Origin of the sequence: Deinococcus murrayi DSM 11303 (assembly GCF_000482805.1) — a bacterium.
In the GTDB taxonomy this organism is placed as follows: domain Bacteria; phylum Deinococcota; class Deinococci; order Deinococcales; family Deinococcaceae; genus Deinococcus; species Deinococcus murrayi.
Window position 1 is genome coordinate 1 of record NZ_KI519502.1, and the last position, 54,213, is coordinate 54,213.

Here is a 54,213-nt window from a genome sequence, read left to right on the forward strand (position 1 = left end):
GGGGGCGAGCCTGAGTCTCTAGTCCTGACCGTCCAGTTTTCGGGGAGCAGACCACGGGGAACTCCGCCTGCATGGGAATGGACGTGCCAGTGCGGATCTTCCTGCGGACCTTGGCCCCCACCGTTAGCGCCTCCTCACGCCAGATGCGCCGAACCCTCTTCCGATTGAGGTGTCGTCCTTCCTGAAGCAGCAGGGCGTGAATGAACCGGTAGCCCCGCCGTGGATGGAGCAGGGCCAGCTCACGGATGCGTTGCCGGAGTTCGTCGTCCTGGCGCGGTTTGGTCTGGTAATGCCAGGTGGATTTGGGCAGGCCCACCAGGAAACAAGCCCGTTCGGGCTTGACCCGTGCCGTGACGAGTTGCCTTGCCACGGCACGTTTCTCAGTGGGCGTTACCGCTTTTTCTGAATCACGTCCCTCATCGCATCGATCTCGAGGCGCTGCTGGCCGACGATCCGCAGGAGACGGGCATTTTCCTTCTCCAGACGACGAAGCCTGCGGGCTTCGTCGACATTGGTGTCGCCGTATTTCTTCTTCCAGGCGTAGTAGGACGCGGTGCTGCATCCCAGGTCGCGGCAGAGCTCTTCGACGGGCTTCTCGCCCTTTTTGGCGTCCTGGAGCAGCTTGACGATCTGGGCTTCGGAAAACTGACGGGTTTTCATAGGTGTGGCCTCGCTTTCCAGCCTAGGGCTGGGGGCGAGCCTGAGTCTCTAGTCCTGACCGTCCAGTTTTCGGGGAGCAGACCACCAGCGGCACCGAACTCAGCACGCTCACGCCGGGGCCGACCAGGTCTACCTGCGAACCGAAGTTGGAAAAGTCCGCCTTGGCCTCGGCGCTGTCGATGGCCCCCACGCCGACTACGTTGGTGTAGGCGGCGGGGTAGGACACGGCGGCTCCGTCATTGCCCGTCGCCGCGATAATCAGGGCACCCTTGTTATAGACGCTGGTGTAGGCCCGCTGCTCGGTCTGGCTGGCGCGGCCCCCGCCCAGGGACAGGCTGATGACGACCTTGCTTTCCGTCCCGCCCTGGCTCTTGAGTTGTGAGGCGCACCAGTTCACCCCGTTGATGATGCCGCTCGACGAGCCGGAGCCGTCGTCCCCCAGCACGCGGGCCATGTAGAGGTTGACCCCCGGTGCCACGCCGCCCACGCCGTTGGCGTCCATCCCGCTTTGCTGCCCGCTCGCCCCGGTGCCCGCCCCGTACTGGGCAAAGATGGTCCCGGCGACGTGGGTGCCGTGCCCGCTCACGTCATTGAGGGCGTAGGGGTCATTGCGGTTGGCCTCGCCCGTGAAGTTCTTAAAGCCCCTGAGCTTGCGCCCGAACTCCGGGTGGTTGCCGTCAATCCCGGTGTCCCCGATGCACACCGCCACCCCCGCCCCGGTGTGGCCCGCCGCCCGCAGGTCCGCGACCCGCAGGGCATTGTCCCCCCAGGTGTACTCGCCGCTGGGGGTATAGAGGGGCGTGGCCTGCGCCGAGAGGCCCTGGGCGCTCAGGCCGCCGCCCCCCGCTCCGGCGTCCGTGCCCCCGCTGCGCCGCCCCTGCGCGACGCGCCTCAGGTCGGGTTCCACGTACTCCACCAGGGGGTTGGCTTCCAGCTTCCGCAGCGCTTCGGGGCTGAGGCGCACCGCCGCCGCGCTGATGTCGGCCCACTGGCTCGTCAGCACGCCCCCCGCCGCCGCAATCGCCTGCGCCTGAAGCTGCGCTTGCGCCGCGAGGTCCTGGGCCGAGAGGCTCTGGGCACCCAGCCCGCCCTCCCGGAAGCCCACCAGGTACGCGCCGGGAATGGCTTCGTCGGCAGCGGGGGCGGGCGCCCCAGCCACGGGGGCCGGGACCTGGGCCTGCTGCCCACAGGCGGCGAGCGTCAGGGCGAGGGTGGCGGCGAGCAGGGTGCGGGTGTGCGTCATGGAAACCTCAGCGGGGACGGGAGAAGGGAGCGACCCACCCACCGCCACGCGGCGGGGCTTGGTGGGGATGAATGTCCCGAAAGTTGAAGTGTGTGAAGAAGAGCAGAGTCCCGTGTGTCCCCGGTCGCCTCCCTGTCTAGATGGCTCTGGAGAGAGTCAAAAAACACGCCCGTTTGAATGTCCAGGGCGCATCACGCTCCGGTAGGTGGGTGCAAGTTCGCCCCGCAGGCCCGCCCCGCCGTCTATCCTGTTGCGCCCGCCCCCTCGCACCGCCTACAACGGAGGAGGGCGGGCCGCCCAAAGACGCCCCGCCCCCACCGCTGACCGCTCCCTTACCAGCGCTCGGTCACGCTCTTGAGTTGCAAGAAGTTGGCCAGATAGTCCGGGCCACCCGCCTTGGAGTCGGTGCCGCTCATGAAGTAGCCGCCAAAGGGCTGCACCCCCACGATGGCCCCGGTAATCTTGCGGTTGAAGTAGAGGTTCCCGGCTTCAAACTCGTGCCGCGCTTGCTCCAGTCGCTCGCGCTTGGTGCTGCACACGCCGCCCGTCAGCCCGTACTCGGTCGAGTTGGCGATGTCCAGGGCGTGATTCCAGTCTCGCGCCCGCAGCACGCTGACGACTGGCCCAAAAATCTCCTCCTGCGCGAGGCGGGCTTTGGGGTCCACGTCGCCCACCACGGTGGGCTGGATGTAATAGCCCTTCTTGCCGTTCGCTTCGCCCAGGGGTTGGCCGCCGAGCAGCACTCGGCCTTCCTGCGGGGCCAGCTCCAGGTAGCCACTGATTTTGTCGAAGCTCATCTGGTTGACCACGGCGGTGACGGGGGCGTTCTCCTCGGCGGTGCCCACTCGCAGGGCCTTCGCGCGTTCCACAAAGGCGTTGACCACCCGGTCGTAGACCTCGTCGACCACAATCAGACGGCTCATGGCCGAGCACTTTTGGCCGTTGAAGCCGAAGGCCCCCTGGAGGGCAGCGGTGACGGCGACATCGAGGTCGGCGGTTTCGTCCACAATCATCGCGTCCTTGCCGCCGAGTTCGAGGATGACCTTTTTAATCCACTTCTGGCCGGGCACCGTCTTCGCGGCGACCTCATTGATGTGTAGACCGACCGCCCGCGACCCGGTAAAGGTGATGAAGCGCGTCTTGGGGTGGGTCGTGAGGAACTCGCCGACCTCCTTGCCCACCCCCGGCAGGAACTGAAGCACCCCGGCGGGCAGCCCCGCTTCGAGCATGATGTCGACCATGAAGCCTGCGATGAGGCCCGCGTCCTCAGCGGGCTTGGCGACCACGCAGTTCCCGGCCACGATGGGCGCGGCGGCCATTCCGATAAAGATGGCGCAGGGGAAGTTCCAGGGGCTGATGGAGACGCCCACCCCGATGGGCTGGTACAGCAGCCCGTTTTCTTCGCCCTCAAACCAGGTCGTCTCGGCGGCCCCGAAGCCCGCGTACTTCATCGCGCTGCGGGCGTAGTACTCCAGAAAGTCGATGGCCTCGGCGACCTCTACGTCGGCTTCGGCGTAGTTCTTGCCGACCTCCAGGGTCATCAGGGCGCAGGCTTCGAGGCGGCGGCGCTTGAGGATGGCGGCGGCCCTCAGCAGAATCCGGGCGCGGGCGTCCATGTCCCAGCGCTTCCAGCTCTCCCAGGCTTGCCAGGCCCCTTGCAGGGCACGCTGCGCGTCTTCGATGGTGGCTTTCGCGGTCGTGCCCACGACCTCTGCGGTGTCGCAAGGGTTGAGGGAGGTCAGCCGCTCGGCGGTGTCCACCCGCTCGCCATTGATAACGAGGGGGGAGTGCTTGCCGACGAGTTCGGCGCGGACTTTCTTCAGCGCCTGCTCGTAGGCCTGAATGTTCTCCGGCTGGGTGAAGTCGGTAAAGGGCTGCGGGCGGTAATCCTGAACTTTAATCATGGGGTCCTCCGGGGGAGTGGGGGGGCAGCAGTTCAAAGAGGGAATCCTGCGGGCGGTCGAGCCGCCGGGCGTGGGGGTCAGGGTCGGGGAGGCCACCCGGAAAGAGGCGGCGGGCCAGACCTGCGAGAAAGGCGCGGGGGTGCCGGGGCGGTTCGGGCAGGCGGCCCAGCAGGAACCAGCCCAGGTCGCGGTCATCGAACTCGTGCAGGGCGGAGGCCCAGGTGCGGGCGAGCGCCGCCTCCTGCGCTTCGCCCAGGGCGTCGAGGTGCGGCAGCAGCAGCGCCGCGAGCGTGTCCAGCCCCACCTCGCTGTCCGGGTCGAGGTAGGTCAGCGGGTGCCCCGCCTGGCCGGGCCGCCAGCTCAGCATCCCCAGAAACTGGCCCAGGTAAAAGCCGTTGATATGGCCGGGGTCGGGATAGAGCACGCCCGCTGCCCTCTTAGCCCTTGAGCATCCCGCGCAGCACGAAGAGGGCGTTGCGCGGCGTCTCCGCGATGCGGCGCGAAAAATAGGGGTACCAGTCGCGCCCGTAGGGGATGTAGGCCCGCACCCGGTAGCCCTCGCGGGCGAGCGCCTGTTGCAGGTCGCGGCGGATGCCGTAGAGCATCTGGAACTCGAAGGCATCTTTGCTGATGCCGTGTGCGAGGGCGTACATCTTCACGTCCTCGATGATGGATTCGTCGTGGGTGGCGACGTTGACGTAGTTCCCGGCCTTCAGGTGCGCGTACACGAGGCGGCGGTAACTCGCGTCCACATCAGCCTTGTGGGGCATGGCGACGCTGGGGGGTTCGAGGTACGCGCCCTTCACGATGCGCAGGTTGGGCCGCAGGTCGTCGAGGCTGTCGCGGTCGGCCTCCGAGCGGTAGAGGTAGCTCTGGAGCACCGTGCCGACATGCTCGCGCCCAAACTCGCCCACGAGCACCCGAAACTGCGCGAGGGTCTGGTCGACGCGGGTGTGGTCTTCCATGTCCAGGCACACGAAGCCGCCGTACGCCTTGGCCCGCCCCACGATGCGCCGCGCGTTCACGAGACCGAGGTCTTCGCCGCCTGCGGTCTGCCCCTGGCCCACGCTGGAGAGCTTCACGCTGACGTAGGGGGTCAGGCCCGCCGCGTGCGCCTCGTCCAGGAGGTGAAGGACCTTCTCGGCAAAGTCGTTGGCGGCAGCGGGCGTCGCGACGAACTCGCCCAGCAGGTCGAGGTTGCCGAGAATCCCGTCTCTGGCCAGGTCCTGCACGGCGCGGATGGCCGAGGCGGTGTCCTCGCCCGCCACGAAGCGCTGGGCCATGCCCCACCCACGCGAGCGCACGAGGTCTTCGACGAACTTCTGTCCTGAGACGGTCAGGACGGCCTTGCGGTAGAGCTGGTCAAGCATGAGAGGCTCCGAGGTCTTGGAGAACGAGGGGGGCAAAGGTGCGGACATGCTGCCGAGCGGCTTCGCGGGCTGCCGCCGCGTCGCGGGCGAGGACCGCCGCGAGAATCGCCGCGTGCCCCGCCGCCGTGTCCGGGTGGGCGTTGTAGGTGCGGGTCTGGTGCTTGATGAGGGCCACCCGCTGCTCCAGGCTGCGGGCCAGCTCCGCGAGGGGAAGGTTGTGCGCCGCCGCCGTCACCGCCGCGTGAAAGGCGAGGTCCAGCCGGGTCTGGGTCCGGTAGTCCTCCGCCCCCGCCGCGCCGAGCCGGGCGAGTGCCTCCCGCAGGTGCCGGGCGTCCTCGGCGGTGTGGTTGGCCGCCGCCAGCGCCGCCGCCAGCCCGTCGAGTTCCTCGCGCACCACGTAGGTGGCGCGGGCTTCCTCGGCGCTGAGCTGGCGCACCCGCACCCCCCTATTCGCCTCGGCGACGAGCAGTCCTTCTTGCGTCAGGCGCATCACCGCCTCGCGCACCGGGGTCCGGCTCACGCCCAGCCGCCCGCACAGCTCGGCCTCGGCCAGGCGCTCGCCGGGCAACAGCTCGCCGTCCAGCACCGCGCGGCGCAGGTGGTCATACACCCCGTCCCGCACCAGGGAAGGGCGCTCGAAAGAGGAAGGCACTTGGATATTGTATCCAATCGGCGGGCACCCTGGGTGGGTGAGGGGAGGGGTGGCCCAGCGGGTGGGCTGGGGTCATCCGGATTCCGGTGCAGCAGGTTTTCTTGTTCAGGCCGAGCGGCGCGAGAGACGAAAGTCAGAAGCCCCGGTCGCTGGCCTCGTGCTTGTGGCGGTCGGTGAGCCGCCCCAGGATGCCCAGGGTAAAAAGAAACAGCAGGGTCGCCCCAGTCGCCAGCACGTACAGGTGCAGGCCGCAGGCCACGCCCACCCCGGCAGTCGCCAGCATCCCGGCAGCGGTCGTGAGTCCCTTGGCCTGCCCGCTGCTACGGTCCGAGAAGATGGCCCCCGCTCCCAGAAAACTCACCCCGCTGACGACCGCTCCCAGCACCCCCACCAGGTCAAAGCGCACCAGCTCGGAGTCATCCGCGAAACGCACGATGAGCGTGTCGGCGAGCACCACGAAGAGGGCCGCGCTGACCCCGATGAGGATGTAAGTTCGCAGCCCCGCACCCCGGCCCAGCCGCTCGCGCTCCCAGCCGATGAGGCCACTCAGAACAAATGCGACCAGCAGCCCCTGCATCAGCCGCACCTCCTCCCAGAGCGCTTCCATCCCCGCAGAGTACAGGGTGTACAGGGCGCTGGGGACGCGAAGTTGACCAGGCTCTGGCCGGTTGGCTCCCGGCTTGCGCTGCTGCTCTGGAGGTCACTCCCACCCCCCGGAACTCGCAGCGCCGCAAAAAGTACCCATGGGCGGCGGAGAACCTCCGTCTCAGGCCGCGCTCAGTCCGCGTAGCTCGGCTCGATGGGAAAGATGCGGTCCGCAAGTTGCGCCAAGCCACGTGTTCCGGCCCGGCGCTGGCAAGCTGCTGTGTCCAAGCACAGGGTCACGTAGCGGGTGCGCCGCGCGGCCACCGTGACCCGGTAAAAGGCCGCCTCCTGGCGCGAGCGGGTGAAGTGGCACAGGTCGCAGTGCAGGGCCTTGTTGCCCTTGGGGTCAAGGGGGCTAAACTCGGCGAGTTGACCCCCCTGCACGAGCGCGAGCCGCCCGTCAGCCACCGGGTAAAGGCCCAGGGTGGGGGGGGAATCCTGCTCCTGGGCCTCTCCGAACAGTTCGCGGTACGACTCCGGAAACAGTTCCCGCAACACGTCGCGGGCGCTGTGGTTCTTGGGGGGCGTGTCGCTCATGGGGCCGAGTGTACGGGAGGGGGCCGGGGGCGGAAGGTGGGACGCGGCACCCAGGGGAAGCGGCCAGTGACCAGCGACCAGCAGCCAGCAGGAGGGCAGCCAGAGCGCGAGCCTCGTGCTGTCTAGAGTGTCTGGTCGCTGGCGGCTGGCTCCTGGCTGCTTCCCCCAACCGTGCCCCCCGTCCCTCCCGCCCCCTTTGCGCCGCTCTAGACTCCTGGCTGTGAGAATGCGCAGCGCCAACCGCAGCGGGGTCGTGATTCGGCGGCGGGTCACGCCTGCCGGGGACATCATCGTGACGCTGCTGACCCCCCAGGGCAAGGTCAAGGCCATCGCGCGGGGGGGCGTGCGGGGGGCGCTGAGGAGCCGCCTGAACCTCTTTCATCACGTGGGCGTGCAGCTTTACCAAACCCCGCAGGCCGACCTCGCCACCGTGCAGCAGGCGGTGTTGGAAGGGGCGCTGCCCCGCTTGGCCGAGCCGGAGCGCTACGCCTTCGCGCACCTGATGGCCGAACTCGCCGACGCCCTGTTTCAGGAGGGCGAGTTCTCGGAGCAGGCGTTTGACCTCTTTGCCGGGGCGCTGCGCGGCATCTCGCACCAGCCCGACCCCGAATGGGTGGCGCTGGTCATGAGCCATAAGCTGCTGGGGCTGGCGGGCTTCGTCCTCCAGACCGCCCGCTGCGCCCGCTGCGGCGCTCCTGACCCCGCACACCCCGACCCCCTGGGGGGCCAACTGCTGTGCGGCGGCTGCGCCAGCCTGCCCGCCTATCCCCCCGCCAGCCTGGACTTCCTGCAAAACGCCGTGCGCCGCCCCGTGCGGGCCAGCATGGAGCACCCCGTCCCGGAAGACGAGCGGCCCGCGCTGTGGCGGGCGTTGGAGCGCTTTGTGACCGTGCAGGTGGGCGGAGTGCACAGCTGGCGGCAACTCGTGCCGTCGCGGGCGGTCGCTCAGACCGAGCGGGGCTAAGCGCTCAGCGCAAACGGTGGTTCTCGATAAAGTCGAGCACCGCCTGCCGCGTCCCCCCCAGAAAGGTCAGGGGCCGGGCGAGCGCCCCCACCACGGTGATGTGGTTGAGGCGCGGCAGGACCGTGCGGGTCACCGGGACCCCGGCCCGCCGCAGGGCGGCTTCCATGTTCAGGGCGTTTTGCGGGTGAACGGTGGTGTCATTTTCCGCAACGAGCAGCAGGTGCGGGGGCGCATCCGGGCGGACGTGGCGGTCGGGCATGACCTCGTCGGGGGTGCTGCCCTCCGGAAAGGCGACCCGGCTTTGGAAGGAGCGGAAGTCGTAGGAGTACGGCCCCGCGATGCCCACCACCCCGCGCACCGCGCTGGTGGGCACGCCCGCTTCCCGCAGCCAGCGCTCGTTGACGACCGTCTCGACCGCGTTAAAGGCCCCCGCCGAGTGCCCGGTCACAAAGAGGTTGTCGGGGTTGCCGCCGAACTTGCCCGCGTGGTCGCGCATCCACCTCAGGGCGGCGGCGGCGTCCTGGATGTAGGCCGGGTAGCGGTGTTGCGGCGCGAGGCGGTAGTTCATCACGCCCGTCACGTACCCTGCCCGCGCGAGGCTCTCGCCGACAAACTCGTACCCCGCCTTGTCGCCTTCTTGCCACGAACCGCCGTGGATAAAGAGGACCACCGGGGCATTCTGCACGCCGGGCGGCGCGTACACGTCGAGCACGTTGCGGGGGTCGGGGCCGTACCGCTCGTCGCGGGTAACCTCCAGGCCACGGGTGCTCACCAGGGCATTGAGGAGGCCCTGGGCACCGTCTCCGGTGCTGCGGACCGCGCAGGCACTCAGGCCGAGGCCCAGGGCGAGGAGGCCCAGACCGGGCCACAGGCGGCGGGGCGAAAACAGACGGACAAGCATAGGGAGGAGGCTAGCGGGCCTGGGACAGCGGGGCTGGCGCAGGGGGCACAGTCGGGCTTGAGCGGACCTTGAGCCGGGCCGCAGGAACCCCCACACTCCCGCGCCCCCGACCCGCGCTAGCCTGCGGCCTATGACCGGGGGGGGAACGGACGTGCTCGTTGTGGGGGGCGGCCCGGCGGGGGTGGCGCTGGGGGCCGAGTGCGCCGCCCGTGGCCTGCGCGTGCGCCTGGTGGCCCCCCACCCGCCCCGCCCCTTTCCGGCGACCTACGGGGCGTGGCTGGACGAGGTGCCCGCGCCCGCCCGCCCCGCCCTCGCCCAGGTCTGGAGCGACGTGCGCGTCTACACTGGGGCCGGAGCCACGCCCCTGGTGCGGCCCTACGCCCTTTTCGACAATGCCCGGCTGCTGGAGGGCTTGCTCACGCGGGCGGGGGGGAGCTTGTGCTGGACGCGGGGCCGGGTCACCGGGGCAGAGCGGGTGGGGGAGGGCTGGGCGGTGCGCGGGGCGGGCGGCGAGACGTGGCGGGCAGCGGTTGTCGTGGACGCGGGGGGGCACGGCGGAGGTCTGGCGGCCCCGGTTCGTCCGGGGGGTGCGGCCCTCCAGACGGCTTACGGGCTGGTCGCCCGCTTTGAGCGTCCCCCTGGCCCACCCGGCGGCATGGTGTGGATGGATTACCGCGCCGGGCACCTCCCCTCCGCCGAGGTCCGCGCCGCGCCGACCTTTCTCTACACCATGCACCTGGGCGGGGACCGCTATCTCGTCGAGGAAACCAGCCTCATCGCCCGGCCCGGCCTCTCCCGCTCCCTCCTGCGTGAGCGTCTGCGTGCCCGCCTCGCCGCGCAGGGAACACCCCCGCAGGAGGTCGAGCACGTCGAGTGGGTCGCTTTTCCGATGAACGCGGCGGCCCCCCGGCCCGGTCCCTGGCTGGCGTTCGGGTCGGCGGCGGGGCTGGTGCATCCGGTGAGCGGGTTTCAGGTGGCTGGAGCGCTCGCGGACGCGCCCGTAGTGGCGGGGGCGGTCGCAGACACGCTCGCCACGTGCGGTCCCGCTGCCGCCGCCCGCGCCGGGTGGGAAGCCCTGTGGCCCCCCCAGCGCCGCGCCGCCCGTGAGGTCGCCCTGCTGGGGGTAGACGCGCTGCTAGGGCTGCCGGGGGACGCCCTGCCGGACTTCTTCTCCGCCTTTTTTCGCCTGCCCGCCGCGCAGTGGCACAGCTTTCTCGCCCCGCGCACGGAGGCGGGGGCACTGGCCCGCACCATGCTGCGGCTCTTCGCTCACGTGCCGAACCGGGTGCGCTTCCCTCTTGCCCGCGCCGCGCTGGGGCAGCCGGGGGCAAGTGGCCGGGCGCTCCTCTCGGCGCTGGATTAAGACTTGCCGCCACCTCCCCCACATCCGCCCCTGCCCCCGCTCGGCCCACCCTGGGACATGACCGATAACCGCACCCGCAACGGCAGCGACCCCACCCAAGACCAGGGCCACACCTACGCGACCAACCAAACCGAACTCGTCGAGGAAGGCATGCAGGGCGCGACCGGCAACATGGACGCCAACGGTCTCTCGCAGGGAGCCGGACAGGACAAGCTCGAAGAGCTGCGCGAGAACCTCGCGGACATGACGGACGGGAGCGAAGACCAGTAAGGCCGTCCCACATGGGCCGCCGCTCCGGGTGGGGCGGCGGCCTTCCCCCGTCCCCGTGCTCCGGACGCGTCTCATGGGGGTTGCCTATACTGCCCCTATGTCCCTCCTCGACATGATCGGCCCGGTGATGGTGGGGCCGAGCAGCAGCCATACGGCGGGGGCCTGCCGCCTGGGGCTGGTTGCCCATCACCTGCTGGGCGAGGCCCCGCGCCGGGCCACCATCGGGCTGCACGCCAGCTTTGCCAAGACGGGCCGGGGCCACGGCACCCACCTCGCGCTGGTCGCGGGGCTGCTGGGCTACGCCCCCGACGACCCCCGGTTGCCCCGCGCCTTCCAGGAAGCGCAGGCTGCCGGGCTGACCGTCGAGTTTCGTGACGTGGACCTCGGCGACGTGCACCCCAACACCGCCCACATCGAGGTGGAGAGAGAGACGCAGCGGGTGACCGTGCAGGGCAGTTCGACGGGGGGCGGCGTCATCCTGGTGACCCACGTGCAGGGCCTGGGCGTGCACTTCAGCGGGGCGGCCCCCACCCTGCTGATGCGCTACACCGACGCGGTGGGCATGATTGCCCGCATCGCGGCCACGATTGCCGCCGATGGGGTCAACATCGCTGCTCTCACCTGCACCCGCGCGGCGCGGGGCGGGCAGGCCCTCGTTGCCATCGAACTCGACGCCCCCCTCAGCCCCGAAGCGCTGGCGTTCTTGCGCCGCTGGCCCGACGCCGATTGGGTGCGGCTGCTGCCCAAGTTGATGGACGGCTGAGAGCGGCTCTCGCCGCTGTCGAGGCGTCGAGAGGTCCAGAAGTCAAGAACTTGCCCCTCGACCGCTCGACCCCCGACCCCTCGACCCCTCCGGAGGAGGCTCCCCCCATGACCACCCTGCACGACCTGATGAACGCCCCCGCCCCCGCCTCCGCGTGGGTGCTGGCGCGCGACTGCGCCGAAACGGGCCTCGACCCCGCCGAGGTTCGCGCCGAGATGCGCCGCCGCATCGGAGAGATGCGGGCTTCTATCGAGCGGGGGCTGGCCTCGGACGCCAAGAGCATCACCGGGATGGTGGGCTGGAACGCCAAAGGCTTGTGGGACGCCCCGGACGCGCTGAACGCCCCTCTGCTGAGGCGGGTGCAGGCCTACGCGATGGCCGTCAATGAGGAAAACGCCCGCATGGGCCGCATTGTCGCCGCGCCTACGGCGGGCAGCGCGGGCACCATTCCGGGGGCTTTGCTCGGCGTGGCGGACCACCTTGGCCTTCCCGACGAGCGGCTTGTTGACCCCATGATTCTCGCTGCCGGGGTGGGCCAGGCCATCAGCGGGCGGATGTACATTTCCGGCGCGGCGGGGGGCTGTCAGGCCGAGATTGGCTCCAGCGCCGCGATGGCCGCCGCCGCCATCGTGGAGCTGCTGGGGGGCACCCCCCGCGCCGCCGTCCACGCCGCCTCCCTCGCCCTGATGAACACCATCGGGCTGGTGTGCGACCCGGTGGGGGGCTACGTGGAGGTGCCCTGCGTGAGCCGCAACGCGTTCTTCGCGGTGCACGCGGTCAGCGCGGCGCAGCTCGCCCTGGCGCAGCTCGAATCCTTTATCCCGCCCGACGAGGTGGTCGGCGCGATGGCCTCGGTGGGCCGCCTGATGCCCCCCGAACTCCGCGAAACGGCGGAAGGGGGCCTCGCCCAAACGCCCACCGGACGGGCCGTGGCCGCCCGCATGGAGGGCCGCGAGGAAGAGGGCGGCATGACCGAGCTGCCGGTGGTGTGAGGCCAGGGAACTACCCCTCCAGCACGCCCCGGTAGATTTCCTCCAGCCGCAGCGTGCGCCCCAGGCAGGGCACGCTGGCCTCGCCCCCCCCCCGGTGCTCGCGCATCTGCCAGCCGCCCGGCGTGCGCTGGTATTCCACCACGTAGCGCTCTTCCTGGGACACAATCAGGTAAGTCTGGAGGCTGGGAATGTCGGTGTAGGCGGCGTACTTGTGGCGGCGGTCGTTGTGGGCGGTGCTGCCGGAGAGGACTTCGGCGAGGAAACAGGGCGCTACTTCGTAGTAGCGGTCAGGGACATCCCCGCCGCAGACCAGCATGACATCCGGGTAGAAGTAGCTCGCGTCGCCCGGAACGTACAGCTTCATGTCCGACTGGTAGAGGCGGCAGCCCAAGCGGTCGGCGTCAGGCAGCAGCGCCGCCGCAATCCGGAGACTGATGCGCACATGTTCCCCGCTCGCCCCCGCCTGGGCGTGCAGCGGGTATACGAAGCCGCCCACATACTCGCGCTTGAGGGGACTCTCGCGCTCGGTGCGGAGGTACTCAGCCTCGCTCATGGCCTTTGGGACGGCGTCCGTCATGGGGTCATTTTACGTTGGTCCGGGTTGAGAAGCGCTGCCATCCCCGCGCCCACCAGCGCCAGCCACGGCCCCAGTTCGGTTGGCGACTCCAGCGCAGGCGGCGGGCGGCGCGGCGGGTGTTGGCGGCCCAGGTGGGGTCGGGGGAGGCGTCGGCTTCGTAGTGCATGGCCTGGTGCCAGGCGTAGAGGGTCATGTGGCCTGACGCTTGCGGCGCGGGGGCCGGAGGTCGGACAGCCTGTGGGCGAGTCCAGCCCCATTCCAAGCGATGACCATCAGCACGGCTATTCGGAAGCTGTCGTCGGAGAAGCCTGGTGTCATCGGCGCCTGGGTCGGCCAGAGGGCTTGCAGCGTCAGCACGGTCATCCACGCGGCGGGCAGGAAGGCGGCTGTGCCCAGCGCCACTGCCCAGTCGCGAACACCGCACCGGCCCAGCACCAGCGACAGCGCTCCGACTGCCAGCATGGTCGCCGTCCACAGGTGGGGCCAGGCCTGCGCCTGCGGCCAGAGCAGGAGTCCGGTGACCTGACCGCAGCCCAGTGCCGCAAAGACAGCCGCGCTCACGCCCACGGCACGCGGCCATCCCAGGAGCCAGGCCGCCCGCCTCGTCTCCCGCGCCCACCCCTGATCCTCCACACTCGCCGCCTCGTGCTCCATGGCCTTTTGCCACTCGTCCGGTCTCATGCCAGCCCCTCCTTCAGCGGCCCCGCCGCCCGCCTCTCCCCGTTCTCCCGCGCCAGCCGCAGCCCCTCTGCCGTCAGCGTATAGATATGGCGCGGCGGTTTGCCGGGGTGCGGCGAGGTTGCCCAGTCCGCCGCCAGATACCCCTGCGCGTGCAGCCGCTGGAGGATGGGGTAGAGGGTGCCACTCTTCAAGCCCGTCGCCCGGCTGAGGTCGTAGCCGTAGCTGGGCGCGGGGTGCGCCGTCAGCAGCGTCTGGAGAACGGCGCGGGTGTGCGGACTGACGTTCGGGGATCGGGGCATAGCCTATCTTCGACTTATGTAGAGTTTGAAGTCAAGGGAGACATCCCCCCTGTCCTTACGCCACGACCGTCAGCCCCAGCGCCGCCCGCAGCTCCCCGTGCCCCGCCAGCACGCGTGCGGCTCCGGTCTCCCGCAGCGCCGCCCCACTGTCGGGGTGGACATGCCCGCCCGCGAGAAGGCCCCACACGGTCGCCCCAACGCTCACCCCCGCCCGCACGCCCGTCACGCTGTCCTCCACGACGAGGCAGCGGGCGGGGGAGACCCTCAACCGCTCGGCGGCGTGGGCGTAGAGGTCGGGTAGCGGCTTGCCCCTTCCCCCTACATGGGCGGGGTCGTAGGCGTGCTCGCCCACCAGCAGCGCGAGGCCCGCCGCCTCCAGCTTGAGGTGCAGCCGCGAGCGCAGACTGTTGCTCGCCACTGCAAAGGGCAACCCGGCGTGCCGCAGCGCCCGCAGCGTGTCGGCAGCGCCCTCGATGGCGGGGGTCGCGTGAAAGGCCCCGGCCAACCGCGCGCCCAGTTCGGGGAGAAAGCCCTCTGGCCGCTCCCAGCCGTACTCGGCCCGCAGCCAGTCCAGGAGGGCCGCGTGGCTGCTCCCCACCGCCCGGCGCAGGAACCCGGCGCGGTCCAGCGTCAGCCCATGCTCGGCGAGCAACTCTACCCACACCCCGCTCGCCAGTTCCTCGCTGTCGACGAGCACCCCGTCGAGGTCGAAGAGGACCGCCTCAAAGGGCTGGAACGTCACGGCACGTCGCTTTCTGGTGCTCCGTCCCACCCGGCCAGGACATGAATGTGGGTATGAAAGACCATCTGCCCGGCCCCGGCCCCGCAGTTCACGGCGAGCCGGAAGTCAGCGGCGTGCTGCCGGGCCACCCGCACGGCGGTGAGCCACAGCTCGCCCATCTCGGCGGGGTCGGTGAGTTCGTCGAGGCGGGCCGTGACCCGTTTCGGAATCACCAGCAGGTGAATGGGGGCTTTGGGCGCGATGTCGCGGATGGCGATGAAGCGCTCGTCCTCGTACACGATGTCCGAAGGCAGCTCGCGGGCGATGATGCGCTCAAAGAGGGTGGGGGCCGGTGCATTGTCCATGCCTTTACTCTAGGCAGTTTGGGCGCGGGAGGCGGGCACACTCAGGGCATGAGAGTGCCCAAGCGTCTGCTGTTGGCCGCCGGGGTGGGCCTGCTGAGCGCCCGCCGCCTGCTGAGTCCACCTTTTGACCTGCGGGGGCGCAGCGTGCTTATCAGCGGCGGGGCGCGGGGCCTCGGCCTGGCGCTGGCCCGCGAGTTCGCGGCGCGGGGGGCCAGGCTCACCCTGCTGGCCCGCACCGCCGCCGACCTCGACCGCGCCGCCGCCGACCTGCGGGGCCGGGGGGCCGCCGTGCACACCGTGACGGGCGACGTGACCGCAGAGGCCGACGTGCGCCGCGCCGTCGAGGAGGCCAACCGCCACCACGGGCGCCTCGACGTGGTCGTCAACAACGCCGGAATCATCACCGTCGGGCCGCTGGAGAACATGGCCGAGAACGATTTCCGCGAGTCGCTGGAGGTCAATGCCCTCGCGCCGCTGCGGCTGACGCGGGCCGCGCTGCCCTTCTTGCGGGCGCGGGGAGGGCGGGTCCTTATCGTGGCGTCCGTGGGGGGCAAGGTGGCGGTGCCGCACCTCGCGCCCTACTCGGTAAGCAAGTTCGCCGTGACCGGGTTGGGGCAGGCGCTGCGGGCCGAACTCGCCCGCGAGGGGGTGGGCGTCACCACCGTCTGCCCCGGCCTGATGCGCACGGGCAGCCCCCGCCACGCCGGGGTGACCGGGCAGGCCGAAAAGGAATATGCCCTCTTTGCCACGGTCGACAACCTGCCCGTGCTCTCGCTGGACGCTGCCGAAGCCGCCCGCCGCATCGTGGACGCCCTGGTCCGCGGCGACGCGGAGACGATGGTGGGCGGTCCCGCGCTGCTGCTGCGCTACGCCCAGGCCCTCGCCCCGCAGCTCACCGCCGACCTGCTCGCGCTGGGGGGGCGTCTGCTCCCCGCTCCAGTGCCGGGTGCCCGCACTGTACCTGGCTCTCAGGCGGAAACGGCCCTCACTGCCCGCAACCCCCTCAAGCAGCGGGCCGAGGCCGACCTGAACGAAGGCGGCCCAACGCTCAGGCCGGAGACGACTTAGATAGAAAAAGTGGCGTAATCCCCCGCTCCTACAGCCCAACCACCCCGCGCTGTCCCGGCGGCACCAGGTCCACGTACTCGCGGTGCTCGCGGATAAACGAGGCCACGAAGGGGCACATCGGCACGACCCCCCGGCCCTGGGCGCGGACGTCGTCGAGGGCGCCGCGCACCAGCCGCGAGCCGAACCCCTTGCCCTCGTGGGCGGGGTCGATTTCGGTGTGGCTGAACATCAGCGCTTCCCCCGCCGGGCGGTACTCGGCAAAGCCCAGCACCTCATCCCCCGAACGCAGCTCGTAGCGGCGCTCGGCCTCGTTGTGGACCACCTGCGGTTCGCTCGTCATGGCTCAGGGTACAGCCCCGCCGTTCTCGCTGTGCGGGGGGGCACCCAGCACCCGCCGCAGCAGCGCGACCTGACCCCAGTGATAGGCGCTGTGGGCGGCGAGGTCGGTCAGGATGTCCCGCGCCCGCTCCGAAGGCGCGTCGGCCAGGGCGCGGGCCTCGGTCAGCCCCAGCCGCAGCTGGGCGAGGAGGGTGACAAAAGCCGACTCGTCCGAGACCTCCGGCCACACGTCGAGGGCTTCGGGCCACGCTGCCGCCCGCCCCGCCGCGAGGTCAAGGCTGGCCCGCGCCGTCACCGCGAGGTGCGCGAGCACTCCAGCCAGGGTGTAGGGCACGCCGGGGAGAGTCCGGGAGGCTTGTGCCCAGCTCAGGTCCGCGAGCAACTGTTCGGGGTCGGGAAAGCTGGTGCCGCCAAAAGCACCCTGCAAGAGGTTCATGCGCCCAGGGTACGGCAGGGCCAGCGCGGGCTTCAGCGGGCACGACCGTCAAGGCGAGGTCAAGGCTGCCTTTCGCCCGTGTGAAGCGCCCCTCAGCGTGGGGAAGAGGGCCAACGCGCAGACTGAGGCGCGAGAGAACAGAGGAGTGCACCATGAGTACGGCAGACCCCCTCCAGCCCCCGGCAAGCGCCACCCCCATCGAAATCCTGCTCGTCGAGGACAGTGAACCTGACATCATCCTGACCCAGGAAGCGTTTGCGGCGGCGGGGGTTTCCAACCGCCTGCATGTGGCCCGCGACGGGGTCGAGGCCCTCGACTTTCTGCGCCGCGCTCCGGGTTACGAGGAGGCCCCGCGCCCCGATGTCATCCTGCTCGACATCAACATGCCGCGCAAGAACGGGCTGGAGGTGCTCGAGGACCTCAAGCGTGACCCTTCCCTCATGACCATCCCGGTGATTGTCCTCACGACCAGCCAGGCCGACGAGGACATCCTGCGTTCTTACCAGGCGCACGCGGCGAGCTACGTGGTTAAGCCCATCGACTTCGCCCATTTTTACCTGGCGATTCAGGCGCTGGGGCGTTACATGCTCAGCATTGTGCGGGTGCCGCCCCATCCGGCGTGAGGGTCAGGGGAGGAATCCGGTAAACCCCAGCCCGGTGCCCTCCGGCCAGCCCAGAGCGAGATTGAGGCTCTGGAGGGCCTGGCCCGCCCCCCCGCGTCCCCTGGGGTCGAGCGCCGCCGTGAGGAGCACCCGCCCGGAGTCGAGGTCAAGGGTGGCCCCCAGTTCGAGGAAGGGGGTGCCCCGCAGCCGGGCGGGGTCGGGGGGGTCGCCCGGCAACAGCCGCACGAACGCCTCGCCGGCATAGGCCTCGCGGAAGGCGCTCCAGACGTCGCGGTCGCTGTAGCCGTCGGGTACCCAGGCTTCGGCGAGCAGCAGCAGCCCGTTCAAACCCGGCAGCCCCGCCGCCGTGAACTCCAGTGGGAAGCGGCCCGGCAGGGCGCGGGCGATTTCAGTGGCTTGGTCATGGCCCACCCCAAAGGCGGGCGCGGACGCTCCCCGCAGTTCGGTCAGGCGCAGGCCACGCGGCAGCAGCACCCCCCGCTCCAGCAGCGGCGCGAGCGTCAGCACGGCGGCGGTCGCGAGGTCGCCGGGGGCGGCCACCTGCGTGGCCCCGCGCAGCGCTGAGCGCGTCCGCTCTGGGAGGCCGTACACCCAGCCCGAACCGGGGGTCAGGGCCTCGGTCACCCGGCGGCGGGTGAGGTCCAGCGTGAGGCGGGTGCCCTCCTGCGGGCCATCCTCCACCGTGTCCGCCAGCACGAGCACGTCGGCCCCTCCCAGCTCGGCGGCGGCGCAAAAGCTCAGGCGGGTGACCCCGCGCAGGGTGGGGTACCGCTCCGCGACGGGCTGCCTGGCCTGGGCGCGGGCGCTCACCCCGGTCACCTCCAGCCGGGGATGTCCCAGCGCCAGCCGCAGGAACTCGGCCCCCTGGGGGGTGTCGCCCCCCAGCAGGGCGACCGAGACCTTCTCGCTCATCCGCTCCCCCTCACAGCCCGAAGCGGGCGTAGATGGCGTCCACGTGCCGCAGGTACCAGTTCAGGTCAAAGGCGGCGTCCAGCTCGGCCTCCGAGAGCGGGTTCGCCGCGTCCGCCGCCAGCAACTCGCGCAGGCCCTCGCCCGTCTCCCAGCTCCGCAGGGCGTTTCGCTGCACGAGGTCGTAGGCGGCCTCGCGGCTCAGGCCCTTCTCGTCGATGAGGGCGTGCAGCACCCGCTGGGAAAAGACCAGCCCGCCGAGGTCGTTCAGGTTCCGCAGCATCCGCTCTGGAAAGACCACCAGGTCCCGCAGCACCCCGGTCAGGCGACGGGTCGCGTAGCTCGCCGCACTCGTGGCGTCGGGCAAGATGACCCGCTCGGCGCTGGAGTGGGAGATGTCGCGCTCGTGCCACAGGGCCACGTTCTCCAGCCCGGTCGTCAGGTAGCCGCGCAGGAGGCGGGCGAGGCCAGTCACGTTCTCGGTCAGGATGGGATTTTTCTTGTGGGGCATTGAGCTGCTGCCCGTCTGTCCCTTGCCGAAAGGTTCCATCGCCTCGCGCACCTCGCTGCGCTGGAGGTGACGAATCTCGACCGCAATCTTTTCCAGCGTGGTGCCCAGGATGGCGAGGGCCGACAGCACCTCCGCATGACGGTCGCGGGCGAGGGTCTGGTTCGTGACGGGCGCGGCCTGCCAGCCCCAGGCGGCGGCGACCTCCTCTTCAATCTGCGGGGAGACGTGCGCGTAGGTGCCCACCGACCCCGACAGCATGACCACCCGCACCCGCCCGCGGGCCGATTGCAGCCGCTCCAGGTCGCGGCCTAAGGTCGCCATCCAGTTCAGAAACTTCAGCCCAAAGGTCATCGGCTCGGCGTGGATGCCGTGGGTGCGGCCCACGGTGGGCGTGTGCTTGTGGGTGACGGCCTGCGTGCGGCAGACCTCCCGCAGCGCCTCCACGTCGGCCACGATGAGGCCCAGGGCTTCGTCCAGCAGCAGGTTCTGGGCGGTGTCCACCACGTCGGTGCTCGTCAGGCCGTGGTGGATGAAGCGGGCTTCCTCCCCGTAGCGCTCGGTCAGGGCGCGGGTAAAGGCGACGATGTCGTGCCGGGTGACGGCCTCTATTTCGGCCACCCGCGCGGCAAAGGCGTCGTCGAGGGGGTCGGCGGCGGCTCGGGCGCTCAGGGCGTGGAAGGCCGCGGGCGGCACCTCGCCGTGCCGGGCCTGCGCCTCCATCGCGGCGAGTTCCACCCGCAGCCAGGCGCGGTACTTGCTCGCCTCGCTCCACAGCGTCTTCATCTCCGGGGTCAGGTAGCGGTCAATCACGCCCGGCAGCGTACCCCAGCCGGGGCGCGGCCCGTGAGCCGGAGCACCATCCCCCCCGGTGCGGTCTGCTTTCTCTGGGCCATGAGCCATCTCCTCACTTGCGCCGCGTGCGGGGCCAAGAACCGCGTTGCTGCTCCTCCCGCCGGGCAGGTGCCCGTCTGCGCCCGCTGCGGGTCGGCCCTGCCCTGGCTGCACGACGGCACCGACGCCACCTTTCAGGAGGACATCCAGGCCCCGGTGCCCGTCCTCGTGGACTTCTGGGCACCGTGGTGCGGCCCCTGCCGGGTGATGGGGCCAGTGCTGGAGGAGGTCGCCCGCGAACGCGCCGGGAAGGTGCGCGTCGTCAAGGTCAACGTCGACGAAAACCCGCAGTCGGCGGCTCGCTATGGGGTTCGCAGCATCCCCACCCTGCTGCTGATGCGGGGCGGCGAGGTGGCCGACACGGTGGTCGGGGCGGTGCCCAAGGCGGCGCTGCTGGAGCGGCTCGCCGCACTTGCGGGCTAGGCCCGGCCTCCCGCGCCTTATCCTGAGCCATGTTGCCAGAGGTCTGGGCCGCTGTAGGGCGCGAGGACTGGGAGGGAGCGCGGGAGCGCCTGGAGGCTGACCCCGACCTCCTCGCCTCCCGCGAGGGGCAGATGGCGCTGGGGTACGTGCTGGCCTACACGGGCGACCCCGCCGGAGCGCGTGAGGTCTACGGGCGGCTGCGGCAGGCCCACGCGGGCGACCCCTGGGAGCACATCGCCGTGCACCAGCTCGGCATGGTGGAGCGGCTGGCGGGCGAGCACCGGGCGGCACTCCGGCTATTTGCGGAGGAACGGGCGCTGATCGGGGCCTTGCCGGAAACCGAGCAGCCCTGGAAACGCGCCGTGAACGGGTACGAACTTACCGTGTGCCACCTCGCGCTGGGGGAGGTCGGGCAGGCCTGCGCCGCGCTGGAAGAAGCCCTGGCGGACGCCCATGCCGCCGACGATCCGATGACATTGGGCTGCCTGCACCGGGCGCGAGGGGACCTCGCCGCGCATGAGGGGGACCAGGCCGGGGCGCGGGCCGCCTATCAGGAGTCCGCCGCCCTCTTCCGCGAAGCCGGGGACGAGCGGGCCGCCGCCGACGCGCAAAGCCGGGCCGACGAATGGAAGGGCGGGGCATGACGGCCCTCCTCATCACGTTGCTGGTCACCCTCAACCTGGGGGGCGGGATGGCGCTGGTGTGGCAACTGGGGCGCGGCGAGTGGACGGCGGCCCTGGGGTCCTTGCTCTTCGTGGTCGCCTTTAACCTGCTGGGCGTCTGGCTGCTGCGGGCGGCGCGGGAGGGGGATTAGCCCTCGCGCCCCCCGTCCTCGCGCCACCAGTCCTCAAAGGGCGTGACGGGCGTGGTGCGCTTGTGCCGGGTGGCCAGGTACAGCCGCTCCAGCCGCGCGGCCACGTCCCCCGGCACCTCGCGGCCTTCGAGGTAGGCGTCAATCTGCGCGTAGGTGACCCCCAGCGCGACCTCGTCGGGGAGGCCGGGGCGGTCGTCTTCGAGGTCGGCGGTGGGCACCTTGCGCCAGGTGGCTTCGGGGGCACCGAGGTGCGCGAGGAGCTGCGCCCCCTGCCGCTTGGTAAGCCCCGTCAGGGGGGTGAGGTCCACGCCGCCGTCGCCGTACTTCGTGAAAAAGCCCGTCAGCGCCTCCGCCGCGTGGTCGGTGCCCACGACCAGCAGGCCCTCCTGCCCGGCGAGGGCGTACTGGGCGACCATCCGCTCGCGGGCCTTGACGTTGCCGCGCACGAAGTCGCGCAGGGGCTGGCCGAGCGCGTCGGCCACCGCCCCCGCCGAGGCGTCCACCGCCGCCTTGATGTTCACGGTCACCGTGCGGTCGGGCCGAATAAACGCCAGCGCTCGCTGGGCATCCGCCTCGTCCGCCTGCACCCCGTAGGGCAGCCGCACGGCGAGGAAGGTGGCCGCGCCCCCCTCCCCGCGCACCCGCTCGGCGGCAAGCTGGCACAGCCGCCCGGCCAGGGTGCTGTCCTGGCCCCCGCTGATGCCGAGGACAAAGCCGCGTGCCCCCGCCGCCCGCAGGTAGTCCGCCAGAAAGGTCACCCGGCGCTCCACCTCGGCGGCGGGGTCGATGTCGGGGAGGACGCCTAGCTCACGGCGGATGTGGTCGCGCAGGGTCGCCATGCCCCCAGGCTAGCGCCCGCGCAACCGCGTGGGGAACAGAGGTCCCGCTCCCCGCCCACTTTGTGCCCCCTGTCACGTACACTCGGCGGCGATGACCGCTGCTCCCCCCCTGCCGACTGCTGGAGCCTCCGCCCTCTCGCTTGACGCGGCGGTCGACCGCCTGGGCCTGGGTCCCTTTCAGTGGCGGCTGCTCGCCATCTGCGGGCTGACCTGGGCCGCCGACGCGATGGAGGTCCTCCTGATGGGCTTCGCGTTGCCGGGCGTCTCGGCGGCCTTTGGGCTGGAGCGCGGTTCGCCCCAGGCGACGGGACTGCTCACGGCCACTTTCGCGGGGATGTTCGTGGGGGCGCTCTTCTGGGGCTGGCTGGCCGACCGCATCGGGCGGCGGGCGGTCTTTTTGACGACCGTGGCGCTGGGGGTGGTCTTTGGCCTCGCGGGGGCTTTTGCGCCGTCGGTGGGGTGGCTGGCCCTGGCCCGCTTCCTGACCGGGTTTGCCATCGGGGGCACCCTCCCGGTGGACTACGCGATGATGGCCGAGTTCGTGCCGGCGCGCTGGCGGGGGCGCTTTTTGGTGTACCTGGAGAGCTTCTGGGCGGTGGGCACGGTGGCGGTCGCGGGGCTGGCGTGGTGGCTGAGCACCCTCTTTGACCCCGCCGAGGGCTGGCGCTGGCTGCTCGCGCTCGCCGCGCTGCCGGGGCTGGTGGGGCTGCTCGCCCGGCTGGGGGTGCCCGATTCGCCCCGCTCGTTGCTGGCGCGGGGGCAACACGCCGCGGCGCGGGCGGCCCTCGCGCGGGTGGCGCGGGCGAACGGCACCGCCCTGCCAGAGCTGCCCTTGCAAGCCCCGCCCCCCGCGCCCCGCGTCTCCCCGGCGGCCCTCCTCGCGGGGGCGCTGCGGCGGCGCACCGTGCTGCTGGCGCTGGTGTGGTTCGGCCTCAGCCTGGGCTACTACGGCATCTTCACCTGGCTGCCGTCCTACCTGCGGGCGGGGGGAATGGACCTCGGCGCGGTGTACCGCACCACCCTGCTGCTCGCGCTCGCGCAGGTGCCGGGTTACTTGCTCGCGGCGTACCTGGTCGAGCGGGTGGGGCGGCGCGGGACCCTGGCGGGATTCCTCGCGGTGTCGTCGGTGGCGGCCTTCCTCTTCCTGCTCGCGGGCACACCGGGGGCGGTCCTGGGCACGTCGGCCCTGCTCTCCTTCGCGCTGCTGGGGGCGTGGGGGGCGCTGTACGCCTACACGCCCGAACTCTTCCCGACCCCGCTGCGGACGACCGGGATGGGCTTCGTGAGCAGCATGGCTCGCCTGGCCTCGCTGCTCTCGCCGTCGCTGGGGGCGCTGCTGCTGACCGGGCAGCTCGCGGTCGCGCTGGGCCTCTTCGCGGCCTGCTTTGCCGGGGCTGCCCTCTTTGCCTGGCTGATTGGAATAGAGACGCGGGGCCAGCAGCTCCGGGACAGCGCCCTGCCGGAGGGGGGCGCATGACGGCGCTCGGCTTTTCCACCCCCCTCTTGACCGACCTCTACCAGCTCACGATGATGCAGGGCTACTGGCAGCGCGGCCTGCACACGCAGGAGGCGGTCTTTGACCTGTACTTCCGCAAGTTGCCCTTTCAGGGGGGCTTCGCGGTGTGGGCCGGGCTGGAACCCGCGCTGGAGGGGCTAGAAACCCTGCGCTTCTCCGAAGAGGACCTTGCCTACCTGGGGGGGCTGGGCCAGTTTCGCCCCGATTTCCTGCGGGCACTGCGCGACTGGCGTTTTTCCGGGAGGGTGACGGCCTTCCGCGAGGGCAGCGTGGTCTTCGCGCATGAGCCGCTGCTCACCGTCCACGCGCCCCTGTGGGAAGCGCAGCTCATCGAGACGGCGCTGCTCAATACCCTGAACTTTCAGACCCTGGTGGCGACCAAAGCCGCCCGCTGCGTCCTCGTGGCAGAGAGCAGCCCGCACGGGGGGCAGGTCGTCGAGTTCGGCACCCGGCGGGCGCAGGGGCCAGACGGGGCGCTGAGCGCGGCGCGGGCCGCTTACGTGGGCGGCGCGGTGGGCACCTCCAACGTGGAGGCGGGGCGGCGCTACGGCCTGCCCGTCAGCGGCACCCACGCCCACGCCTGGGTGGAGAGCTTCCCCGATGAGCTGACGGCCTTCCGCGCCTATGCCGAGCTGTATCCGGAGAGCACCGTCTTGCTGCTGGACACGGTGGACACCCTCCGCAGCGGCCTGCCCAATGCCCTGACCGTCGCCCGCGAGTTGCGCGAGCGCGGCTTTGAACTGCGTGGCGTGCGGCTCGACAGCGGCGACCTCGCCTACCTGTCGCGCCGGGTGCGGGCCGCTTTCGACGAGGCGGGCTTTCCTGGCGTGAAGATTGTGGCCAGCAACGACCTCTCGGAGTCGGTGATCGCGTCGGTCATCGCCGAAGGCGGGCGGGTCGACGTCTACGGGGTGGGCACCCAGCTCGTCACGGCAGGTGGCGAGGGGGGCGGGGCGCTGGGCGGCGTCTACAAGCTCGCTCAGCTCGGCGGCGTGCCCAAGATGAAGCTGACCGGCGAGCCGCGCAAATCCAGCCTGCCCGGAGAAAAGGCCGTGTGGCGGGCGCTGGAGCCGGACGGCAGTTACGCCCTCGACGCCCTCACCCTGGGCGAGGCCCCGCGCCCCGGCGACCGGGTGAGCGACCCCGTCAACCCGCTGCGCTTCTCGCGGGTGCCGGGGGGGTTGGACTGGCGGCCCGCCCGCGAGGTCGTGATGGAGGGGGGAGACCGCACCCACGCTCCTGAACCCTTGCCGGACCTTCAGGCCCGCGCCCGCGCCGACCTCGCCCGGCTTCCGGCGGGAACCCGGCGGCTGCTCAACCCGCACGTCTACCGGGTGGGCCTGGCGGACGACGTGGCGGCGCTGCGCGACCGGGTGGCGGAAGAACTGCGCGGGCACCTCCAGCTTTGAGCGGGGCCGTCTATGTGGGCCGCTTTCAGCCCCCCCACGCGGCGCACCTGGCGAGCATGGGGCACGCGCTGGCTCACGCCCCGCACCTGCTCGTGCTGCTGGGAAGCGCCAACCTCGCCCGCTCGGTCAAAAACCCCTTCAGCGCCGCCGAGCGGGCGGGGATGCTGCGGCGGGCCTTGCGGGAGGCGGGGGCCGACGTGCGCCGGGTGACGTTGCGCCCCCTGGCCGACCGTTTCGACGCCGAACTCTGGGCGGCAGACGTGCGGCGAGCGGCGGCAGAGGCGTTGGGGGAGGGTGCCCCGGTGTCCCTCGTCGGCTTTGAAAAGGACGCCAGCACCGCTTACCTGCGCTGGTTTCCTGGCTGGGGCCGCCTGCCCGTGCCGGAGGTGCCGGGGCTGAACGCGACCGACGTGCGGGCGGCTTACTTGACCGGGCGAGCGCTGCCGCCGGGGGTGCCGGAGGCGGTGCGCGTGTTCCTCACCCGCTTTGCGCGGACGCCCGCCTACCCCCGCCTGCGGGCCGAATGGGCGGCGGTGGAGGCCGCCCGCGCCGCCCTGCCCCCCGGCACCCACCTGCACGAGGAACGTTGGCTGAGGGTCGAGGGGGGAAGGGTCTGGCTGCACACCCGGCGCGACCCCATCGGGGTTGGCCTGTGGGAACTGCCGGGGCGGGTGCTGCCGCCTGGCGAGACGGCGACGGGCGGCGCAGAGTTCGCCCACCCCGCCCGCGCCCTCGTCGCCCCAACGACCGCGCACGTGTACCGGGGGTCCGTACCCGCCGCGTTTTCCGCCCGCCCGGTGCCCCTCGCCCTCGCCCTGCGGACTCCGCGCCGCTTTCACGAGGACCATCATGTGATCTTCATGCAGCTGCTCGGCGGGGCCGCTTCCTCATCCAGCCTGGGCTAAGCCGCTTATTCCCCGTTGACCGGACCGAGAGACACTCGGCCCCTTCCCGGAGGAATGCCATGACCCACGACGACACCGCTGCTGCCCCCACCCCCCTCAACCGCCGCGCTGCCCTGGGCACCCTGGGCAAACTTGGCCTGGGGGCCGCCGCCTTCGGCCTGGCCGGAAGCTCGGTGCTGGCCGCGCCCTCTAAGAACATCGACGTGGACGTGCTGAACTTCGCCTTGAATCTGGAATATCTGGAGGCGGCCTTTTACCTCGCCGCCGTGGGCCGCGTGAACGAGCTGCGGGCCATCGGGGGCGGAGCGGAGATTCGGCTGCCCGCCAGCCTCGACCGCACGCGCGGGATGCAATTCAAGGACAGCAACGTGCAGGCCCTGGCCCGTTCCATCGCGGAAGACGAGTTCCAGCACGTCAAGTTCCTCTATGGGGCGCTGGGCAAGGCCGCCGCGCCGCGCCCGGTCCTCGACCTCGCGGGGGCCTTTGACGCAGCGGGGCAGGCCGCGAGTGGCGGAGCGATCAAGGGCTTCAATCCCTACGCGAACGACCTCTTCTTCCTGCACGGGGCCTTCATCTTCGAGGACGTGGGTGTGACGGCCTACACGGGCGCGGCCCCGCTGATCACCAACCCCGCCTATCTCCAGGCGGCGGCGGGCATCCTGGCCGTCGAGGCGTATCACGGCGGCGCGGTGCGCTCCATGCTGTACGAACAGCGGCAGGTCAGTGCGGCGGCGGGGCTGTACGTCGGCCAGGTCGTGCAGGCCATCAGCAACCTGCGTGGCAAGGTCGGCGGCGGCAAGGACGCGGGCCTCAGCGACGCGCGGGGCAACGCCGTCTTCGCTCCCGCCGATGCGAACGCCGTGGGCTACGGGCGCAGCACCCGCGAGGTGCTCAACATCGTGTACCTCGCCCCCGGAGCGCGGCGTGGCGGGTTCTACCCGAACGGACTGAACGGGACCATCAAGTAACGGGAGGGGGGGGCAGCGAAGGGGGCCGCTTCGGGTTGGGGGCGGCCTTCCTTTAGGCCGGAACAGAGGAAAGCAGGGCCTGGACCCCCTGCACCGGTGTCTGCCTCCCGGCCAGCACCTCTCCGCGCAGCTCGCGCAGCCGCGCGGGGTCCAGCCCCGCCTGAAAGGCCCGCCACGCCGCCTCGCGCAGCAACTCGTCAAACCAAGCGCCCGTCTGCTCGCGGCGCTTCGCGGCGAGGTCCACCGTCCCCCGGTACGCCTCCACCGCCGCCCACAGCTCTGGGATGCCCGCGCCCGTCGCCGCCGACGCTTGCAGGACGCGGGGCCGCCAGGGGGCACCGCGCGGGGTGAGCAGCCGCAGGGCCGCCGTCAGCTCGGTCTGGGCGCGGGTGGCCGCTTTGGGGTCGAGGTCCGCCTTGTTCACCACGCACAGGTCCGCGAGTTCCATGATGCCGCGCTTGATGCCCTGAAGCTCGTCCCCCGCGTTGGGCAGGGTGAGCAGCACGAAGAGGTCGGTCATCGCGGCGACCTGCGTCTCGCTCTGGCCCACGCCCACCGTCTCGACGAGGACCACGTCATACCCGGCGGCCTCGCACAGCAAAATCACCTCGCGGGTGCGCCGGGCCACGCCCCCCAGGGTGCCCCGGCTGGGGCTGGGGCGGATGTAGGCGTTCGGGTGAACCGTCAGCCGGGGCATCCGCGTCTTGTCGCCCATGATAGAGCCGCCCGTGCGGGCGCTCGACGGGTCCACCGCGAGCACGGCCACCCGGTGCCCCGCGTCCGCGAGGTGCAGCCCCAGCGCCTCGATGAGCGTGCTCTTGCCCACCCCCGGCACCCCGGTCAGGCCCACCCGGATGCTGCGCCCGGTGTGCGGCAGCAGCCCCGCGAGGAGGGATTGCGCCTGCGCCTCGTGGTCGGGCCGGGTGGATTCGGTCAGGGTGATGGCGCGGGCCAGGGCGCGGCGGTCGCCCGCGAGCAGGGGAGGGGCGAGGGGATGCTCAGGCATGACCAACCATCAACACTTTGCGTTCCTCGGCACGGGCTGGAGAAAGCTCCGCAGCGGCGTGGTCACCCCGGCGCGGCGCTCCCCCGTCTCGCGAACCAGGCGGCCCCGCGCGTCGAACACGCCCCGTACGTCCAGCAGCCGCCCGGCAAAGCCGTTCCACTCGACCCGGACCCCGGCCAGTCGCCCGGCGCGGTCGTAGCTCTGGCGCACCACGAGCGTGTTGTCGGGGAAGCGGTGGCCGTGGGTCAGGAAGCGCACCCGCCCCCCGCGGTCCACGGTCAGCCGCAGGTCCTCCACGGTGCAGGTTCGCAGGTCCCCCACCACGACGGGGCGGGCCGTCACCGTGCGGGCGGGCAGGCCCGGCACCGGGGGCAGGTGGGGGGCTTGTGCGGCGGCGAGGGGCGCGAGGCAGAGCAGGGGGAGGAGCAGGCGTTTCATGAGGGGTTAGCTCCGCGCAGCTTGTGCACCGGCCTGACCCGCCCGCCCCCGCAGCAGCCCCAGCACCTCCCGCGCCGAAGTCAGGATGGGCGTGCCCGGCCCGAAGATGGCCGCCACCCCTGCCGCCCGCAGCGCCGCGTAATCCTGCTGCGGAATCACCCCGCCCGCCACGACGAGGATGTCCCCGGCCCCCTGCTCGCGCAGCGCCGCGATGAGCTGCGGAATCAGGGTCTTGTGTCCGGCGGCCTGGCTGCTCACGCCGATGACGTGCACGTCGTTCTCGACCGCCTGCCGCGCGGCTTCCTCCGGCGTCTGAAAGAGGGGGCCGACGTCTACGTCGAAGCCGAGGTCGGCAAAGCCCGTGGCGATGACTTTCGCCCCCCGGTCGTGGCCGTCTTGGCCCATCTTGACGACCAGGATGCGGGGGCGGCGGCCTTCGGCCTCGGCAAAGGCCTCGATGTCGGCCCGCAAGGACGCGAAGCCCTCGTCGCCCTCGTAGCCCTGGGCGTAGACGCCCGACAAGGTGCGCACCTCGGCCTGGTGGCGGCCCCAGACCCGCTCCAGCGCGTCACTGACCTCGCCCACGGTCGCCCGCGCCCGCATCGCCTCCACGCTGAGGGCGAGCAGGTTGCCCTCGCCCGTGCGGGCGGCGTCCTCCAGCGCGGCGAGGGCCGAGCGCACCGCTTCTCCGTCGCGCTCGGCCCTCAGACGCTCCAGCCGCGCGAGCTGGGCGGTCCGCACCGCCGCATTGTCGATGTCGAGCACCTCGACGGGCGTCTCTGCCGCCGGGCGGTACTTGTTCACGCCGACAATCACGTCTTCGCCCCGGTCGATGCGGGCCTGCTTGCGGGTCGCCGACTCCTCGATGCGCAGCTTGGGCACCCCCGACTCGATGGCCTTGGCCATGCCGCCGAGTTCCTCGACCTCGCGCATCAGCTCGCGGGCCTTCTGGGCGAGGTCGTGGGTCAATCTCTCCATCAGGTACGAGCCGCCCCAGGGGTCGACGACGTGCGGGATGCCCGTCTCCTCCTGGAGGATGAGCTGCGTGTTCCGCGCGATGCGGGCCGAGAAGTCGGTGGGGAGGCCGATGGCCTCGTCAAAGGCGTTCGTGTGCAGGCTCTGGGTGCCCCCAAAGACCGCCGCCATTGCCTCAATCGCCGTGCGCACCACGTTGTTGTAAGGGTCTTGCTCGGTCAAGGACCAGCCCGACGTCTGACAGTGGGTTCGCAGGGCGCGGCTCATGGGATTTTGCGGCCCGAACTGCCCCATAATCTCCGACCACAGCAGCCGGGCGGCCCGCAGCTTGGCGACTTCGGTGTAGAAGTTCATGCCGACCGCGAAGAAAAAGGAGAGCCGGGGCGCGAACTCGTCCACGCTGAGGCCCCTGGCGAGGGCCGCCCGCACGTACTCCAGCCCGTCCGCGAGCGTGTAGGCGAGTTCCAGGGCGGCATTGGCCCCCGCCTCTTGCAGGTGGTAGCCCGAAATCGAGATGGAGTTAAAGCGCGGCATCTCCCGCGCCGTATACGCGATGATATCCGCCACAATCCGCATGGACGGCTCTGGCGGGTAGATGTAGGTGTTGCGCACCATGAACTCTTTGAGGATGTCGTTCTGGATGGTGCCGGAGAGCTGGGCGCGGGGCACCCCCTGTTCCTCGCCCGCGACGATGAAGGCGGCGAGCACGGGCAGTACGGCCCCGTTCATCGTCATGGACACCGACATCTCCGCCAGCGGGATGCCGTCAAAGAGAATCTTCATGTCCTCGACACTGTCAATCGCCACGCCCGCCTTGCCCACGTCGCCCACCACGCGGGGGTGGTCCGAGTCGTAGCCCCGGTGGGTGGCGAGGTCAAAGGCCACGCTGAGGCCTTTTTGCCCGGCGGCGAGGTTGCGGCGGTAAAAGGCGTTCGATTCCTCGGCAGTCGAAAAGCCCGCGTACTGGCGGATGGTCCAGGGGCGGGCCGCGTACATGGTGGCGCGGGGACCACGGATAAAGGGCGGCAGGCCGGGCAGGGTGTCGGTGGGGAGGCCCTGCACGTCGGCGGCGGTATAGAGGGGCCGCAGGGTCAGGCCTTCGGGCGTGACGCGGTTGAGCGTCGCCGGGTCCGCGCCGCGCAGGTCCTTTTGGGCGAGGGCTTTCCAGGCGGAGAGGTCGGTCGGCGTCTGAGGGGGCGTGTCAGTCGGTGGTTCAGGCGGGACGGTCATGGGCGGGAAGCCTCCAGAAGGGGGAAAGAAGGGGTCATCGTTTCCCGCATGATGCCACCGCTGGGGGCCAGAGGGCCGGGCAAGCGGGCGCTTCCCACCCCCGCCGCCGAGGGAAGCGGCCCCACCATGAGAAGGGTTAACATGGCCGGGTGACCGCTTTTCCCCGCGCCGTCAAGCTCGCCCCCAGCCTCCTGTCTTGCGACTTCACCCGCCTGGGCGAGGAGTTGCAGGCCATCGCGGACGCCGACTGGGCGCATGTGGACGTGATGGATGGCCACTTCGTGCCCAACATCTCCTTCGGGGTGCCGATTCTGGCGGCGGCGCGGCGGGCTTCCCCCCTCCCCATGGACGTTCACCTGATGGTTAAGGCCCCCGAACGCTACCTGCGCGACTTTGCGGGGGCCGGGGCGGACGGCCTCACCGTGCATGTGGAGGCCACCGCGCACCTTCACCGCGCCGTGGGGATGATTCGCGAACTGGGTAAGCGGGCGGGCGTGACCCTCAACCCCGGCACTCCCCTCGAAGCCGTGCGCCCGGTGCTGGGGGACGTGGACCTCGTGCTCGTGATGAGTGTGAATCCTGGCTTCGGCGGACAGAAGTTCATTCCGGAGAGCGTGGAGCGGGTCCGCACCCTGCGCCGCTGGCTGGACGAGCTGGGCAGCCCCGCCGAGCTTCAGGTGGACGGTGGCGTCACCCCCGCCAACGCCCGCTTGCTCGCGGAGGCGGGGGCGAGCTGCCTCGTCGCGGGGAGCAGCGTCTTCGGGCCAGACGGGGCAGCGGCGGGCCTCGCCCGGTTGCGGGAGGCCCTCGCATGAGGCTGCGGGTCGACCTGCTCCCCCACGGCGCGTATTCCGATGTGGTGCTCGTCGTGGACGTGCTGCGGGCGACCACGACCGCCGTGGCTTTCCTGGAGCGCGGGGCGGAAGCGCTCCTCCTCACGGCCACCCTGGAAGCGGCGCTCGCCCGCCAGGGGGCAGGGGTGTTGCTCGCGGGTGAGCGCGGCGGCCTGCCCCCCGCGGGCTTTGACCTCGGCAACAGCCCGGTGGAGGTCGCCGCCGGAACTTTTGCCGGGCAGACGGTCGTGATGAACACCACCAACGGCACCGCCGCCGCGCACCTCGCCGCCGCGACCGGCAAGCATGTCCTCCTCGCGGCGCTCACGAACGCCCACGCCGCCGCTCGCCGCGCCCGCGCCCTGGCAACCGAGGAAATCGCCATCGTGTGCGCCGGCACCGGGGGCCGCGCCGGGATGGAGGACGTGTACGCCGCCGGGGTGCTCGCCGAATACCTCCTCGCGATGGGCGACTTTGCCACTGACGACGGAGCACGCATCGCTCTGACCGTGCGCCGCAGCTTCGGCAACCCCGCCGAGGTGCTCGCGGGCAGCGCTCATGGCGCGTTCCTGGCCCGCATCGGGCTGGAAGAAGACGTGCGCTTTGCCGCGGGCGTCAGCGTGAGCACCGTGGTGCCCCTCCTCGACCCGGCGGGCGGGGCAGAGGACGCGCTGCGGTTCGTGGCGGGCTGAGGGGAGGGGCTGACGCGGGTCGGGGTACGCCACAGCCCCATCACAGCGCGTTTGCTACATCTGTCGCCGGGGCCATCCGTCTGGCGGCCTCGTCAGCGTCTCTACTCTCCCTGAACCTGCCCCCGAAGGAGTCACCCATGTCCCGCCCCGCTGCCCCCCTCGCCGCTCTGACCCTTCTCCTGCTCGCTGCCTGTGGTCAGCTCCCCACCTCCCAGGGACTCACTCCGCAGGTCGACGCGCCTGCCTTCGCCGCCCTCGCCCCGCAGGCGCTGAGCAGCAGTGCTGCCGACAGCTGGCGGCAGCAGGTGATTTACCTCGCCCTGCCCGACCGCTTCCACAACGGCTCTGTGGCCAACGACAACGCGGGGCAGCCCTACTGCTTCGACCCCGCCTGGCCGACGAAGTTCCACGGGGGCGACCTCGCGGGCCTGCGGTCCAAGCTGGGTTACCTCAAGGACTTGGGGGTCGGCACCCTGTGGACCACCCCGGTTTACGCCCAGGTGCCGGAGGTGAATCCGCGCACGTCCGGCGCGTCGTGCGGCTACCACGGGTACTGGCCCGACTTCCGCAATCCGAGCGACCTCGCGGTCGAACCCAAGCTGGGGACCGCGAGCGACCTGAGCGGCCTGATTGCCGACCTGCACGCGAATGGGATGCGCTACATGATGGACATGGTCGTCAACCACGCCGGGTACGGGGCGGCGGTCACCCGCTCCAATCCCGGCTGGTTCCACCCGGACTGCTCGGGGGACGACGTGAACTGCCCCCTGGCGGGCCTGCCCGACTTCCGGCAGGAGGACAGCACGGTCGCGGCCTACCTCACCACCCTGAGCAAGAACTGGACGAGCGCCTACGCCATCGACGCCATCCGCATGGACACCGCCAAGCACGTCCCCCTGAACTACTGGCAGGGCAGCTGGGTGCCCGGCGTGCTCGCCAGCCGCCCAAACACGTTCCTGCTCGCCGAAGCGTTCCTCACGGGCGGGGCCTCGCAGCTCAAGCCCTACCTCGACGCGGGCTTCGACAGCACCTTTAACTTTCCGCTGCGCAACGCCCTGGTGAGCGCCTTTGCCAAGGGCGGGAGCCTCGATGCGGTCGCGGGGAGCGTGCAGGATTCTGTCGGCACCCTGGGTCTGAGCCGAGCGCTCCTGACCGTCAACCTGCTCGACAACCACGACGTGCCGCGCTTTCTCAACGAGCCGGGCTACGGGGTGCCGGAAGACGAGATTCGCCGCCGCTATCACCTGGGCCTCGCGGCCCTCTTCACCCTGCCGGGGATTCCGCAGCTCTACTACGGCAACGAGCTGGGAATGTATGGGGGCGCGGACCCCGACAACCGCCGCGACATGCCGTCCTGGGCCTGGACGAGCAGCGGGCGCAGCGGCACCTACAGCGGCTTCCTGCCCAATCCGGGCCTGACCTACAACCTGGTGCAAAAGCTCGCGGGTGTGCGCCGGAATAACCCCGGCCTGTGGAAAGGCTCTTACGCCGAGCTGTGGCGGCCCAACGGCGGCACGAACGTCTTTGCCTTCTACCGGGGCTACAGCGACAGCACGGTGAGCAGCCGCCTGGTCGTGGCGTTCAACAACTCCCCCGCCAGCGCCAGCGTCACCGTGAATATCGGGGCGAATACGGCCATCAGCTCGGCGGACCGCACCTATCTCGCCAGCCGCACCTTCGACGACCTCGCCGGACAGGGTGCCCCCGCCACCGCCACGAGCAGCGGCGGCCTGCTCACCCTCAGCCTCCCGGCCAAGACCTTCGCCATCTACCGGGCACGCTGAGGCCCGGCGCGGGCTGGGGGGGTGCGGGCCAGAACGGTTCCCCGCGCTACCCTGTCCCCCATGACCGTGACCGACCTTCACCTCCCCGCCGTGACCCCGGTGGACTCCATCGACTGGGCGAGCATTCCCAGCCCCGCCTTTGTCCTCGACGAGACGCGGCTGCGGCGCAACCTTGCCCTCATCTCGCACGTGCAGCGCGAGAGCGGGGCGCAAATCATCGTCGCTTTCAAAGGCTTTGCCATGTGGAGCACCTTCCCCCTCCTGCGCGAGTACGGCATCACCGGGGCCACCGCGAGCAGCCTGAACGAGGCGCGGCTCGCCCGTGAGGAGCTGGGGGGCGAGGTCCACGTGTATGCCCCCGCCTACAGTGAGGAGGACTTCCCGCAGATTCTGGAGCTGGCCGACCACCTCGTCTTTAACTCCTTTTCCCAGTGGGAGCGCTTTCGCCCGCAGGTTGAGGCGGCGCGGGCGGCGGGAAGGCAACTTCACGTCGGCCTCCGGGTCAACCCCGAATACGCCGAGGTCGAGACGGACCTCTACAACCCCGCCGGGCCGTTCTCGCGCCTGGGGGTGACCCGCCGCGAGTTCCGGGAGGACCTGCTGGAGGGCATTGACGGCCTGCACTTCCATACGCTGTGCGAAAAGGACTCCGACACGCTGGAGCGCACGCTGGAGGTGCTGGAGCGCAACTTCGGCGAGTTCCTGCCCCGCATGAAGTGGGTCAACTTCGGCGGCGGCCACCTGATGACCCGCGAGGGGTACGACCTGGAACGCCTCATTCGGGTGGTGCGGGCCTTTCGCGAGAAATGGGGCGTGCACGTCATCCTCGAACCCGGCTCGGCTTTCGGCTGGCAGACGGGCTGGCTGGTGAGCAGCGTGCTCGACGTGGTGCACAACGTCAAGGACATCGCCCTGCTGGACATCTCGGTGTCGGCCCACATGCCCGACGTCCTAGAGATGCCCTACCGCCCCCGCATCCTGGGCGCGGGCGACCCCCCGTCAGACGAGCACCGCGAGGCCACCGAGACGGGCGGCGGCCACCCCTACCTCATCGGCGGCACGACCTGCCTCGCCGGGGACGTGGTGGGCGAGTACGTCTTTGACCGCGAGCTGCGCGTTGGCGACCGGGTGGTCTTCGACGACATGATTCACTACACGATGGTCAAAACGACCTTTTTCAACGGCGTCAAGCACCCCGACATCGGCATCCTGCACGCGGACGGGCGCTACGAGCGGGTCAAGACCTTTGGGTACGAGGAGTTCAAGGCCAAGCTGAGTTGAGGTCCGTAGGCGAGCGCCCCCACCACTTCGGGCCGGGGGCGCTCGCCTGTTGCTGGATTCACATCAAATGCGGCTTCGGGAGGGGGGCGCGGGGGAGGGCGGAACGTCGCCGCCGACCCACCACGCGGCCTATTCGGACCCGTCCTCCGGCGAGCACGCCGGGGGCGCGGGAGACACAGCCGGGAGTGGGGCGGGAAAAGGCCAGTCACCCCCGGCGCGGGGAGGAGGCTTACTTGCGGTACACCTTGACCACACCGTTCACGGTGCGCAGGCTGCCGCCCTCGAAGTCGGCGGCCCAGGCCCCATTCAGCAGGTACTGGTCACGGGTGGGAAAGCCCAGGAACGAGCCGGAGCCGCCCAGTCCCTGATAGGTCTTCAGGATGGCCCCTTGCAGCCAGAAGGTGCCGTACTTCTCGGTCGAGTACAGCGCCCCGTTCTGGAAGAGGGCGTACAGCCCGGTCGTGCCGTAGGGGTTGCGGGGAACGACCTTCTCGTCGGCGGCGGCCCATCCCAGGCGGCTGGGCGGGCGGATGCCGCCGTTTTCCACCTGCGCGAGGGCGAGGTAGCGCTCCAGCACTCGCCCGTGCACCGCGTAGGCGCGGCTGGAGCCGTTCGCGTGCAGCATCACGGCGTCGCCGTAGGCCGCCACCCCCCGGAACTTCTGCCACAGGCCGTCGCCCCAGGGCACGGCGTAGCTCGTCGCCTGCCCCAGCGACTCCGGCCCCTTGAGGCGGGCATACGCTTCTACCATCGCCGTGTCGAAGGAGCCGTCCGGCTTCTCGCCGGGCTGAATCTGGGTCACGGGCTGGGTGGGCGCGGGCTGGACGGGGGCCGGTTGCACGGGAACGGGCTGAACCGGAGCCGGAGCGGTCGACACGGGAATCGCTGCGTTCGGCGTCTCGGTCACGGTGCCCGTCGCGCTGCCGCCGTTGCCCTGTGCCGCCGTGCCCACCCGGAAGGTCACCACGTCGGTCACCCAGCTCTGGGCGGGCAGGGGCCGCACCACGATGCTCAGTGCCCGCGCGAGGTTGTCCTGCCCACGCACCTGCACCCGCGCGAAGTTCTCGCCCTCCACGAAGCGGGCCACGTCGTTGAGGTTCAGGGGCTGGGTGCTCGCCAGCGCGAGCAAGCGGTCTTGCCCCGCCGGGCCGCCCACCGTCAGCGTGTAGTTCGCATTCCGCCCCGGCAGGGTGCGGGGGGCATTCGCCCGGACGAGGTTGTTCTCTTCGTAGGTGTTCGGGAAGAAGAGGTCAATCTGCCCGCTGGCGTTCACGTTGAACAGGTAGACGTAGGCGTCACGGTTCGTCTTGACCCCGATGGAAATGCGCTCGCCCACCCGGTAGACCGGGTTGCGGGTGCCGCTGGCGTCCTTGTTCACCCACACCTGCACGTCGAGCGTGGGCTGCGCGGGGTTCACGATGATGCTTTGGGCGCTGAGGCGGGGCTGGGCGCTGGCCGTGCCCAGCAGGGCGGAGAGGGTCAGGGCCGCAGTGATGGAATGACGCATGGGAAAAACCTCCAGGGTGGTGCGGGATTCAGATGCGGGGCAGCGTAGGGGCCGAAGCTGACGAAGCACTGATAGCCCTGGGTCTAGTCCGGTTCCCTCAAGGGGGAGTCAAGCGTCCCCGGCCATCCTGGCCCCCCCATGAGCTGGGGCTGACCAGAGCCTGACGTGCTATCCTTTGTTCGGTCGTTGGCGAATGACCGAAGAAGCTTAGCTCCCCCGGAGGTTTCCATGCGACTCACCCGACGGCTGGCCCTGACCGCCGCCCTTTTTGTTTTTGCTGCGCCCGCCCTCGCCGCCAGCCGCGAGGTGACGCTGGAGGTGCCCGGAGCGCGGCTGGCCGCCACCCTTCAGACGCCGGACGGCCCCCAGCACGCCCGGCCTCCCGTCGCGCTCATCCTGGCCGGAAGCGGCCCTACCGACCGCAACGGAGACAATCCGCTGTCGGGGCCGGGGGGGACCTACCGCAAGCTGGCCGCGAACCTGGCTGCGCGGGGCATCGCCACCCTGCGGCCCGACAAGCGCGGCATCGGCGCGAGCACCCCCGCCGACCCGCGTGAGGAGGCCCTCACCTTTGACGACTTCGTGAACGACGCGCGGGCCTGGCTGACCTGGCTCGCCGCGCAGCCTGGCCTCGGCCCGGTGGCGGTCATAGGGCACAGCGAGGGCGGGCTGCTCGCGCTCGCTGCCGTGCAGGGGCAGACCCCGGCGCGGGCGGTGGTCCTGCTCGCGGCCCCCGGCGAGGACATCGGCACGACCATCCGCCGCCAGTTGGGGCAGAATCCGGCCAACCCGCCCGCGCTCGTCGAGGAATCGAACCGGATTCTGGACGCCCTGGCTCGCGGCGAACGGGTGGCTGAGGTCTCGCCCGTGCTCGCCCCCCTCTTCCGGCCCAGCGTGCAGCCCTACCTCGCGAGCAGTTTGAAGTACGACCCGCAGCGCCTGATAGCCGCGCAGAATCTGCCCACCCTGGTCGTGCAGGGGGACCGTGACCTCCAGGTGCGCCCCGAAGACGCCCGGCTCCTCGCCGCCGCGCAGCCCGCCGCCCGGCTGCACCTCGCCCGTGGAGTCAATCACGTGCTCGTGCCCGCTCCCCTCGACCCCGCCGGAAACCTCGCCCGTTACGGCGACGCCGAACTGCCGCTGGAGCGCGGCGTGGTCACGGCGGTGGTGGAGTTCTTGCGCGGGGCGCTGCGCTAGGGGAGGGAAGCGGCCCGTGCCCCTCAGCCGACCCAACGAGGTCTTCCGCGCCCTGGCCGACCCCACCCGCCGCGCCATCTTGCGCGAGCTGCGCGGCGGCGAGCGCACGGCGGGCGAGCTGGCCCGGCTCTTTCCGGTCGCCAAGAGCACCCTCAGTGGGCACTTCGCGGTGCTCAGGGCCGCCGACCTGGTCTGGACGGAAAAGCGCGGCACGCAGGTGGTCTACCGCCTGAACACGACGGTCTTTCAGGAGGTGCTCGCCGACCTGCTGGACCTCTTCGGCCCGGCGGGAAAGGAGGTGGAAGGTGAGCAGAAGCCGGGTTGACCCCCTGCTGGCGTCAGGAACGCTGACTGCGCTCGTCTTGCTCACGCTGGCCTGGACGCGGCTGCCGGGGGGCGAGCGGCTCATGCTGCTGCCGCTGAGCGTATCTTCCCTCGTGCTGGGCGGGCTGGTGGCCTTCCTCGGCAGGCTGGAGCGCGAGCACCGCCCGGTCGCGGACGCCACTGCCCAGGCGCTCGTACTGCAAGGGGCCGTCGCCGCCGCCGCGCTTGCCTTCGGGTGGGACCTTCAGCGGGCGCTGACGGTGGCGGTCGGTCTGGGCCTGGTGGTGACCGGAAATGCGACCGCCCGCGCCCGGCCAGGGCTGTGGTTCGGCTTCCGCACCCGCTGGGCGTTGCTCTCCGAGCGCTCCTGGTACGCCACCCAGCGGGAGGCGGCGCGGGCAGTCGTCACCCTGGGGCTGGTCTACGCGGCGTTCGCGGCCCTGACGCCCGCGCCGCTGCTGGTGCCCTGGGTCCTGCCCGTGGGCATGCTGCTCCTGCTGCTGCCTGTCCTCGTCAGCCTGCACCGCCTGTCCTACCGCGAGTACCTCGCTGACCCGGAGCGGCGTCCGGCAGTGGCGGGGGCGCGGCGGCACCTCCCGGCCCTCTCCGGCCCAGAACGGGTGCTGCTGGGGGTCGCAGTGGGGATGCCGCTGCTGTCGCTGGTGGGGGTGCTGCTCGCGCTGCCTTCCCTCCCCGAACAGGTCCCCCTGCACTTCAACGCGGCGGGCGAGGCCGACCGCTTCGGCCCGAAGACGGAACTGCTGACCCTACCGCTGCTGGGGCTGGGCCTCACGGCGCTGCTGTGGGCGTCCTCGCGCTTCGGCAGCGCGACCCCGGCCCAGCGGCACGTCACCCTGGTGATGGCGGCGCTGGGAGGAGCCTTCGTCGCCCCGCTGCCCCTGGGGGTGACCGGGGCCATGCACGTCACCCTGGGGGCGGCCCATGTCCTGATGCTGGTGGTGCTGGCCCTCGCCTTCGCCCTCCCCGGCCCGGATGGACGGCGGCGGGTGCGGGCGGCGCGGACCTGCGCGGCGCTCGCCCTGGCCCTGGCCCCCCTCCTGCTGCTGCTGCCACCGCGCGGGGCGGAGGCGGTGGGCACGCTCCTCCTCGTCTTCGGCAGCCTGCTCTTCCTCGCGCCGATGTTCGTCTTCGGGGTGCCGAGGAACACGGGCTGGCGAGGCCGGACGCCGGAGTCTTGAACCTCCACCCGCCACGGGCGACAAGCCACATGCCCTACAACCGCTCCGCCCCCCACAGCAGCAGCGGCCCCAGCACCAGCGCGGGCAACAGGCTGCCGACCCGCACCCGGCGGTCTTCCCAGCCCAGCCCCGCCAGCATCAGGTTCCAGGAGATGCCCACGATGATCAGTCCGCCCATCCCGGTCACGAGGAGGACGTACGGGTTGGTCTTCAGGACTGCCGGGTCTGCGCCCCCCAGCAGCCCGGCGGCAAAGGCCCCCGCCGCGAGGCTGATGCCCCCCTGCACGGCGAGCACGGTCAGGGCGCTGAAGCCCACCCCGATGCCGTATGCCCCCGCGAGCGCGAGGGCCGCGATGCCGTCGAGCGTGCTTTTGAGGACGTAGGTCGCGTTGTCCCCGGTCAGCCCGTTTTGCAGCCCGCCCACGACCGTCATCGGCCCAATGCAAAAGAGCAGGCTGGCGGCGACGAAACCCTCCGTGAAGCGGCCCCCGCCCCGGAAGCGCTGCCGCAGCGTCTCGCCCAGCCGGGTCAGTCCCTCTTCGATGCCCAGCGCCTCGCCGATGACCGCGCCCCCCGCCAGCCCCAGCAGGGCCAGCAGCACCCCCGGAATCGGCCCGCCCGACACCCGGTTCAGTTCGCCCGCCATCCCCAGCGCGATAAAAAGGGTCACCAGCGAGAGCGTTTGCAGCAGCGTGCGCTGGGTGCGCTCTGGCAAGCGGCCCCCCAGCAGCAGGCCGACCAGGGTCCCGGCGAGGACCGCGCCGACATTGATGAGGGTGCCGGAGAGTTGCGTGAGCAGGCTCATGGACGTGCAGGCTAGCGCGGGGAGGGCCGGGGCTGAGGCTCCCCTTCACACTTGACCCCCCACTGACAGGGGGCGTGGTACCCTCAGGGCACCTTGAACAGCTTGCGCGTCCCGCCTGTGCCCGCCTCCCACCTTCCCGGTGGCGGAGCGCCCGGTGCCGTGCGTGGCGCTCTGTCGCAACATCAACGTCTGGGGGCTGCCTGCGGGCGGCCCCCTGTGCTTGAGGGGGGGTTTGCCTTGACGCTCGCCGAACAGTTCCAGACGATGCCCAAGCTCCTGAAGGTCCGCGAAGTCGCCGACTATACCGGCACCCACGAACGCACCGTGCGCCGCTGGATTCGGGATGGTCGCCTCGCCGCCATCGAGCACCCCGAAGGCCTGCGGGTGCCCCGGCGCTCGCTGTGGCGCTTTCTGGGCCTGGATATGGCCCTGAGTGCCTGAGGGCCTTCTTCTCTCCTTCCTCCCCCGCAGGCGGGCCGTATCCTGACCCGGTATGGACGCCGCCCGCCTCGCTGCCGCCCTCGACCAGGGGGAAGACCAGGCCCAGCGCGCCTTTGCTGCCGCTCCAGGGTGGCCCGCTGAGGCCGCCGCCGCCCTCGCCCTTCAGCGCGGACGGCCCCGGCTCGCGCTCGCCTGGAGCCGTGACCCGCTCATCCGTGCGGCGGCTCATCTGCGCCTGGGGGCGGTTGCGGAGGCTCGGCGCGAACTTGCCTCCCTGTCCGACGCGGCCCGGCCCGCCCTGCTGCGGGCGCGGGCGGGGGCGCTGGCGGGAGAATCGGGGGCAGAAGCCCTCGCCGTGCAGGCCCGCCTGCTGGCGCGGCAGGAGGGGGACGCCGGAGCGCTCGTCGCCGCCGCGACCCTGCTGGGCGAGCTGCTCCTCCCCACTGATCCCCGCCTCAGCCTGCGGACCCTGGCGGAGGGGCTGAAGGTCGCCGAGCTGACCGGACAGGAGGCGGACGCGCATCTCCTCGCAGTGCTCGCCCACGCGCAGCGGGCGCTGGGGGCCGGGCCAAAAGCGGGGCGCACCGCCGAGAAAGCCCTCGCCCGCTCGGCCCCCCGCAGCCCTGCCCGCGTGCTCGCCCTCCTCGCGTGCGGCCAGTCGGCAGAAGCTGAGGCTGAGGCGCAGGCAGGGGAGCTGGCTCCAGGGTGGTGGCGTTTCCTCACGCGCTAGGCAACCCTTCCCCACACCGTTTGCAAAAGCGGGCGTCGGGGTCGTGCCCCTCCAGGCCGCAGCGGGGGCACCTGCGGGGGGCGGGGCGGCGCGGGGGTCCGGCTTGGTCCTGGAGGCCTTGGGCGCGGGCGAGGTTGACCGTCACGATGCCCGTCGGCACCGCCAGGATGCCGTAGCCCAGAATCATGGCGAGGGAGGCCAGTCCCTTGCCCAGCGGCGTTTTGGGCGCGATGTCGCCGTAGCCCACGGTGGTCAGGGTGACGATGGCCCAATAGATGCTGGTCGGGATGCTGGTGTAGCCGTTGGCCGGTCCCTCGACCAGGTACATCAGCGCCCCGATGATGGTCACCAGCGTGAGGACTGTCGCCAAGAAGACCGTGATTTTGGCCGCGCTCGCCCGCAGCGCGGCGCTGAGTACGCTGGCCTCCGAGAGGTAGCGGGCGAGCTTGAGAATCCGGAAGATGCGCAGCAGCCGCAGCACCCGCACGATGAGCAGCGTCTCGGCCCCCGGCAACAGCAGCGCGAGGTACCCCGGCAAGATGGAGAGCAGGTCCACCACCCCGAAAAAGGAGCGGGCGTAGTTCCAGGGGTGCCGCGCCGTGAACAGCCGCAACCCGTATTCCAGCGAAAACAGCAGGGTCAGCAGCCACTCAGCCTGTTTGAGGGCGGGGCCGTACGCCGCCCGAAAGGGCCGCACGCTGTCGAGCATGACCACCCCGATGCTGGCGAGGATAAGCACGATAAGCACGAGGTCAAAGGCCCGCCCCGCCGGAGTGTCGTTGTTGAACACGACGTTGCCGAGGGTGACCCGCCACGCAGCGCGGTGGTCGCCGGGCCGCCGGGTCATCCCGCGACCACCTCCAGCCGGGCCAGCCCCCGGATGACAAAGCCGCCCACATACTCCGGCTCGGCGTCCGGGTGCGCCAGCCGCAAGCCCGGATAGGCCCGCGCCAGCGCCCGCAAGCTCAGGGCGAGTTCCAGCCGCGCCAGCGGTGCCCCCAGGCAGTAGTGTCGCCCCAGCCCAAAGGTGAGGTGTGGGTTGGGGTCGCGCCGGAGGTCCAGCTCGCCAGGCCGCTCAAAGCGCTGCGGGTCGCGGTTGCCGCTCGCGTACAGCAGCCCCACCTTCTCGCCGGGGCGCAGCGCCGCGCCGCAGACCTCCGTTGCCTCCAGCACGTACCGCTCGAAGAGGGGGAGGGGTGTGTCGTAGCGCAGCAGTTCCTCCACCGCCGTCCGGAAGAGGGGAAGGCTGCCCTCCTGCCCAGCGGCGGCCACCAAGGTCTCCCAGTGCTCCCGCTGCCGCAGCAAGGCGAGCACCCCCGCTGAGAGACCATTCACGCTGGCCTCGTGCCCGGCATTCAGCAGCAGGATGCAGGTGTCGATGAGTTCTTGCTCAGTGAGGCGGTCGCCTGCTTGCTCGGCCTGCACGAGCGCGGTGATGAGGTCGTCCCTCGGCGCACGCCGCCGCGCCCGCGCCAGGTCCCGCAGCAAGGCCCCGAAGTCGCGCACCGCCCGTTCCGCCGCGTCCTGCTCGGCGGGCGTGTAGGTCGGCTCGTACAGCCGCACGATGGCCGCCGACCAGGGCCGGAGTTGGTGCCGCTCAGCCTCCGGCACCCCCAGCAGTTCGGCGATGACGGTGACGGGCAGCGGCTCGGCATAGCCCGACACGAGGTCGAAGCCGCCTGCACCGCCCAGGGCCGCGAGTTGACGGGACAGCAGCGCCTCGATGCGCCCCCCCAGCGCCTCCACCCGCCGCGGCGTAAAGGCCAGGCCCACCAGCGAGCGCAAGCGGGTGTGTTTGGGCGGCTCGGCGTCGAGGAGGTGGTTGCTGTTAAAGGCGTCAAACGCGGCCTGCCGGGGGTCGGGCGGCGGCCAGCCCAGCTCGTCCCGCGAGAAGCGGTGCAGCACCGAGCGCCCGAAGCGGCGGTCGCGCAGCAGGGCCGCGATGTCCGCATACCGAGTGAGAAAGACCCGCCCCAGCGCCGGGTCAGAGAAGGCCGGGGTCGCCGCCCGCACCTCCGCGAGCCAGGGGTAGGGGTCGCGGACGAAGTCGGGGTCGGTCAGCGGCAGCGTGACTTCGGGCAGGGCTTCGGCGGGGGGCAGGGGCATGCGTTCAGGCTACGCCCTAGCTCCCCCACCCGCGCCCTCACGCGAAGGTCTGCTCGACCAGCGGCAGACGCCCCCCCTCGCCGCGCCGAACGTCCTCGCTCCCCAGGGGAGCGGTCTCGTGCAGGATGGTCACGGGGGCGGTGGTCGGGAGGGCGTCGTCGGGGGCCGGGAGGTGCCGGGCGCTCAGCTCCGAAAAGGACTGCATCAAGGCGCGGTACTGGCTCACAAACTGGGCGTACTCGTTCCGGACGGCGCTCAATCGGGCGCTGAGTTCGGCATGGCGCTCGCTGTAGGCGCGGTCCAGATAGGTGGTGCGCTCGGCGTGGGCGCGGTCGCGCTCCAAGGTGAGGTCATGGTGCCGCTGCTCCAGCTCGGCCAGGCGGTCGCGGTAGCTCAGCTCTAGCTCGTGCATGCGGGCCGCGTGCGCGGCTTCCAACTCGGCGAGGCGGGCTTCCGCCGCCTGCTGCCGGGCCTCGCACTCGGCCTGCGCCTGCGAGAGCATCAGCTCGCACTGCCGCGCGGCGTTCTCACGCAGGTCGTGGCCGATACGCTCGGCAGCCACGACCGCCCGGCGAATCTCATCTTCGGACTGGCGGCGCTCTTCCAACTCGCGCTCCAGGGTGCTCAGGCGCTCACGCAGGGCCTGCCGCTCGTGCAGCAGCGCCTCGACGCGGCCCGCGACCCGCTCCAAAAAGGCCCGCACCGCTCCCCGGTCATAGCCTAGGGCGCGGCGGCCAAAGGTCTGGTGGGTGATGTCCAGGGGGGTGAGGGCCTCGTGGCCTTGCGGCAGGGGGCCGCTGAGGAGGGGCGTTTCGGCGGGGGTCACAGTCTGTTCGGTAAGGGGGGAGGTCGTCATAGAAAAAGGCTCCTTCCGACGCGCACCAGGGTCGCGCCCGCGTGAATGGCCAGCTCGTAATCGCCGCTCATGCCCATGCTGAGTTCGGGCAGACCCAGGTCTTGCGCCCGCTGCGCCGTCTCCAGAAAAACCCGCCGGGCGGCGTCGGGGTCGCCCTCCGGGGCCATCACCATCAAGCCGCGCACCGTGAGGCCCGTGGCGACCACCTCCCCGTAGACTCGGCGCAGGTCGTGGGGGGGAATGCCGTGCTTTTGCGCTTCTCCGTTGTGGACTTGCAGCAGCACGGCGGGTGCCCGGCCCCACCCGGCGGCGGCGTCGGCGAGGGTTTCGGCCTGCCGAGTGGCCTCCAGGGAATGCACCAGCGTGACCGGGCGCAGGTACTTGACTTTGTTGAGTTGCAGTGGCCCGATAAAGTGCCACTCCAGGTCGGGCCGCTGCGCCGCCTTGTCGCGCAGCTCCTGAGCGCGGCCTTCGCCCAGCGGCAGCCCGCCGGGTTGCAGGGCCGCGTACGGCAGCACGGCGCGTTCGATGGCCTCCAGCGGCTGTCCCTTGGTGACCGCGACCAGCCGCACGCTGCCCGGTGCCCGCCCCGCCGCAGCCTCGGCAGCGCGAATGGCGGCCAGCACCGCTGGAACGGTCATGGCTCTTCTCCGCCGCCGGGCCGCAAGCGGCTTTTTCCGGCCTGCCCCTGGGTGGATTGGGTCACGCCGGGCATTGTGGCCCCTTCTGCCGCTCAGCTCAAGCCCCCGCCCGACCAGCGGGGCCGGGCCGCGAGGTGCAGGCCGCGTCAAGAACCCTTCATCCTTCTCAGCTCGCCAGCGGAAAGGGTGGGGCAGCCGCCTGCCCACGCGCCTTCTCGTTTCGGCCTGCGGGGAGTACCCGCCACGCTGAAGGGGAAACGGGGCCGTGAGGCTGTGCCACACTAGGAGACACATGCGACACCCCCACACGCTTGCCCTGACCCTTGTCCTCGCCGCGCCCGCCGCTGCGCAGCAGGCCGCCGCCGTGCAAGACGTGGTCGTGAACGGCACGACCGAGCTGCTTGCCAACTACGTCAAGGCCACCCTCAGCGTTCAGCCGGGCGCGCCCCTCTCCAGCGTGAACCTGCGTCAGGTCGAGCAGGACGTGCTGGGGACCGGGTACTTCCGCACCGCCGTGGCCGAACTGCGGACCGTCGGTGGCCGCGACACCCTGGTTATCACCGTGACGCCCAACGCCACCATCGGCAAGGTCGAGGCGACCGGGCTGACCTTCCTGCCCGCCGAGGGCTTTAAGCAGAGCATCGCCGAGCTGCTCAACGTGGCTCCTGGCGCGACCCTGAACAACGCCCGCATCGAGCAGGCGCGGGAGGCCCTCGCGCAGAACTACCGCTCGGAGGGCTTTCCCTTTACCCCCAGCATCAGCGCCCAGACCAAGGTGAACGCGGACGGCACGGTCGACGTCACCTTCGTGGTCGACGAGACCGCCCCTCTGAGCCGGGTCGAGGTTGAGGGCGTGACCCTGCTGCCCGCCGCACGGGTCACCCAGATTTTTAAGCCGCTGTATGACGCCAAGCGCTTTACTCCGCAGGGCTACTACGGGGCGGTCGAGGCCCTCAGCCGCGCCTACGAGGAAGCCGGGTATGTCCAAAGCGGCGTCGACGTGCAGGCCACCACCCTGGAAAACGGGGTGCTGCGGGTGCGGGTCATCGAGGGCCGAGCCGTCGCGGTCAACTTTGACGGGATAGAGCGCCCGGCGGGGGTCACCCTGCAAACCCAGGTTGGCCAGCCCCTCTCGCTGGAGCGGCTGCGGGCCGACGTGCGCACGCTCTCGAACGCGACCGGGCGCCCGGTGGGTTTTGCCCTGCAAGCCGACCCCCAAAACCCCGCGCAGGTTGCCGTGTACTTCGGCGTCGCGGACGTGGCGAGCGGTCCGGTGCGCTCGATTGCCTTTACCGGCAACACCCAGGTGCCCACCGCGACCCTGGCCGCCGCCATCAGGACCAAGGTCGGGGACGTGTACTCGCCCCAGCTGGCCCAGCAGGACTTCCTCGCGCTGCGGGACGTTTACCGCCGCGCCGGGTACGAAATCAGCACCCGCGACGCCATCACCTTCCGCGACGGCGTTTTGACCTTCAACATCCGCGAGGTGCGCCTCGCCGGGTACGAACTTCAGTGGCAGGGCCAGAAGCGCACCCAGGACCGGGTGATTCTGCGCGAACTGGCCCCGGCGGGCGGCCTCTTTAACCTCAACGAGCTGCGGGCGGGCCTCGCGCGGGTCAGCCGCTTGGGGTACGTCCAGATTGTGGGCACCGATGTCCGCAGTGACCCCCAGAACCCGGAAAACGTGACCTACGTCCTCACGGTCGCCGAGAGCGGCCAAGGCATCCCGGTGGCGCTGGGCCTGCAATACGACACCCTCACGGGCTTTGCGGGCGACGTCTCCTACGAGAACCCCAACCTCTTCGGGCTGGGCCAGAACCTGACGGTGCGGGCGGGAGCGCAGCAAAACGACGCTCGGCAAAACCTCTTCGGCAGCGTGTCCTACACGATTCCCTGGCTGGACCTCAACTTCCTTGACTTCCGCGAGAACCGCACCAGCCTGAGCGCCGATCTGTACAGCAACGTATCGGGCAACCTGCCGCTCGCCGACCGTAGCGGCAACGTCACCGTGGACACCGGGCGCGAGTACACCTCCCGCAACACGGGCTTCGGCGTCTCGCTGGGCCGCAGCATCAACCAAAACCTGCGGGTCTCGCTGGGGGCGTCCTACAACTACCGCACCTATTTCCTCGAACCCGTCAAGGAAAGCGACACCACCGCCGCGCCTCCCCGGTACACCGACGCGCAAGCGCAGGCCGCCCTGCCGCAGACCAGCCGCACCACGGCCTTTACGGCGGGCACCACCTACGACTCGCGGGACAACGCTGAGTTCCCCTCCAGCGGCGTGCGGGCCGATGCGCGGGCCACCTACGCTTTCGGGGCCGAGGGCACGCGCCCGGTGGGCTGGACCACCGTGGAAGCCGGGGCCAGCACCTACCTGGGCCTGGGCCGCACCCTCGACAAGGGCCTGGGCATCCAGACCCGGCAGCAGGCCGTCGCGGTGCGCGTCAACGGCGGCACCCTCCAGGGCAACGCCCCCAGCGGCGAGGGCTTCACGGTGGGCGGGGGCAGCACTCCGGTCGCCGCCCGGCAGATTCGCGGCCTGGACAACAACCAGCTCTTCGGCACCAACTACCTCACCGCCAGCGCCGAGTACCGTTACGACTTCAACCTCACCAACTCCTTTACCCAGGGCGTGTACGGGGTGCTCTTTGCCGACATCGGCGACGCCTGGAACGATGGCGAAGGCTTTGAAGCCAAGTACGGCGTCGGGGCAGGCGTGCAGCTGAACCTGGGCCTCGGCGGGGCGCGGCTCCCGTCGCTGCGCTTCGACTACGGCTACAGCCCGCAAAACGGCAGCGGCAAGTTCTACTTCCGGCTGGGAAACTTCTTCTAACGCTGGAACTCTTTAGGGCGGGGACAGGCTTCTTTGGGGGGCCTGTCCCCGCCCTCCGTGTACTGTCCCCCTCCGCTGAAAAGGAGGCCATTTGACTCTGCCCTTGGGGCAACCTCCAGACTGGCGCGGTGACCGACCTCCCAGAACCGCTCCTCACCATCAGTCACTTCGCGCGGCTTTCTCGGCTGTCGCCCAAAGCGCTGCGGCTTTACGACGCGCTGGGGCTGCTGCGCCCGGCTCAGGTGGACCCGGCGAGTGGCTACCGCTTTTATGTGGCGGGTCAGCTCGAAGAGGCCCGTCTGATTGGGCTGCTCAGGCGGCTGGAGATGCCCCTGCCGCAGATTCAGGAACTGCTGCGGGCACCCGGCGCGGACCGGGCAGAGCTGCTGGCACAGTATTGGCAAGGCTTGCAGCGCGGCATGCGGGAAAAGGAGAGTCTGGTCGCGTACCTCACGGGCTATTTCGGCCAAAAGGAGACCCAGATGTTTGAGATTCAGGAACGGGAAGTGCCGCCCCTCCAGGTCATCGGCAAGCGGGGGCGGGTGCATCTCGGTGAGCTGCCCGCGTTCATTGCCCGCACGTTTCAGGAGTTGCAGCGCCACCTAGCGGCCCAGGACGCCCCGTTTGCCGGGGCACCCTACACCCTCTTTTACGGTGAAGTCAGCGCCGACTCGGATGGCCCCGTCGAGGTCTGCATCCCCTTTCTCGGCCAGGTTTCGCCGGGCCAAGGCATGACGGTGCGGCGCGAACCCGCCTTCCGCGAAGCCTACGCCACGCTGACCGGAGCGCAGCGGGGGCAGGTGCAGGCCATCCTCACTGCGCACGACGAGGTGGCGGGTTGGCTCAAGCAGCACGGCAAGACTCTGGCTCGCCCCGCCCGCGAGGTGTACCTCCAGCCCCAGGAAGGAGAAGAGGGCGAACGGCAAGCGGCCCTGGAAATCGCTTACCCGTACTGGGCCGAGCGCTGAAGCAGGCAGGAGAAGCGTCCTCCGGCCCGGCGGGCGGGCAGAGCCGCTAGCATGCCCCCCGTGAACCGCTCCCTGTGCCCCCGTTCCGAGGCCCAACCGTGGAAGGGCTGATGCTCGCGCAGGTGCTGGGGGACCTTGCCCCGCACCTGCCCGCCCGCACGCTGGGTTGGGTCTTTCCCGACGAGACGACGGCGGCGCTGCTGCTCGACGGGGTGGGCAACCTCGTCTTGAGTTACCGCCCGCCGCAGCCCGTGGTGTTCCTGACGCGCGAGCGGCTGCGCGGGGACCCGCACAACGGCTTTCAGCGCTTCCTCGCGGCGCGGGTGCGCGGCGACCTCACGCGGGCCGAGCAGCTCAAGCTGGACCGGGTGTTCGCGCTGCACTTTGCCGGAGAGGAAGGCTTCGTGCCCCAGCCCCCCACCCGGCTCCTTTTTGAGGTGACGGGGCGCAACGCCAACCTGCTGGTGCTGGAGCCGGGCGAGGGCTTTGCGGGCCGCATCCTGCTGGCCGCCCGCGAAATCACCGGGAGTCGCAACCGCTTCCGCACGGTGCGTTCTGGGGGCGAGTACACCCCGCCTCCTCCCTACGACAAGCTCGACCCCCGCACCCTGACTCCAGAGGAGGCCCGCTCGCTGGCTGCCCTGCCCCTGGGTCGCTGGCGCGAGCGGCTCGACGGGCTGGGGCCGCTGCTGGGGGCCGAACTCGTGCGCCGAGCGGGGCTGTCGCCCGCCGAAGCCCCCGGCGAGCGCTGGCCGCAGGTGCTGGACGCCGTGCGTTCGTTGGTCGCCGACCCCAGCGTCGCAGAAGGCGTGATGGAGGGCGGTGCCCGCGAGGCCGCCCGTGCCGAAAAGGCCGCCCAGCTCCGCAAGGCGCTGCGCGAGCCGCTAGAGAAACGGGTCACCCTGCTGGAGAACCAACTCGCGGACGTGGCCCGCGCCGAGCAGGCCCTGGAAGCCGCCGCCGGGGACCGCGCCGAGGCCGACCTGCTGATGGCCTATGCCCACACGGTCGCGCCAGGGGCCGCCTCGGTGCTCCTGCCCGCCTTTGACGGCAGCGGCGAGGTCCCGGTGGCCCTCGAACCTCAGCTCAGCGCCGTGCAGAACGCCGAAAAGCGGTACGCCCGCGCTCGCCGGCGCGAGGAGGTCTACGAGCGGCTGGCAGAGCGTGAACCCACGCTGCGCTCGGAGTTGGCAGAAGCCCGCGCCCGCCTCGCGCACCTGGAGACCGCCACCCTGGAAGAGCTGGAAGCCTTGTCTGCCACCTTGCAGCAGGAGCGCCCGGAAAAGAGTCCCTACGGTGCCCGTTACACCACGCCGGGGGGATTCGAGGTGCTTGTTGGGCGCAACAACAAGGAAAACGCCGTCCTCACACACCGCTTGGGCCGCAGCATGGACCACTGGTTTCATGCTCAGGGCTATCCCGGCAGCCATGTCCTCGTGCGCTCCGGCGGGCGCGACCTTGACCTTCCCGACATCCTGTATGCGGCGCGGCTGGCGGCGGCCCACTCCAGGGCGCGGGGCAGCTCCAACGTCCCGGTGGACTACACCCGCATCAAGCACGTGTGGCGGCCCAGGGGCGCTCCTGCCGGACAGGTGCACTACACGGACCAGAAGACAGTGTTTGTGGAGGGGACGCTGCCGGAATAGCGGCCAGCCGCCAGCCGTCATCTCCCAGCAACGCCGGGGGCTTTGGCCGAGGAGCTGAAGCTTTGGTCGGGCTGGCGGCTGGCCGCTGGCGACTGGAGGCTCACCGCCGATAGCTGCTCCCCTCACGCCCCCCCCTGCCCGGACCCCCTACAATGCCCGGCTGTGGAACGCATCATGTTCAGGGCCAAGATTCACCGCGCGACCGTCACCCAAGCGGACCTCGACTACGTCGGCAGCGTGACCATCGACCAGGACCTGCTCGATGCGGCGGACATCCTGCCCAACGAGCGGGTGGACATCTACAACGTCACCAACGGCCACCGCCTGAGCACCTATGCCCTGAGCGGGCCGCGCGGCAGCGGCGTGATTGGCATCAATGGGGCCGCCGCGCACCTCGTGCAGCCCGGCGACCTCGTTATCATCGCGGCCTACGGCAACTTCAGCGAGGAAGAAGCCCGCACCCTCACGCCCCGCGTCGTGATTGTAGACGCGCACAACCGCCCGGTAGAGTTGCAGCCCGCCTGAACGCGGGTGGCAGCGGCAGGGGCGCGGGGGGAGGGAGGAATAAGACTCCTTTGCGCCCCTGCGGCTTTCTGACGAAAATCTAACAACTCAAATCCAGTCCAGACAAATCCTCAGAGAGCCTTTACACTCCGGAATGTGAAGGGGCAGCGGTGGGCTGGAATGTGGGGACTCGCCGTGGGGGGAGGCGGGCTGCTGTGGGCGGCCAGCACCGGACAGACCCTCCTGCTGGCCGGCTTGACGGTGGCGCTTTGCGCCCTAACCTGGCCGCTGGGGGGGCGCTGGCGGTGGGTGCCGCTTTTGGGGTTTGTGGCGACCTTTCTGCTCTCCGCCGTGTGGGGGGCGGGCCTGAGCCTCGCGGGGTTGCTGGGTGCCCTGCTGCTGGTGGGCGGGCTGGGGGCGCTGGGGTTGCGGGACAGCGCCTTAACGGGTGAGGTGACCGGGCTGCGGCAGGTCGCGGCGGCCTTGCAGGGGGGCAGTGGGCGCTTGGTGGAGGCCAACCGCGCCGAGGACATCGTGCGGGCGGGCGTGGCGCTCGTTGCGGAACTGGGCTTTGCCCCGCACCTGGCGTATGTGGGGTACGTCCGTGGGTTGCCGCAGGTGCTGGGGGCGCGGGGTGCCTTTGCCGAGTACGTCCACCGCCCCATCTTTCCGGCGGGCGACAGCCACAGCGTGCAAGCCGACCACGCCCTCGCCGACGAGGTGCTGGCCCTCTTGCCCCCGGAGGCACGGGGCGAGCACCTCAGCGTGCCCGTCACGGGGGGCGGCCATGATCTGGGCCTGCTCGTGCTCAGCCGCCCTGGCGTGCCCTTTAGCGCCGACGAGCGGGGCCTGGTGGAATCCTGCGCCTGCCTGATGGGGGCGCAACTGGGGCAGTGGGAAGCCATCTGCGAGCTGCGCGACGCCAATGACCTCACCCTGCGCTCGCTGGGGGCGGCCCTGGAGCGGCGCGATGATGAGACGGGCGGCCACACGGCCCGCGTGGTAAGTGCCAGCGTGCGCCTCGCCCAAGCTCTCGGCTGGGATGAGGAACGGGTTGCGGCCCTGCGGCGGGGGGCCTACCTGCACGACCTCGGCAAGCTGGCGATTCCCGACCGGGTGCTGCACAAGCGCGGACCCCTCGACACCGAGGAGCGCCGCATCATCGAGTCGCACAGCGTGATTGGGTACAACCTGTTGCAAGACCTGCATTTCCTGCCCGCCGAGACCCTCGACCTCGTCCGGCACCACCACGAGCGCTGGGACGGCAGCGGCTACCCGGCGCGGCTGCGCGGCCACGATATCCCCGAAGCGGCCCGCCTCTTTGCCGTGGTTGACGTTTACGACGCCCTGACGAGTGCGCGGCCCTACAAACCCGCCTGGCCCCGCGCCCAAGCCCTGCAAGAACTCCGCGCCCAGGCCGGGCGGCAGCTCGACCCCCACTACGTCGCAGCCTTTATCCGCATGCTGGAAGCCGAAGAGCAAGACGACGTGCGCTTGGTGTCCTGACCTTTTTGCTTCCCTCAGCCGGGCAGCGCGGCGAGGTCCGCCCGCGTAGGGGCATACGCGCCGGGCCGCGCACAGGCCGCCGCCGCCGCCCGCAGGCCAAAGCGCAGGTGCTCGGTCCAGAGGGCTTGCGGCTGCTCGGTCGCGCTCACGAGCAATCCCGCGCACAGGGCGTCTCCGGCCCCCACCGTATCCGCGACCCGCACGGGGACGGCGGGGAGGTCCACCCGCCCCGCGGCGTGAAAGAGGGTGGCCCCGGCCCCGCCCCGCGTCAGCACCAGCGGAGCGCGGGGGTTGAGGCCCCGCAGGTGCCGCAGCGCGTCTTCTTCGCTCTGTCCCGGAAAGAAAAAGGCGAGGTCTTCGTCGCTGAACTTCAGCAGGTCTGAGAGGCGCGTGACCCGCTCGAAGGTGGCCGGGTAGTCCGGGTGGCGGTGCGCGGTGCGGGCGTTGGGGTCAAAGCTCACGCGCACCCCCGCCGCCTTTGCCTCCGCAACGAGGGCCAGCAGCTTTTGCGCGAGCGGAGGCCGCGCCAGGCTGATGCCACCCACGTGCAGCCAGCGGGCCGCGCGAAGCCAGCCCTCCGGCAGCCGCGCCGGGTCGAAGTGCAGGTCGGCGCTGTTCTCGCCGAGAAAGCGGTAGGCGGGCGGGTCAAGCTGGTAGACCACCGCCAGCAGGGTGGGCTGCGGGACCCGTTGCAAGAAGCGCTCGTCGAGGCCCGCCCTCGCCCCCACCCGCGCCAGGTCATCCCCGAAGTTGTCCTCGCCCACCGCCCCCGCAAAGGCCGAGCGGACCCCCAGCCGGGCACAGGCGCGGGCCACATTCCACCCCGCTCCGCCGGGGTGCGCCCGCCACAGGCCCTCTTCTCCGGTGGTCACCAGGTCGGTCAGGGCTTCTCCGGCACTCACGATGGCGGGCAACGGCGCGGGGGAGGTCATGGGCCACAGGGTAAGGGACGGGGCGGGGGAGAGGGGACCAGGGTTGTTCAACCTTTGACCACAGCGGGGAGGGGGCGGGGGCTTCACCCGGAAGGTGCGCCTGGCTGCGGCAGCCGCCCCCCGCCCCCGCCAGACTGTCCCTCGTGACCGCCCCCGACCCCGGTTTTGCCCATCCCTTCCGGGCCTATACCCCCGCCGCCTACACCTTTCCCCTGCCGGAGGGCCACCGCTTTCCGGCTTACAAGTACGCGGGGGTCCGCGACCGCGTGCGGGGGCTGCTGCCCGTGCTGGACACGCCTGCCCTGCGCTGGGCCGACGCCGCCCGCATCCATGACCCGGCGTGGCTGCGCCGCTGGCGGCGGGGCGAGGTGACGGCGGCGGAGGAGCGGGCTTTCGGGTTGCCCTGGAGTCCGGGGGTGGTCGAGCGTGCCCGCCGCGCCGCCGGGGGCAGCCTCGCCGCGCTGCACGACGCTTTGGGGTGCGGCTGGGGCGCGAACCTCGCGGGGGGCACCCATCACGCCTTTCGCGACCGCGCCGAGGGCTTTTGCCTCATCAACGACGCCGCCCTGCTGACCCGCATCGCGCTGGATGAGGGCCTGGCCCGGCGAGTGGCGGTGCTCGACCTTGACGTTCACCAGGGCAACGGCACGGCGGCCCTCCTCGGTGCCGAACCCCGCGCCCTGACGGTCAGCGTGCATGGCGAGCGCAACTATCCCTTTCGCAAGGAGCGCAGCAGCCTCGACCTTGGCCTGCCCGACGGGGTGACGGACGGCGAGTACCTGGAGGTGCTGCGTGGGCAGGTGCTCCCCGCTCTCGAAGCCTTTCGGCCTGACCTGCTGCTGTACCTCGCCGGGGCGGACGTGCTCGCTGGAGACCGCTTCGGACGCTTCGCGCTGACGCTGGAGGGGGTCGCGGCCCGCAACCGCCTGGTGCTCACCTGGGCGCGGCGGGCCGGGGTGCCCGTCGTGACCATGATGGCGGGGGGCTACAACCGCGACCACGCCCTGACGGTCGAAGCCCATGCCCGCGTCGTCCTCGACGGGCTGGACGTGTTCACCGCCTGACGGGTCTAGACACGGCAGCCCCCTTTGCCCACACGGGGGCAAAGCTGCCCCTCGCGCTGGCGTGGCATTCCTCACAGAGCGGACCTTCAGAAGGTAGGCCAGGGGGGATTCAACCTTGAACAGACCTTGTACAGTCTCGTCAGGTTCAAGTTCT

60 protein-coding genes are annotated in these 54,213 nt (G+C 70.9%); 29 read left to right on the top strand and 31 right to left on the bottom strand.

The genetic code is table 11. The features are described 5' to 3' along the window. The 9 genes from H565_RS16450 to H565_RS0110370 all read right to left on the bottom strand — a co-directional run. Positions 1–370 (bottom strand): IS3 family transposase (locus H565_RS16450; RefSeq protein ID WP_169726675.1); only part of this gene is annotated, 370 nt, incomplete at its 3' end. Positions 371–390: 20 nt separating this feature from the next. Then, entirely contained in the window at positions 391–660 is a 270-nt protein-coding gene (locus H565_RS0110335) for a transposase (protein WP_027460961.1), read from the bottom strand. Positions 661–682: 22 nt separating this feature from the next. Next, positions 683–1,903 carry a S8 family serine peptidase gene (locus tag H565_RS15110; protein ID WP_342663801.1) on the bottom strand — a complete coding sequence of 407 codons (1,221 nt, stop codon included), beginning with the start codon at positions 1,901–1,903 and terminating at the stop codon, positions 683–685. Between the two features lie 332 nt (positions 1,904–2,235). Further along, positions 2,236–3,807 (bottom strand): L-glutamate gamma-semialdehyde dehydrogenase, encoded by a 1,572-nt coding sequence (gene pruA / locus H565_RS0110345; protein WP_027460962.1) that lies wholly within the window; start codon positions 3,805–3,807, stop codon positions 2,236–2,238. Continuing rightward, on the bottom strand, positions 3,800–4,231 hold the full coding sequence (locus tag H565_RS0110350) for a hypothetical protein (RefSeq protein WP_027460963.1): 432 nt from the start codon (positions 4,229–4,231) through the stop codon (positions 3,800–3,802). The genes pruA and H565_RS0110350 overlap by 8 nt, the downstream gene beginning before the upstream one ends. A gap of 13 nt (positions 4,232–4,244) precedes the next feature. Beyond that, positions 4,245–5,177 (bottom strand): proline dehydrogenase family protein, encoded by a 933-nt coding sequence (locus H565_RS0110355; protein WP_027460964.1) that lies wholly within the window; start codon positions 5,175–5,177, stop codon positions 4,245–4,247. Beyond that, on the bottom strand, positions 5,170–5,829 hold the full coding sequence (locus H565_RS0110360; protein ID WP_027460965.1) for a GntR family transcriptional regulator: 660 nt from the start codon (positions 5,827–5,829) through the stop codon (positions 5,170–5,172). Before H565_RS0110360 ends, H565_RS0110355 begins: the two co-directional genes overlap by 8 nt. A 133-nt stretch (positions 5,830–5,962) precedes the next feature. Then, a complete protein-coding gene (locus tag H565_RS0110365) occupies positions 5,963–6,436 on the bottom strand; it encodes an MgtC/SapB family protein (RefSeq protein WP_027460966.1) in 474 nt (157 codons plus the stop codon). Between the two features lie 170 nt (positions 6,437–6,606). Further along, positions 6,607–7,011: a hypothetical protein gene (locus tag H565_RS0110370; RefSeq protein ID WP_027460967.1), complete on the bottom strand. Its 405-nt coding sequence runs from the start codon at positions 7,009–7,011 to the stop codon at positions 6,607–6,609. A 220-nt stretch (positions 7,012–7,231) separates the two neighbouring features. Here H565_RS0110370 and recO point away from each other — a divergent pair, with 220 nt between their 5' ends. Continuing rightward, positions 7,232–7,975 (top strand): DNA repair protein RecO, encoded by a 744-nt coding sequence (gene recO / locus H565_RS0110375; protein ID WP_027460968.1) that lies wholly within the window; start codon positions 7,232–7,234, stop codon positions 7,973–7,975. A gap of 4 nt (positions 7,976–7,979) precedes the next feature. Here the strand turns inward: recO and H565_RS0110380 are convergent, their stop codons facing one another. Beyond that, on the bottom strand, positions 7,980–8,876 hold the full coding sequence (locus tag H565_RS0110380; RefSeq protein WP_034409263.1) for an alpha/beta hydrolase: 897 nt from the start codon (positions 8,874–8,876) through the stop codon (positions 7,980–7,982). A gap of 130 nt (positions 8,877–9,006) precedes the next feature. On the opposite strand from H565_RS0110380, the gene H565_RS0110385 reads away from it, so the two are divergent. The 4 genes from H565_RS0110385 (at position 9,007) to sdaAA (ending at position 12,264) form a co-directional block, all read left to right on the top strand. Then, positions 9,007–10,239: a lycopene cyclase family protein gene (locus H565_RS0110385; protein WP_027460970.1), complete on the top strand. Its 1,233-nt coding sequence runs from the start codon at positions 9,007–9,009 to the stop codon at positions 10,237–10,239. 57 nt (positions 10,240–10,296) lie between these two features. Further along, positions 10,297–10,509, top strand: a complete 213-nt coding sequence (locus tag H565_RS15115; protein ID WP_034409267.1) for a hypothetical protein — start codon at positions 10,297–10,299, stop codon at positions 10,507–10,509. Between the two features lie 97 nt (positions 10,510–10,606). After that, a complete protein-coding gene (sdaAB, locus tag H565_RS0110395) occupies positions 10,607–11,272 on the top strand; it encodes an L-serine ammonia-lyase, iron-sulfur-dependent subunit beta (RefSeq protein WP_027460971.1) in 666 nt (221 codons plus the stop codon). A 107-nt stretch (positions 11,273–11,379) separates the two neighbouring features. After that, a complete protein-coding gene (gene sdaAA, locus H565_RS0110400; RefSeq protein WP_027460972.1) occupies positions 11,380–12,264 on the top strand; it encodes an L-serine ammonia-lyase, iron-sulfur-dependent, subunit alpha in 885 nt (294 codons plus the stop codon). A gap of 10 nt (positions 12,265–12,274) precedes the next feature. On the opposite strand, the gene H565_RS0110405 is transcribed toward sdaAA, so the two are convergent. From H565_RS0110405 to H565_RS0110430, 6 genes are read right to left on the bottom strand one after another with little or no spacing between them, the layout of a single operon-like run. Continuing rightward, on the bottom strand, positions 12,275–12,841 hold the full coding sequence (locus H565_RS0110405) for a Uma2 family endonuclease (protein ID WP_027460973.1): 567 nt from the start codon (positions 12,839–12,841) through the stop codon (positions 12,275–12,277). A 4-nt stretch (positions 12,842–12,845) separates the two neighbouring features. Then, the gene (locus tag H565_RS0110410) at positions 12,846–13,034 is read right to left on the bottom strand and encodes a hypothetical protein (RefSeq protein ID WP_027460974.1); all 189 of its coding nucleotides are present in this window, start codon (positions 13,032–13,034) and stop codon (positions 12,846–12,848) included. Beyond that, on the bottom strand, positions 13,031–13,522 hold the full coding sequence (locus tag H565_RS0110415) for a hypothetical protein (RefSeq protein ID WP_027460975.1): 492 nt from the start codon (positions 13,520–13,522) through the stop codon (positions 13,031–13,033). Before H565_RS0110415 ends, H565_RS0110410 begins: the two co-directional genes overlap by 4 nt. Beyond that, positions 13,519–13,821, bottom strand: coding sequence for a PadR family transcriptional regulator (locus H565_RS0110420; protein ID WP_027460976.1), 303 nt, complete (start codon positions 13,819–13,821; stop codon positions 13,519–13,521). The genes H565_RS0110415 and H565_RS0110420 overlap by 4 nt, the downstream gene beginning before the upstream one ends. 55 nt (positions 13,822–13,876) lie before the next feature. Continuing rightward, positions 13,877–14,563 carry an HAD family hydrolase gene (locus H565_RS0110425; protein WP_027460977.1) on the bottom strand — a complete coding sequence of 229 codons (687 nt, stop codon included), beginning with the start codon at positions 14,561–14,563 and terminating at the stop codon, positions 13,877–13,879. After that, entirely contained in the window at positions 14,560–14,907 is a 348-nt protein-coding gene (locus H565_RS0110430) for a histidine triad nucleotide-binding protein (RefSeq protein WP_027460978.1), read from the bottom strand. Before H565_RS0110430 ends, H565_RS0110425 begins: the two co-directional genes overlap by 4 nt. Before the next feature lie 48 nt (positions 14,908–14,955). On the opposite strand from H565_RS0110430, the gene H565_RS0110435 reads away from it, so the two are divergent. Continuing rightward, positions 14,956–15,975 (top strand): SDR family NAD(P)-dependent oxidoreductase, encoded by a 1,020-nt coding sequence (locus H565_RS0110435; RefSeq protein WP_027460979.1) that lies wholly within the window; start codon positions 14,956–14,958, stop codon positions 15,973–15,975. Between the two features lie 28 nt (positions 15,976–16,003). On the opposite strand, the gene H565_RS0110440 is transcribed toward H565_RS0110435, so the two are convergent. Continuing rightward, the gene (locus tag H565_RS0110440; RefSeq protein ID WP_027460980.1) at positions 16,004–16,315 is read right to left on the bottom strand and encodes a GNAT family N-acetyltransferase; all 312 of its coding nucleotides are present in this window, start codon (positions 16,313–16,315) and stop codon (positions 16,004–16,006) included. Positions 16,316–16,318: 3 nt separating this feature from the next. After that, positions 16,319–16,750 carry a DinB family protein gene (locus H565_RS0110445; RefSeq protein WP_027460981.1) on the bottom strand — a complete coding sequence of 144 codons (432 nt, stop codon included), beginning with the start codon at positions 16,748–16,750 and terminating at the stop codon, positions 16,319–16,321. 152 nt (positions 16,751–16,902) lie between these two features. Here H565_RS0110445 and H565_RS0110450 point away from each other — a divergent pair, with 152 nt between their 5' ends. Then, on the top strand, positions 16,903–17,373 hold the full coding sequence (locus H565_RS0110450; RefSeq protein ID WP_027460982.1) for a response regulator: 471 nt from the start codon (positions 16,903–16,905) through the stop codon (positions 17,371–17,373). A 3-nt stretch (positions 17,374–17,376) separates the two neighbouring features. On the opposite strand, the gene H565_RS0110455 is transcribed toward H565_RS0110450, so the two are convergent. Together H565_RS0110455 and purB are read right to left on the bottom strand one after the other, a co-directional pair. After that, a complete protein-coding gene (locus tag H565_RS0110455; protein WP_027460983.1) occupies positions 17,377–18,285 on the bottom strand; it encodes a hypothetical protein in 909 nt (302 codons plus the stop codon). Between the two features lie 10 nt (positions 18,286–18,295). Next, positions 18,296–19,603, bottom strand: coding sequence for an adenylosuccinate lyase (gene purB, locus H565_RS0110460; protein ID WP_027460984.1), 1,308 nt, complete (start codon positions 19,601–19,603; stop codon positions 18,296–18,298). An 81-nt stretch (positions 19,604–19,684) separates the two neighbouring features. Here purB and trxC point away from each other — a divergent pair, with 81 nt between their 5' ends. The 3 genes from trxC to H565_RS16625 are packed head-to-tail and all read left to right on the top strand — an operon-like array spanning position 19,685 to position 20,921. Beyond that, positions 19,685–20,107, top strand: a complete 423-nt coding sequence (trxC, locus tag H565_RS0110465; protein WP_027460985.1) for a thioredoxin TrxC — start codon at positions 19,685–19,687, stop codon at positions 20,105–20,107. A 29-nt stretch (positions 20,108–20,136) separates the two neighbouring features. Beyond that, positions 20,137–20,751 (top strand): hypothetical protein, encoded by a 615-nt coding sequence (locus tag H565_RS16455; RefSeq protein ID WP_027460986.1) that lies wholly within the window; start codon positions 20,137–20,139, stop codon positions 20,749–20,751. After that, a complete protein-coding gene (locus tag H565_RS16625) occupies positions 20,748–20,921 on the top strand; it encodes a hypothetical protein (protein WP_162472463.1) in 174 nt (57 codons plus the stop codon). Before H565_RS16455 ends, H565_RS16625 begins: the two co-directional genes overlap by 4 nt. On the opposite strand, the gene nadE is transcribed toward H565_RS16625, so the two are convergent. After that, positions 20,918–21,760: an ammonia-dependent NAD(+) synthetase gene (nadE, locus tag H565_RS0110480; protein ID WP_027460988.1), complete on the bottom strand. Its 843-nt coding sequence runs from the start codon at positions 21,758–21,760 to the stop codon at positions 20,918–20,920. The two genes, H565_RS16625 and nadE, sit on opposite strands and share 4 nt — an antisense overlap. A 91-nt stretch (positions 21,761–21,851) precedes the next feature. On the opposite strand from nadE, the gene H565_RS0110485 reads away from it, so the two are divergent. The 4 genes from H565_RS0110485 to H565_RS0110500 are packed head-to-tail and all read left to right on the top strand — an operon-like array spanning position 21,852 to position 26,558. Further along, positions 21,852–23,237, top strand: coding sequence for an MFS transporter (locus H565_RS0110485; RefSeq protein WP_051363550.1), 1,386 nt, complete (start codon positions 21,852–21,854; stop codon positions 23,235–23,237). Next, positions 23,234–24,685, top strand: coding sequence for a nicotinate phosphoribosyltransferase (pncB, locus tag H565_RS0110490; RefSeq protein WP_027460990.1), 1,452 nt, complete (start codon positions 23,234–23,236; stop codon positions 24,683–24,685). The genes H565_RS0110485 and pncB overlap by 4 nt, the downstream gene beginning before the upstream one ends. Beyond that, positions 24,682–25,590, top strand: a complete 909-nt coding sequence (locus H565_RS0110495) for an adenylyltransferase/cytidyltransferase family protein (protein ID WP_027460991.1) — start codon at positions 24,682–24,684, stop codon at positions 25,588–25,590. The genes pncB and H565_RS0110495 overlap by 4 nt, the downstream gene beginning before the upstream one ends. 59 nt (positions 25,591–25,649) lie before the next feature. Continuing rightward, positions 25,650–26,558, top strand: coding sequence for a ferritin-like domain-containing protein (locus H565_RS0110500; protein WP_027460992.1), 909 nt, complete (start codon positions 25,650–25,652; stop codon positions 26,556–26,558). Between the two features lie 52 nt (positions 26,559–26,610). On the opposite strand, the gene meaB is transcribed toward H565_RS0110500, so the two are convergent. The 3 genes from meaB to scpA are packed head-to-tail and all read right to left on the bottom strand — an operon-like array spanning position 26,611 to position 30,207. Continuing rightward, positions 26,611–27,564 carry a methylmalonyl Co-A mutase-associated GTPase MeaB gene (gene meaB, locus H565_RS0110505; RefSeq protein ID WP_027460993.1) on the bottom strand — a complete coding sequence of 318 codons (954 nt, stop codon included), beginning with the start codon at positions 27,562–27,564 and terminating at the stop codon, positions 26,611–26,613. Positions 27,565–27,573: 9 nt separating this feature from the next. Beyond that, on the bottom strand, positions 27,574–28,002 hold the full coding sequence (locus H565_RS0110510; RefSeq protein WP_027460994.1) for a hypothetical protein: 429 nt from the start codon (positions 28,000–28,002) through the stop codon (positions 27,574–27,576). Between the two features lie 6 nt (positions 28,003–28,008). Next, positions 28,009–30,207, bottom strand: a complete 2,199-nt coding sequence (scpA, locus tag H565_RS15120; RefSeq protein WP_051363551.1) for a methylmalonyl-CoA mutase — start codon at positions 30,205–30,207, stop codon at positions 28,009–28,011. A gap of 149 nt (positions 30,208–30,356) precedes the next feature. On the opposite strand from scpA, the gene rpe reads away from it, so the two are divergent. From rpe to nspC, 4 genes are all read left to right on the top strand, one after another. Beyond that, entirely contained in the window at positions 30,357–31,022 is a 666-nt protein-coding gene (rpe, locus tag H565_RS0110520) for a ribulose-phosphate 3-epimerase (protein WP_027460995.1), read from the top strand. Beyond that, the gene (locus tag H565_RS0110525) at positions 31,019–31,732 is read left to right on the top strand and encodes a 2-phosphosulfolactate phosphatase (protein WP_027460996.1); all 714 of its coding nucleotides are present in this window, start codon (positions 31,019–31,021) and stop codon (positions 31,730–31,732) included. The genes rpe and H565_RS0110525 overlap by 4 nt, the downstream gene beginning before the upstream one ends. A 137-nt stretch (positions 31,733–31,869) precedes the next feature. After that, positions 31,870–33,516, top strand: a complete 1,647-nt coding sequence (locus tag H565_RS0110530; RefSeq protein ID WP_027460997.1) for an alpha-amylase family glycosyl hydrolase — start codon at positions 31,870–31,872, stop codon at positions 33,514–33,516. A 60-nt stretch (positions 33,517–33,576) separates the two neighbouring features. Next, on the top strand, positions 33,577–34,797 hold the full coding sequence (gene nspC, locus H565_RS0110535) for a carboxynorspermidine decarboxylase (protein WP_027460998.1): 1,221 nt from the start codon (positions 33,577–33,579) through the stop codon (positions 34,795–34,797). A 229-nt stretch (positions 34,798–35,026) separates the two neighbouring features. Here the strand turns inward: nspC and H565_RS0110540 are convergent, their stop codons facing one another. Then, entirely contained in the window at positions 35,027–36,304 is a 1,278-nt protein-coding gene (locus tag H565_RS0110540) for a DUF4384 domain-containing protein (protein WP_027460999.1), read from the bottom strand. A gap of 228 nt (positions 36,305–36,532) precedes the next feature. Between H565_RS0110540 and H565_RS0110545 the strand changes: the two genes are divergently transcribed. From H565_RS0110545 to H565_RS0110555, 3 genes are read left to right on the top strand one after another with little or no spacing between them, the layout of a single operon-like run. Further along, on the top strand, positions 36,533–37,501 hold the full coding sequence (locus tag H565_RS0110545; protein WP_027461000.1) for an alpha/beta hydrolase: 969 nt from the start codon (positions 36,533–36,535) through the stop codon (positions 37,499–37,501). A gap of 16 nt (positions 37,502–37,517) precedes the next feature. Next, the gene (locus H565_RS0110550; RefSeq protein ID WP_027461001.1) at positions 37,518–37,826 is read left to right on the top strand and encodes a metalloregulator ArsR/SmtB family transcription factor; all 309 of its coding nucleotides are present in this window, start codon (positions 37,518–37,520) and stop codon (positions 37,824–37,826) included. Further along, positions 37,807–39,024 (top strand): DUF1648 domain-containing protein, encoded by a 1,218-nt coding sequence (locus tag H565_RS0110555; protein ID WP_027461002.1) that lies wholly within the window; start codon positions 37,807–37,809, stop codon positions 39,022–39,024. The genes H565_RS0110550 and H565_RS0110555 overlap by 20 nt, the downstream gene beginning before the upstream one ends. 34 nt (positions 39,025–39,058) lie before the next feature. Here the strand turns inward: H565_RS0110555 and H565_RS0110560 are convergent, their stop codons facing one another. Beyond that, positions 39,059–39,829: a DUF554 domain-containing protein gene (locus H565_RS0110560; protein ID WP_027461003.1), complete on the bottom strand. Its 771-nt coding sequence runs from the start codon at positions 39,827–39,829 to the stop codon at positions 39,059–39,061. Between the two features lie 237 nt (positions 39,830–40,066). On the opposite strand from H565_RS0110560, the gene H565_RS0110565 reads away from it, so the two are divergent. Next, the gene (locus H565_RS0110565; protein WP_027461004.1) at positions 40,067–40,270 is read left to right on the top strand and encodes a helix-turn-helix domain-containing protein; all 204 of its coding nucleotides are present in this window, start codon (positions 40,067–40,069) and stop codon (positions 40,268–40,270) included. A gap of 52 nt (positions 40,271–40,322) precedes the next feature. After that, entirely contained in the window at positions 40,323–41,000 is a 678-nt protein-coding gene (locus tag H565_RS0110570) for a hypothetical protein (RefSeq protein ID WP_027461005.1), read from the top strand. Here the strand turns inward: H565_RS0110570 and H565_RS0110575 are convergent. Genes H565_RS0110575 through H565_RS0110590 form a run of 4 tightly spaced genes read right to left on the bottom strand, consistent with a single transcriptional unit; the run spans position 40,990 to position 44,603 of the window. Then, on the bottom strand, positions 40,990–41,847 hold the full coding sequence (locus H565_RS0110575; RefSeq protein ID WP_027461006.1) for an ion transporter: 858 nt from the start codon (positions 41,845–41,847) through the stop codon (positions 40,990–40,992). The genes H565_RS0110570 and H565_RS0110575 overlap by 11 nt on opposite strands. Beyond that, positions 41,844–43,106, bottom strand: coding sequence for a cytochrome P450 (locus H565_RS0110580; RefSeq protein ID WP_051363552.1), 1,263 nt, complete (start codon positions 43,104–43,106; stop codon positions 41,844–41,846). The genes H565_RS0110575 and H565_RS0110580 overlap by 4 nt, the downstream gene beginning before the upstream one ends. Before the next feature lie 37 nt (positions 43,107–43,143). Beyond that, positions 43,144–43,962 (bottom strand): DivIVA domain-containing protein, encoded by an 819-nt coding sequence (locus H565_RS15805; RefSeq protein WP_084542956.1) that lies wholly within the window; start codon positions 43,960–43,962, stop codon positions 43,144–43,146. Then, positions 43,959–44,603, bottom strand: coding sequence for a YggS family pyridoxal phosphate enzyme (locus tag H565_RS0110590; RefSeq protein WP_027461008.1), 645 nt, complete (start codon positions 44,601–44,603; stop codon positions 43,959–43,961). Before H565_RS0110590 ends, H565_RS15805 begins: the two co-directional genes overlap by 4 nt. 292 nt (positions 44,604–44,895) lie before the next feature. On the opposite strand from H565_RS0110590, the gene H565_RS0110595 reads away from it, so the two are divergent. The 5 genes from H565_RS0110595 (at position 44,896) to H565_RS0110615 (ending at position 52,063) form a co-directional block, all read left to right on the top strand. Next, positions 44,896–47,439 (top strand): BamA/OMP85 family outer membrane protein, encoded by a 2,544-nt coding sequence (locus tag H565_RS0110595; RefSeq protein ID WP_027461009.1) that lies wholly within the window; start codon positions 44,896–44,898, stop codon positions 47,437–47,439. Between the two features lie 128 nt (positions 47,440–47,567). After that, the gene (locus H565_RS15130; RefSeq protein ID WP_034409272.1) at positions 47,568–48,407 is read left to right on the top strand and encodes a MerR family transcriptional regulator; all 840 of its coding nucleotides are present in this window, start codon (positions 47,568–47,570) and stop codon (positions 48,405–48,407) included. 98 nt (positions 48,408–48,505) lie between these two features. Beyond that, positions 48,506–50,053, top strand: a complete 1,548-nt coding sequence (locus tag H565_RS0110605; RefSeq protein ID WP_027461010.1) for an Rqc2 family fibronectin-binding protein — start codon at positions 48,506–48,508, stop codon at positions 50,051–50,053. 162 nt (positions 50,054–50,215) lie between these two features. Beyond that, positions 50,216–50,578: an aspartate 1-decarboxylase gene (panD, locus tag H565_RS0110610; protein ID WP_027461011.1), complete on the top strand. Its 363-nt coding sequence runs from the start codon at positions 50,216–50,218 to the stop codon at positions 50,576–50,578. Positions 50,579–50,737: 159 nt separating this feature from the next. Next, positions 50,738–52,063, top strand: coding sequence for an HD domain-containing phosphohydrolase (locus H565_RS0110615; protein ID WP_084542957.1), 1,326 nt, complete (start codon positions 50,738–50,740; stop codon positions 52,061–52,063). 14 nt (positions 52,064–52,077) lie between these two features. Here the strand turns inward: H565_RS0110615 and H565_RS0110620 are convergent, their stop codons facing one another. Beyond that, positions 52,078–52,995 carry a carbohydrate kinase family protein gene (locus H565_RS0110620; protein ID WP_027461013.1) on the bottom strand — a complete coding sequence of 306 codons (918 nt, stop codon included), beginning with the start codon at positions 52,993–52,995 and terminating at the stop codon, positions 52,078–52,080. Positions 52,996–53,138: 143 nt separating this feature from the next. Between H565_RS0110620 and H565_RS0110625 the strand changes: the two genes are divergently transcribed. Further along, positions 53,139–54,059 (top strand): histone deacetylase family protein, encoded by a 921-nt coding sequence (locus H565_RS0110625; RefSeq protein ID WP_027461014.1) that lies wholly within the window; start codon positions 53,139–53,141, stop codon positions 54,057–54,059. Positions 54,060–54,213 lie beyond the last annotated feature (154 nt).

Coding starts and splice junctions, on each gene's coding strand:
- H565_RS0110335 (WP_027460961.1), bottom strand. CDS start 660: ATGAAAACCCGTCAGTTTTCCGAAGCCCAGATCGTCAAGCTGCTCCAG.
- H565_RS15110 (WP_342663801.1), bottom strand. CDS start 1,903: ATGACGCACACCCGCACCCTGCTCGCCGCCACCCTCGCCCTGACGCTC.
- pruA (WP_027460962.1), bottom strand. CDS start 3,807: ATGATTAAAGTTCAGGATTACCGCCCGCAGCCCTTTACCGACTTCACC.
- H565_RS0110355 (WP_027460964.1), bottom strand. CDS start 5,177: ATGCTTGACCAGCTCTACCGCAAGGCCGTCCTGACCGTCTCAGGACAG.
- H565_RS0110365 (WP_027460966.1), bottom strand. CDS start 6,436: ATGGAAGCGCTCTGGGAGGAGGTGCGGCTGATGCAGGGGCTGCTGGTC.
- H565_RS0110370 (WP_027460967.1), bottom strand. CDS start 7,011: ATGAGCGACACGCCCCCCAAGAACCACAGCGCCCGCGACGTGTTGCGG.
- H565_RS0110380 (WP_034409263.1), bottom strand. CDS start 8,876: ATGCTTGTCCGTCTGTTTTCGCCCCGCCGCCTGTGGCCCGGTCTGGGC.
- H565_RS0110385 (WP_027460970.1), top strand. CDS start 9,007: ATGACCGGGGGGGGAACGGACGTGCTCGTTGTGGGGGGCGGCCCGGCG.
- H565_RS15115 (WP_034409267.1), top strand. CDS start 10,297: ATGACCGATAACCGCACCCGCAACGGCAGCGACCCCACCCAAGACCAG.
- sdaAB (WP_027460971.1), top strand. CDS start 10,607: ATGTCCCTCCTCGACATGATCGGCCCGGTGATGGTGGGGCCGAGCAGC.
- sdaAA (WP_027460972.1), top strand. CDS start 11,380: ATGACCACCCTGCACGACCTGATGAACGCCCCCGCCCCCGCCTCCGCG.
- H565_RS0110405 (WP_027460973.1), bottom strand. CDS start 12,841: ATGACGGACGCCGTCCCAAAGGCCATGAGCGAGGCTGAGTACCTCCGC.
- H565_RS0110410 (WP_027460974.1), bottom strand. CDS start 13,034: ATGACCCTCTACGCCTGGCACCAGGCCATGCACTACGAAGCCGACGCC.
- H565_RS0110415 (WP_027460975.1), bottom strand. CDS start 13,522: ATGAGACCGGACGAGTGGCAAAAGGCCATGGAGCACGAGGCGGCGAGT.
- H565_RS0110420 (WP_027460976.1), bottom strand. CDS start 13,821: ATGCCCCGATCCCCGAACGTCAGTCCGCACACCCGCGCCGTTCTCCAG.
- H565_RS0110430 (WP_027460978.1), bottom strand. CDS start 14,907: ATGGACAATGCACCGGCCCCCACCCTCTTTGAGCGCATCATCGCCCGC.
- H565_RS0110435 (WP_027460979.1), top strand. CDS start 14,956: ATGAGAGTGCCCAAGCGTCTGCTGTTGGCCGCCGGGGTGGGCCTGCTG.
- H565_RS0110440 (WP_027460980.1), bottom strand. CDS start 16,315: ATGACGAGCGAACCGCAGGTGGTCCACAACGAGGCCGAGCGCCGCTAC.
- H565_RS0110445 (WP_027460981.1), bottom strand. CDS start 16,750: ATGAACCTCTTGCAGGGTGCTTTTGGCGGCACCAGCTTTCCCGACCCC.
- H565_RS0110450 (WP_027460982.1), top strand. CDS start 16,903: ATGAGTACGGCAGACCCCCTCCAGCCCCCGGCAAGCGCCACCCCCATC.
- H565_RS0110455 (WP_027460983.1), bottom strand. CDS start 18,285: ATGAGCGAGAAGGTCTCGGTCGCCCTGCTGGGGGGCGACACCCCCCAG.
- trxC (WP_027460985.1), top strand. CDS start 19,685: ATGAGCCATCTCCTCACTTGCGCCGCGTGCGGGGCCAAGAACCGCGTT.
- H565_RS16455 (WP_027460986.1), top strand. CDS start 20,137: ATGTTGCCAGAGGTCTGGGCCGCTGTAGGGCGCGAGGACTGGGAGGGA.
- H565_RS16625 (WP_162472463.1), top strand. CDS start 20,748: ATGACGGCCCTCCTCATCACGTTGCTGGTCACCCTCAACCTGGGGGGC.
- nadE (WP_027460988.1), bottom strand. CDS start 21,760: ATGGCGACCCTGCGCGACCACATCCGCCGTGAGCTAGGCGTCCTCCCC.
- H565_RS0110485 (WP_051363550.1), top strand. CDS start 21,852: ATGACCGCTGCTCCCCCCCTGCCGACTGCTGGAGCCTCCGCCCTCTCG.
- pncB (WP_027460990.1), top strand. CDS start 23,234: ATGACGGCGCTCGGCTTTTCCACCCCCCTCTTGACCGACCTCTACCAG.
- H565_RS0110500 (WP_027460992.1), top strand. CDS start 25,650: ATGACCCACGACGACACCGCTGCTGCCCCCACCCCCCTCAACCGCCGC.
- meaB (WP_027460993.1), bottom strand. CDS start 27,564: ATGCCTGAGCATCCCCTCGCCCCTCCCCTGCTCGCGGGCGACCGCCGC.
- H565_RS0110510 (WP_027460994.1), bottom strand. CDS start 28,002: ATGAAACGCCTGCTCCTCCCCCTGCTCTGCCTCGCGCCCCTCGCCGCC.
- scpA (WP_051363551.1), bottom strand. CDS start 30,207: ATGACCGTCCCGCCTGAACCACCGACTGACACGCCCCCTCAGACGCCG.
- H565_RS0110525 (WP_027460996.1), top strand. CDS start 31,019: ATGAGGCTGCGGGTCGACCTGCTCCCCCACGGCGCGTATTCCGATGTG.
- H565_RS0110530 (WP_027460997.1), top strand. CDS start 31,870: ATGTCCCGCCCCGCTGCCCCCCTCGCCGCTCTGACCCTTCTCCTGCTC.
- nspC (WP_027460998.1), top strand. CDS start 33,577: ATGACCGTGACCGACCTTCACCTCCCCGCCGTGACCCCGGTGGACTCC.
- H565_RS0110540 (WP_027460999.1), bottom strand. CDS start 36,304: ATGCGTCATTCCATCACTGCGGCCCTGACCCTCTCCGCCCTGCTGGGC.
- H565_RS0110545 (WP_027461000.1), top strand. CDS start 36,533: ATGCGACTCACCCGACGGCTGGCCCTGACCGCCGCCCTTTTTGTTTTT.
- H565_RS0110560 (WP_027461003.1), bottom strand. CDS start 39,829: ATGAGCCTGCTCACGCAACTCTCCGGCACCCTCATCAATGTCGGCGCG.
- H565_RS0110570 (WP_027461005.1), top strand. CDS start 40,323: ATGGACGCCGCCCGCCTCGCTGCCGCCCTCGACCAGGGGGAAGACCAG.
- H565_RS0110575 (WP_027461006.1), bottom strand. CDS start 41,847: ATGACCCGGCGGCCCGGCGACCACCGCGCTGCGTGGCGGGTCACCCTC.
- H565_RS0110580 (WP_051363552.1), bottom strand. CDS start 43,106: ATGCCCCTGCCCCCCGCCGAAGCCCTGCCCGAAGTCACGCTGCCGCTG.
- H565_RS15805 (WP_084542956.1), bottom strand. CDS start 43,962: ATGACGACCTCCCCCCTTACCGAACAGACTGTGACCCCCGCCGAAACG.
- H565_RS0110590 (WP_027461008.1), bottom strand. CDS start 44,603: ATGACCGTTCCAGCGGTGCTGGCCGCCATTCGCGCTGCCGAGGCTGCG.
- H565_RS0110595 (WP_027461009.1), top strand. CDS start 44,896: ATGCGACACCCCCACACGCTTGCCCTGACCCTTGTCCTCGCCGCGCCC.
- H565_RS0110615 (WP_084542957.1), top strand. CDS start 50,738: ATGTGGGGACTCGCCGTGGGGGGAGGCGGGCTGCTGTGGGCGGCCAGC.
- H565_RS0110620 (WP_027461013.1), bottom strand. CDS start 52,995: ATGACCTCCCCCGCGCCGTTGCCCGCCATCGTGAGTGCCGGAGAAGCC.